At 63.5% G+C, this 54,051-nt stretch carries 56 protein-coding genes and 2 tRNA genes (2 of these 58 running past the window's edge); 20 read left to right on the top strand and 38 right to left on the bottom strand.

The features are described 5' to 3' along the window. Together AC3WL2_RS07885 and AC3WL2_RS07880 are read right to left on the bottom strand one after the other, a co-directional pair. Positions 1 to 603, bottom strand: the 5' portion of a protein-coding gene (locus AC3WL2_RS07885; RefSeq protein WP_102681825.1) for an ATP-binding protein. It extends 777 nt beyond the left edge of the window; 603 of the gene's 1,380 nt are visible here — the first part of the coding sequence; it begins with the start codon at positions 601 to 603; its stop codon lies beyond the left edge, outside the window. A 1-nt stretch (position 604) separates the two neighbouring features. After that, positions 605 to 1,324 carry a response regulator gene (locus AC3WL2_RS07880; protein WP_102681824.1) on the bottom strand — a complete coding sequence of 240 codons (720 nt, stop codon included), beginning with the start codon at positions 1,322 to 1,324 and terminating at the stop codon, positions 605 to 607. Positions 1,325 to 1,465: 141 nt separating this feature from the next. Here AC3WL2_RS07880 and AC3WL2_RS07875 point away from each other — a divergent pair, with 141 nt between their 5' ends. The 3 genes from AC3WL2_RS07875 (at position 1,466) to AC3WL2_RS07865 (ending at position 5,291) form a co-directional block, all read left to right on the top strand. After that, the gene (locus AC3WL2_RS07875) at positions 1,466 to 3,760 is read left to right on the top strand and encodes a TonB-dependent siderophore receptor (protein WP_102681823.1); all 2,295 of its coding nucleotides are present in this window, start codon (positions 1,466 to 1,468) and stop codon (positions 3,758 to 3,760) included. Between the two features lie 89 nt (positions 3,761 to 3,849). Continuing rightward, a complete protein-coding gene (locus AC3WL2_RS07870) occupies positions 3,850 to 4,101 on the top strand; it encodes a helix-turn-helix domain-containing protein (protein ID WP_094010985.1) in 252 nt (83 codons plus the stop codon). Continuing rightward, the gene (locus AC3WL2_RS07865) at positions 4,098 to 5,291 is read left to right on the top strand and encodes a type II toxin-antitoxin system HipA family toxin (protein ID WP_102681822.1); all 1,194 of its coding nucleotides are present in this window, start codon (positions 4,098 to 4,100) and stop codon (positions 5,289 to 5,291) included. Before AC3WL2_RS07870 ends, AC3WL2_RS07865 begins: the two co-directional genes overlap by 4 nt. On the opposite strand, the gene AC3WL2_RS07860 is transcribed toward AC3WL2_RS07865, so the two are convergent. The 7 genes from AC3WL2_RS07860 to AC3WL2_RS07830 all read right to left on the bottom strand — a co-directional run bounded on the left by AC3WL2_RS07860 (position 5,272) and on the right by AC3WL2_RS07830 (position 8,532). Then, positions 5,272 to 5,505: a DUF3079 domain-containing protein gene (locus AC3WL2_RS07860; protein WP_102681821.1), complete on the bottom strand. Its 234-nt coding sequence runs from the start codon at positions 5,503 to 5,505 to the stop codon at positions 5,272 to 5,274. The genes AC3WL2_RS07865 and AC3WL2_RS07860 overlap by 20 nt on opposite strands. A 78-nt stretch (positions 5,506 to 5,583) precedes the next feature. Then, positions 5,584 to 6,729, bottom strand: coding sequence for a copper-containing nitrite reductase (nirK, locus tag AC3WL2_RS07855; protein ID WP_102681820.1), 1,146 nt, complete (start codon positions 6,727 to 6,729; stop codon positions 5,584 to 5,586). Between the two features lie 155 nt (positions 6,730 to 6,884). Next, positions 6,885 to 6,960, bottom strand: a tRNA-Thr gene (locus tag AC3WL2_RS07850). Positions 6,961 to 7,058: 98 nt separating this feature from the next. Continuing rightward, a complete protein-coding gene (locus AC3WL2_RS07845) occupies positions 7,059 to 7,310 on the bottom strand; it encodes a hypothetical protein (RefSeq protein WP_371918090.1) in 252 nt (83 codons plus the stop codon). Positions 7,311 to 7,332: 22 nt separating this feature from the next. Next, positions 7,333 to 7,719, bottom strand: coding sequence for a hypothetical protein (locus AC3WL2_RS07840; protein ID WP_046853791.1), 387 nt, complete (start codon positions 7,717 to 7,719; stop codon positions 7,333 to 7,335). Positions 7,720 to 7,737: 18 nt separating this feature from the next. Beyond that, positions 7,738 to 7,944 (bottom strand): helix-turn-helix domain-containing protein, encoded by a 207-nt coding sequence (locus tag AC3WL2_RS07835; protein ID WP_023629980.1) that lies wholly within the window; start codon positions 7,942 to 7,944, stop codon positions 7,738 to 7,740. 9 nt (positions 7,945 to 7,953) lie between these two features. Continuing rightward, positions 7,954 to 8,532, bottom strand: coding sequence for a hypothetical protein (locus AC3WL2_RS07830; RefSeq protein ID WP_038706991.1), 579 nt, complete (start codon positions 8,530 to 8,532; stop codon positions 7,954 to 7,956). A gap of 457 nt (positions 8,533 to 8,989) precedes the next feature. Here AC3WL2_RS07830 and AC3WL2_RS07825 point away from each other — a divergent pair, with 457 nt between their 5' ends. Together AC3WL2_RS07825 and mdtI are read left to right on the top strand one after the other, a co-directional pair. After that, a complete protein-coding gene (locus AC3WL2_RS07825; RefSeq protein ID WP_102681819.1) occupies positions 8,990 to 9,349 on the top strand; it encodes a multidrug/spermidine efflux SMR transporter subunit MdtJ in 360 nt (119 codons plus the stop codon). Beyond that, the gene (gene mdtI, locus AC3WL2_RS07820; RefSeq protein WP_023629978.1) at positions 9,343 to 9,660 is read left to right on the top strand and encodes a multidrug/spermidine efflux SMR transporter subunit MdtI; all 318 of its coding nucleotides are present in this window, start codon (positions 9,343 to 9,345) and stop codon (positions 9,658 to 9,660) included. Before AC3WL2_RS07825 ends, mdtI begins: the two co-directional genes overlap by 7 nt. Before the next feature lie 225 nt (positions 9,661 to 9,885). Here mdtI and AC3WL2_RS07815 read toward each other — a convergent pair whose 3' ends face one another. Genes AC3WL2_RS07815 through AC3WL2_RS07795 form a run of 5 tightly spaced genes read right to left on the bottom strand, consistent with a single transcriptional unit; the run spans position 9,886 to position 14,155 of the window. Then, positions 9,886 to 11,109 carry a methyltransferase gene (locus AC3WL2_RS07815; protein ID WP_102681818.1) on the bottom strand — a complete coding sequence of 408 codons (1,224 nt, stop codon included), beginning with the start codon at positions 11,107 to 11,109 and terminating at the stop codon, positions 9,886 to 9,888. Between the two features lie 59 nt (positions 11,110 to 11,168). Next, positions 11,169 to 11,858, bottom strand: a complete 690-nt coding sequence (locus tag AC3WL2_RS07810) for an ABC transporter permease (RefSeq protein ID WP_023630847.1) — start codon at positions 11,856 to 11,858, stop codon at positions 11,169 to 11,171. Continuing rightward, entirely contained in the window at positions 11,859 to 12,551 is a 693-nt protein-coding gene (locus AC3WL2_RS07805) for an ABC transporter permease (RefSeq protein ID WP_094010996.1), read from the bottom strand. A 57-nt stretch (positions 12,552 to 12,608) separates the two neighbouring features. Continuing rightward, positions 12,609 to 13,370 (bottom strand): ABC transporter substrate-binding protein, encoded by a 762-nt coding sequence (locus AC3WL2_RS07800; protein WP_102681817.1) that lies wholly within the window; start codon positions 13,368 to 13,370, stop codon positions 12,609 to 12,611. 11 nt (positions 13,371 to 13,381) lie between these two features. After that, positions 13,382 to 14,155: an ABC transporter ATP-binding protein gene (locus AC3WL2_RS07795; RefSeq protein WP_046853793.1), complete on the bottom strand. Its 774-nt coding sequence runs from the start codon at positions 14,153 to 14,155 to the stop codon at positions 13,382 to 13,384. Between the two features lie 606 nt (positions 14,156 to 14,761). Between AC3WL2_RS07795 and gabP the strand changes: the two genes are divergently transcribed. Beyond that, on the top strand, positions 14,762 to 16,147 hold the full coding sequence (gene gabP / locus AC3WL2_RS07790) for a GABA permease (protein WP_102681816.1): 1,386 nt from the start codon (positions 14,762 to 14,764) through the stop codon (positions 16,145 to 16,147). 86 nt (positions 16,148 to 16,233) lie between these two features. Here gabP and AC3WL2_RS07785 read toward each other — a convergent pair whose 3' ends face one another. The 6 genes from AC3WL2_RS07785 to AC3WL2_RS07760 all read right to left on the bottom strand — a co-directional run bounded on the left by AC3WL2_RS07785 (position 16,234) and on the right by AC3WL2_RS07760 (position 21,711). Continuing rightward, positions 16,234 to 16,677 carry a hypothetical protein gene (locus tag AC3WL2_RS07785; RefSeq protein WP_102681815.1) on the bottom strand — a complete coding sequence of 148 codons (444 nt, stop codon included), beginning with the start codon at positions 16,675 to 16,677 and terminating at the stop codon, positions 16,234 to 16,236. Between the two features lie 89 nt (positions 16,678 to 16,766). After that, positions 16,767 to 17,777, bottom strand: coding sequence for a polyphosphate kinase 2 (ppk2, locus tag AC3WL2_RS07780; RefSeq protein WP_102681814.1), 1,011 nt, complete (start codon positions 17,775 to 17,777; stop codon positions 16,767 to 16,769). Between the two features lie 185 nt (positions 17,778 to 17,962). Further along, positions 17,963 to 18,038: transfer RNA gene (locus tag AC3WL2_RS07775), tRNA-Phe, on the bottom strand. 90 nt (positions 18,039 to 18,128) lie between these two features. Beyond that, entirely contained in the window at positions 18,129 to 18,401 is a 273-nt protein-coding gene (locus AC3WL2_RS07770; RefSeq protein ID WP_011536185.1) for an oxidative damage protection protein, read from the bottom strand. Beyond that, entirely contained in the window at positions 18,398 to 19,465 is a 1,068-nt protein-coding gene (mutY, locus tag AC3WL2_RS07765; RefSeq protein WP_102681813.1) for an A/G-specific adenine glycosylase, read from the bottom strand. The genes AC3WL2_RS07770 and mutY overlap by 4 nt, the downstream gene beginning before the upstream one ends. Next, positions 19,462 to 21,711, bottom strand: coding sequence for an AsmA family protein (locus AC3WL2_RS07760; protein WP_102681812.1), 2,250 nt, complete (start codon positions 21,709 to 21,711; stop codon positions 19,462 to 19,464). Before AC3WL2_RS07760 ends, mutY begins: the two co-directional genes overlap by 4 nt. Positions 21,712 to 22,132: 421 nt before the next feature. Here AC3WL2_RS07760 and AC3WL2_RS07755 point away from each other — a divergent pair, with 421 nt between their 5' ends. The 6 genes from AC3WL2_RS07755 (at position 22,133) to hisF (ending at position 27,092) form a co-directional block, all read left to right on the top strand. After that, entirely contained in the window at positions 22,133 to 23,791 is a 1,659-nt protein-coding gene (locus AC3WL2_RS07755) for an OFA family MFS transporter (RefSeq protein WP_102681811.1), read from the top strand. Between the two features lie 262 nt (positions 23,792 to 24,053). Next, entirely contained in the window at positions 24,054 to 24,647 is a 594-nt protein-coding gene (hisB, locus tag AC3WL2_RS07750; RefSeq protein WP_028688464.1) for an imidazoleglycerol-phosphate dehydratase HisB, read from the top strand. After that, entirely contained in the window at positions 24,648 to 25,286 is a 639-nt protein-coding gene (gene hisH, locus AC3WL2_RS07745) for an imidazole glycerol phosphate synthase subunit HisH (RefSeq protein ID WP_102681810.1), read from the top strand. It begins immediately after the preceding gene. Next, entirely contained in the window at positions 25,287 to 25,547 is a 261-nt protein-coding gene (locus AC3WL2_RS07740; RefSeq protein WP_102681809.1) for a DUF2164 domain-containing protein, read from the top strand. Positions 25,548 to 25,574: 27 nt separating this feature from the next. Beyond that, positions 25,575 to 26,312 (top strand): 1-(5-phosphoribosyl)-5-[(5-phosphoribosylamino)methylideneamino]imidazole-4-carboxamide isomerase, encoded by a 738-nt coding sequence (gene hisA / locus AC3WL2_RS07735; protein ID WP_102681808.1) that lies wholly within the window; start codon positions 25,575 to 25,577, stop codon positions 26,310 to 26,312. Positions 26,313 to 26,321: 9 nt separating this feature from the next. Next, complete coding sequence (gene hisF, locus AC3WL2_RS07730) at positions 26,322 to 27,092, top strand: imidazole glycerol phosphate synthase subunit HisF (protein ID WP_023629858.1); 771 nt, start codon at positions 26,322 to 26,324, stop codon at positions 27,090 to 27,092. Positions 27,093 to 27,128: 36 nt separating this feature from the next. On the opposite strand, the gene choV is transcribed toward hisF, so the two are convergent. From choV to AC3WL2_RS07715, 3 genes are all read right to left on the bottom strand, one after another. Then, a complete protein-coding gene (choV, locus tag AC3WL2_RS07725) occupies positions 27,129 to 28,307 on the bottom strand; it encodes a choline ABC transporter ATP-binding protein (protein WP_102681807.1) in 1,179 nt (392 codons plus the stop codon). Beyond that, positions 28,304 to 29,152: a choline ABC transporter permease subunit gene (gene choW, locus AC3WL2_RS07720; RefSeq protein WP_172670914.1), complete on the bottom strand. Its 849-nt coding sequence runs from the start codon at positions 29,150 to 29,152 to the stop codon at positions 28,304 to 28,306. The genes choV and choW overlap by 4 nt, the downstream gene beginning before the upstream one ends. An 81-nt stretch (positions 29,153 to 29,233) precedes the next feature. Then, the gene (locus AC3WL2_RS07715) at positions 29,234 to 30,181 is read right to left on the bottom strand and encodes a choline ABC transporter substrate-binding protein (RefSeq protein ID WP_102681806.1); all 948 of its coding nucleotides are present in this window, start codon (positions 30,179 to 30,181) and stop codon (positions 29,234 to 29,236) included. A gap of 444 nt (positions 30,182 to 30,625) precedes the next feature. On the opposite strand from AC3WL2_RS07715, the gene AC3WL2_RS07710 reads away from it, so the two are divergent. Next, a complete protein-coding gene (locus tag AC3WL2_RS07710; protein ID WP_102681805.1) occupies positions 30,626 to 32,002 on the top strand; it encodes an L-serine ammonia-lyase in 1,377 nt (458 codons plus the stop codon). A gap of 389 nt (positions 32,003 to 32,391) precedes the next feature. Beyond that, positions 32,392 to 33,498: a choline metabolism transcriptional regulator GbdR gene (gbdR, locus tag AC3WL2_RS07705; protein ID WP_028688457.1), complete on the top strand. Its 1,107-nt coding sequence runs from the start codon at positions 32,392 to 32,394 to the stop codon at positions 33,496 to 33,498. Positions 33,499 to 33,604: 106 nt separating this feature from the next. On the opposite strand, the gene AC3WL2_RS07700 is transcribed toward gbdR, so the two are convergent. Beyond that, complete coding sequence (locus tag AC3WL2_RS07700; protein ID WP_031315015.1) at positions 33,605 to 33,862, bottom strand: hypothetical protein; 258 nt, start codon at positions 33,860 to 33,862, stop codon at positions 33,605 to 33,607. 983 nt (positions 33,863 to 34,845) lie between these two features. On the opposite strand from AC3WL2_RS07700, the gene AC3WL2_RS07695 reads away from it, so the two are divergent. Then, the gene (locus AC3WL2_RS07695) at positions 34,846 to 36,159 is read left to right on the top strand and encodes a hypothetical protein (protein ID WP_146022588.1); all 1,314 of its coding nucleotides are present in this window, start codon (positions 34,846 to 34,848) and stop codon (positions 36,157 to 36,159) included. Between the two features lie 190 nt (positions 36,160 to 36,349). On the opposite strand, the gene AC3WL2_RS07690 is transcribed toward AC3WL2_RS07695, so the two are convergent. The 4 genes from AC3WL2_RS07690 to choX all read right to left on the bottom strand — a co-directional run bounded on the left by AC3WL2_RS07690 (position 36,350) and on the right by choX (position 39,767). Continuing rightward, positions 36,350 to 36,817: a thioesterase family protein gene (locus AC3WL2_RS07690; RefSeq protein WP_102681803.1), complete on the bottom strand. Its 468-nt coding sequence runs from the start codon at positions 36,815 to 36,817 to the stop codon at positions 36,350 to 36,352. Positions 36,818 to 36,827: 10 nt separating this feature from the next. After that, entirely contained in the window at positions 36,828 to 37,793 is a 966-nt protein-coding gene (locus tag AC3WL2_RS07685) for an L-carnitine dehydrogenase (protein WP_102681802.1), read from the bottom strand. A gap of 20 nt (positions 37,794 to 37,813) precedes the next feature. After that, positions 37,814 to 38,698, bottom strand: coding sequence for a 3-dehydrocarnitine:acetyl-CoA trimethylamine transferase CdhC (gene cdhC, locus AC3WL2_RS07680; protein WP_102681801.1), 885 nt, complete (start codon positions 38,696 to 38,698; stop codon positions 37,814 to 37,816). A gap of 124 nt (positions 38,699 to 38,822) precedes the next feature. Next, positions 38,823 to 39,767, bottom strand: coding sequence for a choline ABC transporter substrate-binding protein (gene choX / locus AC3WL2_RS07675; protein ID WP_102681800.1), 945 nt, complete (start codon positions 39,765 to 39,767; stop codon positions 38,823 to 38,825). 146 nt (positions 39,768 to 39,913) lie between these two features. Between choX and AC3WL2_RS07670 the strand changes: the two genes are divergently transcribed. Next, on the top strand, positions 39,914 to 40,861 hold the full coding sequence (locus tag AC3WL2_RS07670; RefSeq protein WP_102681835.1) for a GlxA family transcriptional regulator: 948 nt from the start codon (positions 39,914 to 39,916) through the stop codon (positions 40,859 to 40,861). A gap of 79 nt (positions 40,862 to 40,940) precedes the next feature. Here the strand turns inward: AC3WL2_RS07670 and AC3WL2_RS07665 are convergent, their stop codons facing one another. Continuing rightward, complete coding sequence (locus AC3WL2_RS07665) at positions 40,941 to 42,137, bottom strand: class I SAM-dependent rRNA methyltransferase (protein WP_102681799.1); 1,197 nt, start codon at positions 42,135 to 42,137, stop codon at positions 40,941 to 40,943. Between the two features lie 231 nt (positions 42,138 to 42,368). On the opposite strand from AC3WL2_RS07665, the gene AC3WL2_RS07660 reads away from it, so the two are divergent. Continuing rightward, on the top strand, positions 42,369 to 43,187 hold the full coding sequence (locus AC3WL2_RS07660) for an HDOD domain-containing protein (protein ID WP_173862409.1): 819 nt from the start codon (positions 42,369 to 42,371) through the stop codon (positions 43,185 to 43,187). Positions 43,188 to 43,190: 3 nt separating this feature from the next. Then, the gene (gene mutM, locus AC3WL2_RS07655; protein WP_023631621.1) at positions 43,191 to 44,003 is read left to right on the top strand and encodes a bifunctional DNA-formamidopyrimidine glycosylase/DNA-(apurinic or apyrimidinic site) lyase; all 813 of its coding nucleotides are present in this window, start codon (positions 43,191 to 43,193) and stop codon (positions 44,001 to 44,003) included. Positions 44,004 to 44,120: 117 nt separating this feature from the next. Here the strand turns inward: mutM and ggt are convergent, their stop codons facing one another. The 6 genes from ggt to AC3WL2_RS07625 form a co-directional block, all read right to left on the bottom strand. Continuing rightward, complete coding sequence (ggt, locus tag AC3WL2_RS07650; protein WP_173862406.1) at positions 44,121 to 45,803, bottom strand: gamma-glutamyltransferase; 1,683 nt, start codon at positions 45,801 to 45,803, stop codon at positions 44,121 to 44,123. Next, positions 45,803 to 46,054, bottom strand: coding sequence for a YfhL family 4Fe-4S dicluster ferredoxin (locus AC3WL2_RS07645; protein ID WP_011531711.1), 252 nt, complete (start codon positions 46,052 to 46,054; stop codon positions 45,803 to 45,805). Before AC3WL2_RS07645 ends, ggt begins: the two co-directional genes overlap by 1 nt. Before the next feature lie 109 nt (positions 46,055 to 46,163). After that, the gene (coaD, locus tag AC3WL2_RS07640; RefSeq protein WP_023631729.1) at positions 46,164 to 46,643 is read right to left on the bottom strand and encodes a pantetheine-phosphate adenylyltransferase; all 480 of its coding nucleotides are present in this window, start codon (positions 46,641 to 46,643) and stop codon (positions 46,164 to 46,166) included. Positions 46,644 to 46,754: 111 nt separating this feature from the next. Then, entirely contained in the window at positions 46,755 to 48,353 is a 1,599-nt protein-coding gene (locus AC3WL2_RS07635; RefSeq protein ID WP_102681797.1) for a GMC family oxidoreductase, read from the bottom strand. 23 nt (positions 48,354 to 48,376) lie between these two features. Continuing rightward, positions 48,377 to 48,862, bottom strand: a complete 486-nt coding sequence (locus tag AC3WL2_RS07630) for a twin-arginine translocation pathway signal protein (RefSeq protein WP_102681796.1) — start codon at positions 48,860 to 48,862, stop codon at positions 48,377 to 48,379. Further along, on the bottom strand, positions 48,862 to 50,292 hold the full coding sequence (locus tag AC3WL2_RS07625) for a coniferyl aldehyde dehydrogenase (RefSeq protein WP_102681795.1): 1,431 nt from the start codon (positions 50,290 to 50,292) through the stop codon (positions 48,862 to 48,864). The genes AC3WL2_RS07630 and AC3WL2_RS07625 overlap by 1 nt, the downstream gene beginning before the upstream one ends. A 145-nt stretch (positions 50,293 to 50,437) precedes the next feature. Here AC3WL2_RS07625 and AC3WL2_RS07620 point away from each other — a divergent pair, with 145 nt between their 5' ends. Further along, positions 50,438 to 51,103 carry a TetR/AcrR family transcriptional regulator gene (locus tag AC3WL2_RS07620; RefSeq protein WP_102681794.1) on the top strand — a complete coding sequence of 222 codons (666 nt, stop codon included), beginning with the start codon at positions 50,438 to 50,440 and terminating at the stop codon, positions 51,101 to 51,103. A 34-nt stretch (positions 51,104 to 51,137) separates the two neighbouring features. Further along, the gene (locus tag AC3WL2_RS07615) at positions 51,138 to 51,992 is read left to right on the top strand and encodes a sulfurtransferase (RefSeq protein WP_102681793.1); all 855 of its coding nucleotides are present in this window, start codon (positions 51,138 to 51,140) and stop codon (positions 51,990 to 51,992) included. A gap of 70 nt (positions 51,993 to 52,062) precedes the next feature. On the opposite strand, the gene AC3WL2_RS07610 is transcribed toward AC3WL2_RS07615, so the two are convergent. The 3 genes in view from AC3WL2_RS07610 to AC3WL2_RS07600 are tightly spaced (at most 60 nt apart) and all read right to left on the bottom strand, a layout consistent with a single transcriptional unit that may run on beyond the window. Next, positions 52,063 to 53,055: a hydrolase gene (locus tag AC3WL2_RS07610; RefSeq protein WP_102681792.1), complete on the bottom strand. Its 993-nt coding sequence runs from the start codon at positions 53,053 to 53,055 to the stop codon at positions 52,063 to 52,065. Positions 53,056 to 53,115: 60 nt separating this feature from the next. Further along, positions 53,116 to 53,730 (bottom strand): 16S rRNA (guanine(966)-N(2))-methyltransferase RsmD, encoded by a 615-nt coding sequence (rsmD, locus tag AC3WL2_RS07605; protein WP_102681791.1) that lies wholly within the window; start codon positions 53,728 to 53,730, stop codon positions 53,116 to 53,118. Next, on the bottom strand, positions 53,730 to 54,051 hold the 3' portion of the coding sequence (locus AC3WL2_RS07600; protein ID WP_102681790.1) for a M16 family metallopeptidase. It continues 1,172 nt past the right edge of the window; only the last 322 of its 1,494 coding nucleotides appear in the window; its start codon lies off the right edge, out of view; its stop codon occupies positions 53,730 to 53,732. Before AC3WL2_RS07600 ends, rsmD begins: the two co-directional genes overlap by 1 nt.

Raw genomic sequence — 54,051 nt, 5'->3', positions numbered from 1 at the left:
CAGACGTACCGCCACCAGGCACACCACCAGCACGGCGGCGATGCGCAGGGCATAGACCCGCAGCAGGTAGTCGCTGATCAGCACCCACGCCGACTCGCCACTCCAGCCCTGCAACTCCTGGCCATCGATGACCAGCCAGTGGCCATCGGCGAGGGGTACGGCAAACTCGATATGCGCCTGGGCGGTGCGCAAGCCGAACAGGCTGCGCCAGACGATGGGCTGGCCCAGTTCGTCGGTGAGCCGGACCTTGAGCAACCTCGGCCGCGCATCGCCCCCCAGTTCGTAGGCCAGTGCCTGATGCAGCAACAGCTCGATGCGCCGCCAGCCTCGCCGTTGGTCATGCTCACCCTCGGGCGGCGCTTCGGCGCAACGTAGCTGGTAATGCTTCGGTACCTGGCGTGCCGCGCCATGGCACTCGGCCTGGGCGATCAGGGGGGCGCTGCGCGCCGCGATCAATCGCACCGGCGCTTCCAGCACCTGGGCGAAGCGAACGTCGAACCAGATGCTGCTGGACATCAGCTGGATCACCAGGGTGCCGCTGATCATGATCAGCAGCAGTTGGCCGAACAGCGTGCGCGGCCACAGCCGGCGAAGCAGCCGCACCTCAGGCGCCCAGCGCTTCGCGGGCCAGGCACAGCAGATAGCCTTCGTTGCGGATGGTGAGGATCTGCGCGCCTTGGCCTGGCGCCCGGCGCAGTTGCTGGCGCAGGCGGCTGATGCACATGTCCACCGAGCGGTCGTCGGGCAGATGGTCGCGGCCGAACGCGCTGCGTGTCAGGTGGTCCCTCGAGACCACGCGGTTGTTGGCGTCCAGCAGTTCACGCAGCACGCGGTAGTCGGAGCGTGGCAGGTTGAAGGCTTGGCCGTCCGGGTGAACGAGCAACCGTTTGACGTGATCGAGACGCAAGCCTGCAAACAGTTGTGCTTCGCTGGCCGACATCTCGGGCTCTGCCTCCAGGCGTTGGGGGCGACGCAGCACAGCCTTGATCCGGGCGACCAGTTCGCGCGGCTCGAAGGGTTTGGCCAGGTAATCATCGGCGCCTACTTCCAGACCGATGATGCGGTCCAGGGTGCTGCCCCTGGCCGACAGCATCACCACCGCCAAGCCCGGCTGCGCCTGCAACTGCCGGCACAGGCTCAGGCCGTCCTCGCCGGGCAGCATCAGGTCGAGTACCACCAGGTCGACCTTGTGCCGGGTCAACTGCGCGTGCATCTGCTCTCCATCGGCGGCTGCGATTACCTGGTAGCCGGCGTCTGTCAGGTAATCGCAGAGAAGTTCGCGGATCTCGTCGTCATCGTCGACGACCAGCAAGGTCGTGCTCATGGTTGTGGGGTACCTGTGCAAAGGGGAACCGTGAGGCTCATTACGTTCGATTACATCCCCGTACATCCCGTCCATGGAGCCGAAGGGGCAGATGCCTAGAATCGTAACAAACAATCATCTGCGAATACGAAGCCTTCCCAAATGGTATGCAAGAGCATCATGACTGACACAACCCCCTGGGTCCGAGGCGGCAGTCGCCTCTCCCCGCTTGCCTTCTTCGTGGCCCTCGGGCTTAGCGGCACAGCCTTCGCTGACGGTCCGGTGCTGGAACTGGGCGCCACCAACATCGACAGCAGTGCGCTGCCACTGGCCGACGACAGCGGTCAGATCGGCTACACCGTGCAGAACACACGCAGCTCCACAGGCTTGCAGCTGACACCCCGGCAGACGCCACAGTCGGTCACCAGCATCACCCGCCAGCAAATGGAAGACCGTGCTATCCACACCCTCGAGCAGGCCCTGGACACCACGCCGGGCGTGAGCATGAGCAAGATGGAAGTGGGCGGGCGCACCGACTTCCGCGCCCGTGGCTACTCGATCAGCAACTGGAAGATCGACGGCTTGCAGTTCCCCGGCGGTTCGGACTTCAGTGGCGGCGGCAACGCGCTGAACATGGACCTGTACGAGCGCATCGACATCGTCCGTGGCGCCAACGGCCTGCTCGGTGGCACCGGCGACCCCTCGGCCACCGTCAACCTGATCCGCAAGGCGCCGACCCGGACCTTCGGCGGCAGCGCCTACGCCACCTACGGCAGCTGGGACAAGCGCCGCCTGGGTGCCGACCTGAACCTGCCGCTGTCCGAGGACGGCCGCCTGCGTTCGCGTCTGGTCATGACCCAACAGGACGCCGGCTCGTTCCGCGACAACCAGTCCGAACGCTCCCGCGCGGCCCTGGCCAACTTCGAATTCGACCTGGACGATGCCACCACCCTGGGTGCCGGCTACCAGTACGAGTACAGCAAAGTGGTCGGCGGCGGCTGGGGCGCCAACATCCCGATCTGGTACGGCGACGGCAGCAAGACTGACCTGCCGCGCAGCACCAACGTGGTACCCAGCTGGAGCTTTGGCGAGTACATCACCCGCACCGCCTTCGGCTCGCTAGCGCACCGTTTCGACAACGACTGGAGCCTGGACCTGAAGGTTGCCCAGAGCAGCGGCGAGGCGCTCAACCACCGTGGCCTGGCCAAGGTCAACTCGTCCGGTCGCGGTGTCTACGGCGGCTACTGGAACCAGGACGGCAGCGGCGCGGTGCTCAACGGCCTGCACAGCTCCACCGACACCACCCAGCAATCGGCGCAGATCGACCTGTCCGGCCCATTCCAACTGTTCGGGCGCACCCATCAGGCGATGGTCGGCTACAACGACAGCCGCACCGTGGCCTGGTCACCGCAGTACACCTGCAGCATGGTTGGCGGCGGCAAGGCAGTGAACAGTGGCGTGGGTTGCCAGTTCCGGGCGAACAATGGCCTGGGGCTGGGCAACTGGCTCGACGGCGTGGACGACGACTACGCCATGCTGGCCTCGAAAACCGGCCTGCACAGCAAGACCACCACCCGTCTGCAGGGCATGTATGCCGCCACCCGCCTGAGCGTCACCGACCCCCTGTCGCTCATCCTCGGTGTGCGCAGCACCGACTATTCGGCCACTACCGTCAGTGTCAACGGTGCGCGCAGCAACCAGCAGAACAATGGCATCGTCACCCCTTACCTGGGCGCGGTGTACGACCTGGACGACAACTACTCGCTGTACGCCAGCTACACCGACATCTTCAACCCGCAGAGCGAAGAGAGCGCCAGCGGCACCAAGGTCGAGCCGATCCGTGGCCAGAGCTACGAAACCGGGATCAAAGGTGAATGGTTCGATGGTCGCCTGAACGCGTCCGCGGCCTACTTCCGCACCAGGCAGGAAAACAAGGCGGTGATGGACGGCGACCTGCTGACGCCGACCGGCGCCACTGCCTACAAGGCCGGCTCCGGCCAGGAAACCGACGGTATCGACCTGGAAGTCGCCGGCGCCCTGACCCCGAACTGGAACGTCTATGCCGGCTACACCTACCTGCACTTCCGCCGCCTGGACAGCGACGGGCGCAGCGACCCCTCGCACCTGTTCAAGGCCTCGACCACCTATCGCCTGTCTGGCCCGCTGGACCGCCTGACCCTGGGCGCTGGCGTGAGTGCGCAAAGCAACATCCGCGCGGTGTCCACCCCTGCCGGGCAGCCGAGCAACGGCGTCAGCCGCAGCGCCAGCGACGTCAACTGGTCGGGCTATGCGATCTGGAACGCCATGGCCAAGTACCAGCTGACCGACGACACCAGCGTCAGCCTCAACGCCAACAACCTGTTCGACAAGCACTACTACACCCGTTACGGGTTCTATGCCGGGGCAATCTATGGCGACCCGCGCAATCTGGCGGTGACGGTGAGCACGGCGTTCTAGAAACAGCTTTTGATACCGTTGATGCTGGTTGATTTTTGATCATGTTCTTTATACGTTACACTCATATAAATTTGTCACGTATAAAGAACATGGACCACTCATTGATCGTTGAGCGCCTGGGCGCGCAGGTTCGCACGCGAAGGCTTAACCGGGGATTGACCCAGCAGGCGCTCGCAACCTTGGCCGGTATCACCCGGCAAAAGATCATTGCCATGGAGAAAGGTAGCCTGTCAGTGGCCATCGGGGCATATGCACGTGCATTGGCGGCGCTCGGCTGCGAACTGCAGGTCATAGCGGCGGTGATGCCGACGCTTGACGAAATCGAGGGGATGTTCGAATGACGCCGCTGATAGTCGCGACACCCGAGGGTGACAGTGGAGCATTGCTGACCAGTTCAGGCGACTACCTCTTCCGCTATGGCCCGCACACCGTTGCTGATGCGGCGATCAGCCTGTTGATGCCGGTCCGCACCGAGGAATACAGGCATCGCGAGCTGCATCCGGTGTTCCAGATGAACTTGCCCGAAGGGTATGTGCTCGAGCAATTGCGCAACCGCCTGGCGAAGATCGTTCAGGTCGACCCCATGCTTCTCCTGGCGTTGTCCGGCAGCAGTTCGCCGATCGGGCGTGTGCATGTCAGTTCGCAGGTAGTGGACACATTGCTGCGGCGGCAGACGTTTCCGGGAGAGAAGCTGGCGAACATTCTTTCATGGGATGGGGGAGAGGATATCTTCGCCGATCTGGTGGATCGCTACATTCTGCGCGCAGGCATTTCTGGTGTGCAGCCGAAGGTCCTGGTTCCGGAGCAACTGGACCCGTTGTCACAGCGCTTTACCTCGAAAACAGCCGAGCTGATCATCAAGAGCGGGCGCGACGAGTTCCCGGGCTTGGCGATCAACGAATTCCTGTGCATGTCGGTTGCGCAAACCTCTGGCCTGCCAGTGCCTCAATTCTTCTTGTCCGACAACGGCAAGCTGTTCGTCATGCGCCGCTTTGATCGTGACGAGCAGAACAATCCACTTGGTTTCGAAGACATGGCTGCCTTGATGGGGCTTGGCGCCGAACAGAAGTACAGCAAGAGCTACGCTGCCATTGCCAAGGCGATCCGCCTGTTCTGCGCGCCTGAGCATCTTCGGCTATCGCTGCGGCAACTGTTCGAGATGGTTGCGCTCAGCTGTATCGTCGGAAATGGTGATGCCCATCTGAAAAATTTCGGGTTGTTGTACACCGATCCTCTTCGAGGCGATGCGCGCCTGGCTCCGGCGTACGACATCGTCAATACCACGGCTTACATACCGGAAGACGTGCTGGCGCTTTCGCTATCCGGCAACAAATCCTTGTTTGCGTCGCGGCAAGGCTTGCTGGACTTCGCACCGCTTTGCGACGTGAGCAACCCGGCTGAAGTCATTCGCAATCAGCTTGAAGCATTGGAGCGAACACTGGCCAGGGAGTCCGCGCTTTGCGATCAGGCACCCAAGGTGGTTGCCGCCATCAAGGCGAGCGCGGCGCCGTTCATTCAGACTTTTGGTTGAGCGGCATTTCCTGTCCGGGCGCGGCATGCGAAGTGGCCATGGTCACATCCAGATGATCATCGAGCTGTTCCCAATCCTCGCCGAACAACTCCACCGGGTGCATGGTCCGGTCCGCGCCATTGCCGCAGGCCAGCGCCTTGGCTGGGCAGTACAGGTCGCAGCCCCAGCAGATCCGTTCGGGATGGCTGGGGTTCGTGGGAAATCGCTTGGCCATGGTCTCCCTCCATGAAGTGGATGCCTGCGCTCAGGCTATGCCGCGCATGGCCAAGGGGTTTGATCCGGATCAATACCGCTAGCGGATCGGCCCGGGCGCCTGCACCTGTTTCATCAGGTCGTCATTCCACTGCCCCTCCACCTGCACATGCGCGGCGGCGCCGAGCATCACCGCCTCGATCAGGTTGTGGTTGAGGTAGGTGTACAGGCCGGGCTGGCGGAAGGTGTACAACGCCGCCCCCGCCGCGCCGCCGGGGATGAACCAGGTCTCCAGGTTGCGCTGCGGCGGGTTGGCGAACTTGCCCGAGGCCCAGACGTAGTCGCCGTGGCCGCCGATCAGGTGCGGGCGAGTATCACGGTTGGCCTGGGAATGAACGATCAGCACGGTCTCGCCCACTTTGGCGGTAAGCGCCTGCTTGCCGGTCAGGGCACCGACGCTGCCGTTGAACACCACATGGCTGGGCACCAGCCCCTTCATCAGCTGGCTCATGTCGCCGAAGCTGGCCATGGGGTTGGCGTAGCGCTTGTACTTGCCGTCCTTGTCACGGGGGATGTAGTAGTCCTGCTCGCCGATATACCAGACCTTGTCGTACTGCAACGGGCGGCCCTCGGGGCCTTTCAGGCCGTCGCGGGGCAGCACCATGATCGCGCCGTTCATGCCGCACACCACATGCCAGGGAATCATCGCCCCGCCCGGCGCGCAGTGATACACGAACACCCCGGCACGGTCGGCCTTGAAGCGCAGCACCACCTGCTCGCCCGGTTTCACATGGGTCAGCTCACCGCCGCCGAGGGCGCCGGTGGAGGCGTGGAAGTCGATGTTGTGCATCATGCTGTTGCTGGCCGGGTTGACCAGCGTCAGCTCCACGTAGTCGCCTTCGTGCACCACCATCAGCGGGCCGGGCACCGAGCCGTTGAAGGTCATGGCGTGGATATAGGCACCGGCGCTGTCGACGGCCAGTTCCTTCTCCTCGATGACCATGCGGAACTCGACAATGCGCGGCTTGCCGGGAGCGCGCTGGCTGTGGGGGTGCACCTGTGGCGGTGCCACCAGTTCGACGCTCACCCGCTCCAGTTTCGCCAGGTCAGGCACCGGGCCGGCGGCGGGTGAAGCGGTAGCGGCCTGGGCCAGGCCACTGCCAAGCGCCGAGGCACCGACGCCCAGCAACACAGTGCCGGCCAGCATGCCACGCCGGGTCAGGGACACGCCTTCTTGCTCGTTCATGGGACTTCTCCTTAAGTCGACGAAAGTCGTCGGGCACAGGAATAGCCGCTTTGAAAGTAGGGTTTATTGAGCGAAAACAAGAAGTGGAGAGGGTGGACAATGTGTCGCAGGAGCGGAAACGAAAAAGCCCCGACATTCGTCGAGGCTTTTGAGGATGGTGCCGGCACCAGGAATCGAACCCGGGACCTACTGATTACAAGTCAGTTGCTCTACCATCTGAGCTATACCGGCACAGGGGCGTCATTATAGCGATGGATTCGGCGCTGTAAACCACTTCGTTGCATCCACCGCACAAAACCCTAAGTCACCGAACTGAAAGGAGAATTTTCCTACCAACCGCGGTGGATGGAGTTGACGCTTGGCTCGGGCTGGCCGGGGTTGAAGAACAGCTTGCCGTTGTCGCAGCCGCGCTTGCGGCAGCTGCCGTCGGCGTTGTGCAGGGGCAGGCCGCGGTCACCGCCCAGCTGCATGCCGGGCATGTTCCAGTTCAACGGGGCCGGCTTGCTGCTTGGCAGGCTGTTGGCGCAGCCGGTCATGGCCAGGGCGAGGGTCAGCAGGGCGAAAGGCTTGGTGTGTTTCACGATGTTCGAGTCCGTTCCGGGATCAGTCTTTGTTCAGGATGCGCTGGATGGTGCCGCCGCAGGCCATGTAGCAGGAGTCGTAGTCATTGCCGCAACTGTAGCTGCTCCCTGTGTTGAAGGGGTAGCTCGGGTAGTGGCAACTGTGACGCGCTTCCTTCTTGCTCTTGCCGTTCTGGCAGTACTGGTAGGCCCTCATCTCGGCCTGGTACAGCGCACGTTCGCTGTTGTCCTGCAGGCGGGCCATCTGCTGGCAGTGGTTGCGCTCCGTCGAACAGCTGTTGATGCAGTTCATGCCATGCGCGCTGGGCGGTGGCGAGTATCTATAGGTGTAGCTCGGGCCGCAGCCGGTCAGGGCCAGGGCCAGGCAGGCCAGCACGAGGGCGGCCAGACCATTGTGGAAAAGTGCCATGGGTGTTGCAGTCCTTGATCATTCGTCGCTGAACTCCAGCAAATCGCCGGGCTGGCAGTTCAGGGCGCGACACAGCTTCTCCAGGGTCTCGATTTTGAAACCCTTGATCTTGCCGTTCTTCAGCAGCGACAGGTTCGCTTCCGTGATACCGATGATTTCCGCCAGGTCCTTGGAACGCATCTTGTTCCGGGCCATGACGACGTCGAGGCGGATGATTATCGGCATAGGAAGCAGTCAGACATAACAGTTGTGTTCATCGCTGATGGTCTTGGCGTCACGCATGAGCAGCGAGAAGGCACACAGCAGGATGCCTTTCATGATCTCGTAGACAGCCTGCGATGATACACCGATCGAGAAGCTGAAGCTCCTTTCGCCGGCCGGCAGGTCGATGGCCAGGGCCAGGCCCTGCAAGGTGTAGGTCACCGGCCACAGCAGCGGGGTGAAGATGCACAGCAGGCCGACCCACCACAGCAGCTTGATGTTGGCCGAGGTCCAGGTCTGCCCCCGCGAGAGGCGGTGGAAGAACAGGCCGGTCAGGCCGAGGGCCACAACGGAAATCAGCGTGGGAATCATGTCCACCGCCAGTACCAGGCCGACGGCCAGGGGGGATGCCTGGTAGCCGGGTTCGAGCAGCAGCGGCATCTGGTCGCCGTAGGCTTGCAGGTAGCCGTTGAAAATCTCGGGGAAGTCGAAGATGAAGAGCAAGGGCGTGATGGTCAGCTCGACGACCGCGGTTGTCCAGGCCAGGTAGGCGGCGAATGCGCCGATGGTGCGTAGGCGCGAACGCGCATAGGCCACGGATCTACTGTTCATGGGGTGCCTCCGTACAGTGATGAACGGAGCGGATTATTCTTGAATAATTATCGTAAAACAATAATTAATTTTGAGTTTTTCTCAATGGCGACGGTTTGTCGCAGGATTGGCTTTGCTGGCTATTGCGGGGCAAGCTGGCTCCTGTATGGACAGTGTGGGGATTATAATTTACGAAGCTTTCACCAAGCTTTACGGGGTTTTTTCTTGAGAAGTCCATTTTTCCCGAGAAATAATTAGTCTCAACCTATCGTTTTGACTAAATCGATCAGCTAAGCTAATCTTGTGTTCATTATGTTGAACAGTAAAGCTTTCAAGCTCCTCTCCTCTTCCCGCCTGGTCTCCCGTGAACGTCACTGGACCGGCGACCTCTAGCGCCACCCTCCCTCTACAGCCGTAAACGTCTCTGTCTGGCGCCGATGCCTGTGCGCTCGGCCGCTGTCGCCCATGGGAGGGCACCATGCGTTCCTGGATCTACCTGATTGTCGCCATCACCTTCGAGGTGATCGGCACGGCGTCGATGAAACTCGCCGCCACTCATTTCCCTGTGATGGGGCATGCCGTCATGTACGTCATGATCTGTCTGTCGTATTTCTTCCTGGCCCTGGCGGTCAAGCGCGTGCCGGTGGGTGTGGCCTACGCGCTGTGGGAAGGGTTCGGTATCGTGCTGATCACCTTGATCAGCGTGCTCTGGCTTGGTGAAAGCCTGGGCTGGACCAAGGCCCTGGGCCTGGCGGTGATGATCGCCGGCATCCTGCTGGTCAAGGCCGGTACCCGCACCAAGCCCGTCGAACGTGAAGGGGAGGCCGTGCCATGTTGATTCCATTTGCCTGGCTGGGCCTGGCCATCGTGCTGGAGGTATTGGCCAACCTGCTGCTCAAGTACTCCGACGGATTCCGCCGCAAGGGCCTGGGCCTGGCCTCGATCCTCTGCGTGCTGGCGGCGTTCACCGCGCTGGCGCAGGCGGTGAAGGACATCGACCTGTCGCTGGCCTACGCCATCTGGGGCGGCTTTGGCATCCTTGCCACCGTGGCCATGGGCTGGGCCTTGTTCGGTCAGCGTCTGGCCGGGCGTGGTTGGTTGGGTCTTGCGTTGCTGCTGGTAGGCATGGGCTTGCTCAAACTGGCTTGACAACTGCCCCGCCAAAGCGCTTGGCAAAATTGCTTATGCACAAGTGGCATTGACCGCTTGCGCGAAAGGCATGCCGACAGGCGCTACCACCGGTCTTTGCGCAAAGGCCTGTTTTTACTGGCTTTGAGGCCCATGACGGAATAAGCAAAGCAGCGCAAATAGCCCAAGGATCCAAGATTTCGTGATTTTCATCACAAGCTTGTACACAGAGTTATCCACAGGCTGTCAACCGCGCTGCGGCGTTGCGTCGCGCTCACCCAGCAGCAAAAGGTTGCGCGGGGTCAGCGGGTAATCGCAGAACACGCCTAGCCGTACCGAATAGCCTTGCTCCTGCAGGAACAGGGCGCGATCGAGGACCAGCCACATCTCCAGGGGGCGGCGGAACAGGTTGCGTACCTGTTCGAGGTTGCGTACCTGGGCCAGGCGTTGCAGGCCGGCTGCCTCCAAGGCAACCCAGTCGGGTTGGCCGTTGATCGTCAGTTGCTTGAGTTCGGCCAGGTCGCGACAGTAGTGCTCGAAAGGTTTTGCCAGCCAGCTGACCGGCAGCGAAGGGGTGGGCAGGTATTCGTCCACGTCCCGTTGCTGGCGCTGCAGCAGGTCGAACCCGAGGCGGCGGGCCATGGACTGGTCGCGCTGGCGGCGGGTGCGCTGGCTGGAGGTGACTGCTTCGCTCAGTGGCAGGCCCAGGTCTTCCCCGGTCAATGCCAGTGCCGAGGCCTGGGCGGCGCCGGAGAGTGGCTGATAGCGCTTGCCCTGGATGCGGTTGTAGCAGCAGGGTGCGACCGCGATCTGTCGGCACCCCTGCTGGCTTGCCAGTTGCAGCAGCCGCACATGCAGGTCGCCGCAGGCGTGCAGGGCGACCGCGCTCTTGTCGCCATCCAGATGCCGGGCGCTGTCCATGGCCATGACGTCCTGGTGGACATGGGTGGCAGCCAGGTGGTGATGTTCGCTCAGTGCCTTGCCGGCGCTGACCAGCTCGGCATCGTACTCCAGGCAGGTCAGCTGCTGGCTGGGTTGCAGCAGGCGCCTGCCCAGGTGGCCTTTACCGGAGCACCAGTCGAGCCAGTGCCGGGCAGGCTGGCTGAATGCCAGGCGGCGGCTGAAGGCTTCGATCTGCTGCCACTTGCGGCCAGGGACGTTGACGTCGAGACGGTGGCCAGCGGGGTGCAGGCCGGCATCGGGCAGCTCGCCGACGGCGGACAGTGCCTGCGCCTGTGCTGCCAGTTGTGCAAATGGGGCCGGGGCCGCAGGTTGCTCGGCCGCTTCGGCTTGCTCAAGGGTACGTTGGCGCAGCCATAGAGACAGTTCGGCGTGCTCGTCTTCCCAATCCAGGCGCAAGTGGTTGAACGGGCGCGGGCGCCACAGCTGCTGGTGCTGTAGCAGGAAGTGGTCGAGGGCCTGGAAGCGCTCGAACAGGTGCTGGTCGTGGAGGTAAGGCGTGGTCGGCATGCAGGCACCGCAGCGCTATCAATAGGGGCCGCCAAGCAGCCCCGATGGTGTTTACAGCCTCAACGCCCTTGGCAGGCATCCACGCGCAGCCAGCGCTCCAGCAGCTTGAAGCCCTGCACCAGCACGAACGAGATCAGCAGGTAGAACACCCCGGCGGCAAAGAAGATCTCCACCGGCAGGTAGGTGCGGGCAATGATGGTTCGTGCCATGCCGGTCAGTTCAAGCAAGGTGACGGTACTGGCCAGGGCACTGGCCTTGAGCATCAGGATCACTTCGTTGCTGTAGGCCGGCAGGCCGATGCGCGCGGCGCGCGGCAGCATGATGTAGAGCAGCGTCTTGCCCCGCGACATGCCCAGTGCTCGGGCCGCTTCGATCTCGCCCTTGGGAATCGCCTGCAAAGCACCGCGCAGGATCTCGGCGATATAGGCGGCGGTGTGCAGGGTCATGGTCAGCACCGTGCACCAGAACGGATCGCGCAGGTACGGCCACAGCGAGCTGTTGCGCACCACGTCGAACTGGGCCAGGCCGTAGTACACCAGGAACAGCTGCACCAGCAGCGGCGTGCCGCGGAAGAAGAAGATGTAACCGAAGGGCAGGGCGCGCACATACCAGTGTCGCGACGAGCGCGCCACGCCCAGTGGAATGGCCAGGATCAGGCCGGCGATGACGGCGATGGCTACCAGTTCCAGGGTCAGGGTGGCACCCTGGGCCAGGCGTGGCAGCCACTTGATGATGACTTCCCAGTTCATTTATTCGGCCCTCATGAAGCCGCGAGCGGCGCGCTTTTCCAGGAAGTGCATGCCGGTCATGGCAATCACGGTCAGGCCCAGGTAGATGCAGGCGGCCACGGCGTAGAAGGTGAACGGCTCCTTGGTGACGGTCACGCCGATTTGCGCGTGGCGCATGATCTCTTCCAGGCCGATCACCGACACCAGCGCAGTGTCCTTCATCAGGATCATGAACAGGTTGCCCAGGCCCGGCAGGGCGATGCGCCACATCTGCGGCAGGATGATCCGCGACAGGATGCGACCCTTGGAGAGGCCCAGGGCCAGGCCCGCTTCACGATGCCCCTTGGGGATGGCCAGGATCGCGCCGCGGAACACTTCCGTGGCGTAGGCGCCGAAGCACAGGCCGAGGGCGATCACGCCGGCAGTGAAGGCACTGAGCTCCAGGCCAGGCATGTTCAGCAGTTCGCCAAGGCTGTTCATCAGCCCGACGGTGCCGAAGTAGATGAGCAGCACCCAGAGCAGTTCGGGAACGCCGCGCACCAGTGTGGAATAAGTGCCGCCAAGCCATTGCAAGGGCTTGACCGGCGAGGTCTTGGCCAGGGCGCCGAGCAGGCCCAGGACCAGCCCCAGCAGCAAGGCGCAGAGCGCCAGTTTTACGGTCATCAGGGTGCCGGCCATCATGGCCGGGCCGAATCCGTGCAGGTCGATATTCATGGGTAAGTTTGTTCAAGGGACAGGCACCGCCAGGGCGGCGATGCCTGTCGGGGCGAATCAATAGATGCTGAACGGGAAGTACTTGTCGTTGATCTTCTTGTAGGTGCCGTCGGCGACGATTTCCTTCAGCGCAGCGTTGAGCTTGTTGCGCAGCTCGTTGTCGCCTTTGCGTACTGCGATGCCGACCTTGTCGCTCTCGTTGACCGGGTCGCCCTTGAACTCGTAATTCTTGCCGGCTTCGGATTTCAGCCAGTCGAAGTTGGCGTACTTGTCGGCGAGGATGGCGTCGACGCGGCCGGAGGTCAGGTCCAGGTAGGCGTTTTCCTGGCCGTCATACAGATTGACCTTGAATTTGCCGTCCATACCGCCGTGATCGTCCAGCCAGGTAGCGGCCTGGGTGGCGCGCTGGGTGCCAATGGTCTTGCCTTCGAGCGATTTGTCGTCAGTCTTGAAGTCGACGTTCTTCGGCGCGATGAACTGCTGCTTGTTGGAGTAGTACGGGTCGGTGAAGTCCACGGCCTGCTTGCGCTCGTCAGTGATCGACAGCGAGGAGACGATGAAGTCGAACTTCTTGGCGTTCAGGGCGGGGATGATGCCGTCCCAGTCGGAGGTGACCACTTCGCATTCGACTTTCATTTTGGCGCACAGGGCGTCGCCGATGTCCTTGTCGAAGCCGACGACCTGGCCGCTGGCGTCCTTGTTGTTGAACGGTGGGTAGGCAGCTTCGATACCCATGCGCAGTTTTTCCGCGGCCATGGCATTGGCCGACATCACCAGCGTGGCAGCAGCTGCCAGGAGGAACTTCTTGTAGGTCTGCATGTATTGCTCCGTTAGCGGTGGCTGGACATGAATTGCTTGCAACGCGCCGAGGTCGGGTTCTCGAAGACCTGCTGCGGCGATCCTTGCTCTTCGACCAGGCCCTGGTGCAGGAAGACCACTTCACTGGACACCTGGCGGGCAAAGTTCATCTCGTGCGTCACCAGCAGCATGGTACGGCCTTCTTCGGCCAGGGCGCGGATGACGTTAAGCACTTCCTGGACCATTTCCGGATCGAGCGCCGAGGTTGGCTCGTCGAACAGGATGACCTTGGGTTTCATGGCCAGGGTACGGGCGATGGCGGCACGTTGCTGCTGGCCACCGGAAAGCTGGGCGGGATAGCTGTGGCGCTTGTCGAAGATGCCGACCTTGTTCAGCAGCGCCTCGGCATGCTCGATGGCCTCGGCCTTGCTCTGGCCAAGTACGCGGCGCGGCGCCTCGATGATGTTGTCGAGGATCGACATGTGCGGCCACAGGTTGAAATTCTGGAAGACAAAGCCGATCTCGCTGCGCAGGCGGTTGATCTGGCGGTTGTCGGCGGCGATCAGGTCGCCGTTTTTCTGCGCCTTGAGCTTGAGGGCTTCACCGGCGACGAGGATCTCGCCCTGGTGCGGGTTCTCCAGCAGGTTGATGCAGCGCAGCAGGGTGGACTTGCCAGAGCCGGACGAGCCGAGGATGGAGATCACGTCACCGTCGCGCGCGGTCAGCGAAATGCCCTTGAGAATTTCCTGCTCGCCATAGCGTTTGTGCAGGTTGCGGATTTCCAGCGCGGGCGTGGCCTGAGCCATTTGCGGTCCTCATGTGTTCGGGTGCGTTCCCAGCTGTTGGCGGCCTTCCTGGCGAGCGCCACGCTAGCATAGCGGCGCAACGGCGGCCAACCGGGTCGCGGGGTGCTCGGGTCGCTGGTGGGACAGTTTGTCGCATCGCTGCAGTGGACTGTCGCCAGGATGTCCGCAATAGCGTTTTGCCCAGCACCGGAGCCTTGATGAAAAAAGGCGCGATGGTGCCAGCTTTGGCCCGGTCTGGGAAGCCGTTTTTAGCCGGGTGGCACTGTGTCGCAGACTTGACGGGGGTAAGGTTGCGCCTGTTGGTTGCGCTTTCTGTTGCGCAAAATTCGTGCACAGGTGTTACCGAGGAGCACCTTTGGTGCATTTGTAAGTGAGTATTTCCGTAATCCAGACTTGGCATGGGGATTTGGCGACCTTTCGGTCAAAGCTTGGCACAATGCGCTGCAAGCCGCGCCGTTATTGGAGGCAGAAACATTTCAGACGAAAGTCATTCTCACCTGGCCCGCTTATTGCCCTCTGCAAACCACTGAATGCGGCGACGCCTATCCACACCTCGGCGCGCTGGCCAGTCATTCGTGTAGTCCACCTCCTTACAAAGGTAGTTTTATGAGCGGTAACAATTCCAATGACCTCGCTCAGGGGCTCAAGCAACGGCATGTGACCATGCTGTCCATCGCCGGCGTGATCGGTGCCGGGCTGTTCGTCGGCTCCGGCCACGCCATCGCCGCCGCCGGCCCCGCCGTGCTGCTGGCCTACGCCGCGGCCGGTACCTTGGTCGTTTTGGTGATGCGCATGCTCGGCGAAATGGCTGTCGCCTCGCCTGACACCGGTTCCTTCTCCACCTACGCCGACCGCGCCATCGGGCGCTGGGCAGGTTTCACCATCGGCTGGCTGTACTGGTGGTTCTGGGTGCTGGTGATTCCGCTGGAGGCCAACGCCGCCGCCGCCATCCTGCATGCGTGGTTCCCCTCGGTGGACCTGTGGGCGTTCTCGTTGATCATTACCCTGGCGCTGACCATCACCAACCTGTTCAGCGTGAAGAACTACGGTGAGTTCGAGTTCTGGTTCGCCCTGCTCAAGGTGCTGGCGATCATCGGCTTCATCGTCGTCGGTTGCGCGGCCATGTTCGGCATGGTGCCGAGCAGTCAGATCAGCGGCGTCAGCCACCTGTTCGATACCCAGGGCTTCATGCCCAATGGCCTGGGCGCCGTGCTGGCTGCCATGCTGACCACCATGTTCTCGTTCATGGGTACCGAGATCGTCACCATCGCCGCCGCCGAATCGAAGGATCCGGGCAAGCAGATCAGCCGCGCCACCAACTCGGTGATCTGGCGTATCTGCCTGTTCTACCTGGTGTCGATCTTCCTGGTCGTGGCCATGGTGCCGTGGAACGATCCGACCCTGGCCGAGAAAGGCTCCTACCAGACTGTCCTCAGCCTGATCGGTGTGCCGAACGCCAAGCTGATCGTCGACATCGTCGTGCTGATCGCCGTGACCAGCTGCCTGAACTCGGCGCTTTACACCTCTTCGCGCATGCTCTTCTCCCTGAGCAAGCGTGGCGACGCCCCGGCGGTTGCCCAGCGCACCACCAAGGCCGGCACCCCGCACTGGGCCGTGCTGTTGTCCACCGCCGCGGCCTTCCTGTGCGTGTTCGCCAACTTCCTGGCCCCGGCCGAGGTGTTCGAGTTCCTGCTGGCCAGCTCCGGCGCCATCGCCCTGCTGGTGTACCTGGTGATCGCCGTGTCGCAACTGCGCATGCGTGCCCAGCGTGAAGCCAAGGGCGAGAAGATCTCGTTCAAGATGTGGATGTTCCCGGGTCTGACCTGGGCGACCATCGCCTTCATTATCGCCGTGCTGGCGGTGATGGCGCTGCGCGAAGATCACCGTGCCGAGATCATCGCCACGGCAATCCTGAGCATTGGTGTGGTGGCAGCTGGTCTGCTGGTGCACCGCAAGCGTGGCGCTGCTGCGCGTGTGGCGCTGGATAGCTGATCCACAGATGAAATGAAAAGGCCGCGTCCTGTGAAGGACGCGGCCTTTTTTGTCTGCACGGGTTGTGGACGCGGGTGCGGTTCGACTCAGCCGAACTGCTTCTGCTGTTGCTGCTGCTTGGCCACGACCTCCGAGGCGGTGACATAGGCGTCCTGGAACTCGTCGCTCTCCAGCCACGCCATGGTCGCGTCCTCGTCAATGCCGTCGAGCCATGCGCGGTAGGCAGTGAACACCATGACGATGTAGTCGGTGGCGTGCTCTTCCTTGTGGCCCTTGAGCACCAACGCCAGCAGCGGGTCGACCAGGAACACCGAGATCATCGGCACCAGGCCGTTTTCCTGGGCTTCCTTCATTTTTTCGAACAGGCTGTCGTAGCTGCCCGACTCCATGGCCTTGTTGAACACCTGCTCGACACTGGCACTGTCGCCAGCGCTGGCCTTGACCGCCTGGCCGCTGCGCACCATGCGATTCTGCTTGGCCTTGGTGGCGGCGCGCTTGGCGCGTTTCTGTTGCTTGGTGTTGGTGGCCATGGGTGGATCCTTGGGCTGACTGGTAAAGGCGCGTATTGAAGCGTAGTTGCGCGAGAAACCCAAGAGGCCGCCCAGCGGCCCCAAAGTGTTCAGCTCACCAGCGCCGCTGGCTCATCTTCCTCGAACCCCCGCGAAGCCCGCCCGACCAGCAATGGATCCGGCGCATGCGCCACGCTGTGGTCCTTGCCTGGATAATCCAGCGAGTGCAGGAAGTGACGAATGCAGTTGATCCGCGCGCGCTTCTTGTCGTCCGACTTGATCACCGTCCATGGCGCATCGGCGGTGTCGGTGTGGAAGAACATCGCTTCCTTGGCGGCGGTGTAGTCCTCCCACTTGTCCAGCGACTTGATGTCGATGGGGGAGAGTTTCCAGTGCTTGAGCGGGTCGTCGCGGCGGGAGATGAAACGGCGCAGTTGCTCTTCGCGGTTCACCGAGAACCAGAACTTGAACAACAGGATGCCGCTGTTACACAGCATGCGTTCGAGGTCAGGTGCCTGGCGCATGAACTCCAGGTACTGCAGTGGCGAGCAGAAGTCCATGACCTTCTCGACCCCGGCGCGGTTGTACCAGGAGCGATCGAAGAACACCATTTCACCGGCGGTGGGCAGGTGTTGCACATAACGCTGGAAGTACCACTGGCCCTTTTCCTGCTCTGACGGTTTCTCCAGCGCCACGATCCGCGCGCCGCGCGGGTTCAGGTGTTCCATGAAGCGCTTGATGGTGCCACCTTTGCCAGCGGCGTCGCGCCCCTCGAACAGCACGACGATGCGCTGGCCGGTTTCCTTCACCCAGTTCTGCACCTTGAGTAGCTCGATCTGCAGGTCGTGCTTGGCCTTCTCGTAGTCCTGGCGGCGCATGCGCGTGCGGTAGGGGTAGCTGGCCGGCAGGCGTGCCGAGGTGCTGTCCTCGCTGCTGCCCTTGCGCGCGTTGGCCACTTCCAGGGCTGCTGGCTGCTGGCTGACCTGGGTGATGATCTCTGGCGCGGCGGCGCTGGCGGCCGGCTTGCGCTGGCGCGGACGGCGGGTGCGAGGGGTGGGCTTGGCGCTGCTGCCGGCCTCGGCAGGCGATGGCAGGAGGAGGGTGGCGGATTCTTCGCTCATGGAGGTCCTTGCGGGGTCGTTCGAATGTCCACCTTCCATCCTATGAGCGCATGGCAAGTGGCTTTTTGATATCGATCAACCGGGCATGAAGGAGCTAGAAGAAAAATCGCAGGCAACAAAAAACCCGCACTAGGCGGGTTTCTTGTGTCGCTTCGGGTAACTTTGCAACCACCAGAAGCTGAAGGTGGTGCCCAGAGACGGAGTCGAACCGCCGACACGAGGATTTTCAATCCTCTGCTCTACCGACTGAGCTATCTGGGCGACGGGGTGAATTAAATAGATTTTCTCAGAGGCCGTCAACGACTTTTTCAAAAAAATTTAAATTAATTCCGTCGCTTACGTTTTCTGGGGTCAATTCGAGGGTGGAACGTAGCCTTCGGCCTGGGCGTAATCCTCGCCGGCGAAGAACTTGTCCATCTCGGCCTGGATGAACTTGCGGTCCTCGGCATTCATCATGTTCAGGCGCTTCTCGTTGATCAGCATGGTCTGGTGGTCCTGCCACTCCTTCCAGGCCTTCTGCGAGATGTGCTCGAAGATGTCCTGGCCCTTGGCGCCCGGGTAGGGCGGGCGGTCGAGGCCTGGGAGCTCTTCGTTGTACTTGCGGCACTTCACGGTGCGGGTCATCGCTTCTCTCCTGCAATCAGTTCGTCGGCCGCGCGTTGCAGCAGCTTCTTGACCGGGGCGGCGAGGCCCAGGCGCGGCGGGGTGGCGAGGTTATACCAGAGCCAGTCGGGCTCGGCCACGTGCGCGCCGGCGGGGTCGACACGCACCAGCCATGGCTCGATGGCCAGCTGGAAATGGCTGAAGGTATGGGTCAGGCCTGCCAGGGCCTGGCTGCCGGCCAGGCGCAGGCCGTGCTGGTAGGCGAGGTCTTCGAGCTGCTCGAGGCTGTCCAGCTCCGGCAGGCTCCACAGGCCGCCCCACAGGCCGGTGGAGGGCCGGCGGTAGAGCAGGATCGCGCCTTCGTGGTTGGTCAGCAGCGGCATCAGGGTCTTGCGCTGGGGCAGGGCCTTGCGCGGCTTGGGCTCGGGGTAGCGGGTCTCCTCGCCGTGCAGGTGCGCTTCGCAACCGCGTTGCAACGGGCAGATCAGGCAGCTGGGCTTGCTGCGCGTGCACAGCGTCGCGCCCATGTCCATCATCGCCTGGGTGTAGTGGTTGGCCCGGGTCATCGGCGTGAAGCGCTCGGCGCTGGCCCACAGCTGGTTGGCCACCTTCGGCTCGCCTGGGTAGCCGGCCTGGGCGGTGAAGCGGGCCAGTACGCGCTTGACGTTGCCGTCGAGGATCGGCGCGCGGATGCCCATGCTGATGCTGGCGATGGCCCCGGCAGTGGAGCGGCCGATACCGGGCAGTTCGGTGAGCTGCTCGACGCTGCGCGGAAACTCGCCGCCATGTTGCTCGACGACGATCTTCGCGGCCTTTTGCAGGTTACGGGCACGGGTGTAGTAGCCCAGGCCCGTCCACAGGTGCAGCACCTCGTCCTCCGGCGCCTCGGCCAGCGCCTGCACGGTGGGCAGGGCCTGCATGAAGCGGTCGAAGTAGTTGAGCACGGTGCTGACCTGGGTCTGCTGCAACATGATTTCCGACACCCACACCCGATACGGGGTGATGCCCTGTTGCCAGGGCAGGTCATGCCGACCGTGCTGGTCGTACCAGTCCAGCACGGCGCTGGAGAACTGCTGGGGTGTCATCGCTTGAACAGCCCCTTCAATGCATCTTTGAGTTCAGGGCTCACCTTGTCTCCGAGTTTCTCTTCGAGCTTTTCATCGATCTTATCTTTCAGGCGATTGCCGGCCAGCTTCGCGGCCACCTTGCCCAGGCCGTCCTGGTCCAGGCGGCACGCCTTGGCGCCCAGCTCCAGTGGGCCGCGGCAGCGCAGTGGCACTTCGACGCCGACATAGCGCTCGTTGACCTGGCAGGCCGGGTCGGGCATGGCGCGCTGGTCGCCTTCGACGACCACGCCGACGTTGTAGTCCATGCCCAGCACGCGCAGGTCGAGGTCGCCGTGACCGTTGACGGTCAGGCCTGGGATGCGCACCTTGAGGTCCGGGTTGCTGGCCACGCCGTTACGCAATACCAAGCTGCCGCGCAACTCCTGGAACGGCGTGTCCTTGCCACGGGGCTCACCGCTGAGCTGCTTGCGGTTGAGGGTGGCGATGGCCTGGCACAGTTGCTGTTCCAGGTTGGCGTTGACCAGCACGCCGTCGTTGATGGTGAAGCTGGCATTGCCATTGAGCGTATCGACCAGCGCCTTCTGGCTGTTGCCGGTGGCGGTAAGGTCGCTGTTCAGGGTCAGCAGGCCCTTGACCGGCGGTGCCTGCTCCGGGGATTCGCGCTTGATGAAGTGTTCCACTGGCACACGGTTGATCTTGGTGTTGACGCCGATCTGCGGCACGGCAGGGCGTACATCCACGGTGCCCTTGGCCTCGAAGGTGCCGTTGTACAGGGCGCCGCGCAGGGTCTGCAGGGTGACCAGGCCGCCTTGGCCGCTGGCGGTCAGCTGTGCATCGCTGATCGGCAGCTTGTCCAGCGTCAGGGCGCCGAACGACAGGTCGGCCTGTAGATCGAGGGCGCGCAGGCGGTCGACCGGCAGCAGCTTGTCACTGCTCCAGGCAACTTGCGTCGGTGCGTCGGGTAGCGGCGTGGAGCCGGCGCCGGCGACGGCAGTGGCTTCCTGCTGCTTGACCTCGGCCTGGCGCGCTGCGGTGGCACCCTTGGCTTCCTCGCTCTTGGCCGGCAGGTAGCGGTCGGCGTCGAACTTGTCGCCCTTGAGGCGCACGCGCAGGGCCTGCTTGGCGAAATCTTCCACGGCGACACGGCCGGTGAAGGTGCTGTCGTCCAGCTTCACCGCCAGGTCTTCGAGGGCGAGGCTGTTCGGCGTGCCTTGCAGGCGGGTGACCAGTTCCAACTTCTTGAACGCTGCCGCGTCCGCAGTGGCGGGCAGCGGGTGGCCGATACCGTCGAGGAAGGTGCGCAGGTCGAACTGGGCGATGGACAGGCCGCCGCTGACCTGCGGAGCCTTGTCGAGGTCGCGCACGTTCAGCTCGCCCAGGGCGCGCAACTGGTTGGCCGAGACCTTCAGGCCGCTCCAGGAGGCGACATTGGCCGCCAGGTCGACCAGCACCTGGCCTTGGGCGGCGAAGGTCATGGTCTTGCCGGCCAGTGGCTCGCCCGAGGTTTCGCCAGACAGGCGCATGTCCTCGAGGTTGTAGCGCTTGAGACGGCGGTCGAAGCGCAGTTCGCCGGTCAGCTCGGTGCGCGCCTTCAGGTTCGGTTGGCTGGCGCTGAGGAAGGCGCTGGCCTTGAGCGGGATATTCACGCCTTCGTGCACGGGGCCGGTGCTCAACTGAATGCTTTCGGCGCCGTAGGTCTGGCCGGCTTTCTCGTCGGTGTACAGCACCCGGGCGTTGTTGACGGTCAGGCTGTCGATGTCGAGCTTGACCGAGCGCTCGTTGCCTTGCGGTTTTTCCGCTTCGGCGGCGGCTGCTTCGCCCGGCGTGGTGGTCGGGGCATTGGCCACGGCCGGGTCGGGCAATGGCTTGCCGATGTCTTCCCAGTTGCCATGGCCGTTGGCATCGCGGGTCAGCGTCAGGTTGAGGCCTTCGACCCGCACGTCGCTCATCTGCACTTCACGGCGCAGCAGCGGCAGCACGCGTACCGACAGGCCGAGCATCTGCAGGTCGGCGAAAGGCACCTTGGGGTTGTTCAGCGTGGCGATGCTGGCCTCGTGCAGCTCCAGGCCCAGCCATGGGAACAGGCTCCAGCCGATATCGCCATTGAGGGTGAGCTCCACGTGGGCCTTGTCGCGGGCCAACTGGCGGATTTCTTCTTTGTAGTCGTTGGGATCGAAGAGGTGGGTCAGGGCGAAGCCCAGCGCCACGATGATCAGCAACAACCCGAGAAGCCCCAGCCCCAGGATTTTGCCGAACGCTTTCATGGGCGAGTCCTTGTAGTCCGATTATGAATTTCAGCGGCGAGTATAGCGCCGTGGCACTTGGCTCTGCGTATCCGACATTTCGACAGTGGCAATGGCAGCAGTTCATTTATTGCTTGTCCGGGGTTCAGCGCCGGCAGGCCTGATCCCACACCGACCGCGCAGGCCTCAAGACTTGCGTGGTCCCTGTAGGAGGAGGCTTACCGGCGATGCAGACGGCACCGATAGCGGATTGATCGTTTCAGTTGACGAAAAAAACACGATATCAGATTGCTTTCATGTCACCCGCTGCTGGTAATCTTGCGCCCGCCCGTGGAGCCCCGCGACCCATTGTCGCGGGTGATGCCTGAAGCGGCCGGGCTGCCTTGCGTGCAGCCATACAGAGCCGTCCACGCGCACAGCCCACCTACAAAAGGATCAATCCATGAACAGCAGTATCACGGCGGGAGCGGCGGCAAGCACGCCGGGCTTCCTGTCGAAGGAGCGCATCATCGCCCGCCCGGGCTTCAACCGCTGGCTGGTGCCGCCGGCGGCCCTGGCCATTCACCTGTGCATCGGCATGGCCTATGGCTTCTCGGTGTTCTGGCTGCCGCTGTCCCAGGCCCTGGGTGTCAGCGCGCCGGTGGCCTGCGCCGCCGACATGGGCTTCGTCGCGCGGCTGTTCAGCGCCGAGTGCGACTGGCCGATCTCCATGCTCAGCTGGATCTACACCCTGTTCTTCGTGTTCCTCGGCTGCTCTGCCGCGGTGCTCGGCGGCTGGCTGGAGCACGCCGGCCCGCGCAAGGCCGGCCTGGTCTCGGCACTGTGTTGGTGCGGCGGCCTGCTGATCTCGGCGATTGGCGTGAAGACCCACCAGCTGTGGCTGATGTGGCTGGGTTCGGGGGTGATCGGCGGGATCGGCCTGGGCCTGGGCTACATTTCGCCGGTCTCGACCCTGATCAAGTGGTTCCCGGACAAGCGCGGCATGGCTACCGGCATGGCGATCATGGGCTTTGGTGGAGGTGCCATGGTGGGCGCTCCTCTGGCCACCGCACTCATGGGCCACTTCGGCAGCGCGACCGAGGTGGGTGTATGGCAGAGCTTTGTCGCCATGGCCGCGATCTACTTCGTGTTCATGACCGCGGGTGCCCTGGCCTACCGCGTGCCGCCGACCGGCTGGAAGCCCGAAGGCTGGACTCCGCCGGCGAAGAAAGCCAACGCCATGGTTACCGACCGCCACGTGCACGTCAGTGTGGCCTGGAAAACCCCGCAGTTCGCCCTGGTCTGGCTGGTGCTGTGCCTGAACGTCTCGGCCGGTATCGGCATTCTCGGCATGGCTTCGCCACTGCTGCAGGAAGTGTTCGCCGGCAAGCTGCTGGGCAACGAGCTGACATTCAGTGAGCTGAATGCCGCGCAGCTGGCGCAAATTGCCGCGATCGCCGCCGGTTTCACCGGTCTGCTGAGCCTGTTCAACATCGGCGGGCGCTTCTTCTGGGCGTCGTTCTCCGACTACATCGGCCGCAAGAACACCTACTTCGCCTTCTTCGCCCTGGGCGTGGGCCTCTACAGCCTGGTGCCGAACATGGGCCACATCGGTAACGTGGCGCTGTTCGTGGCGGCGTTCTGCATCATTCTGTCGATGTACGGCGGTGGCTTCGCCACCGTGCCGGCGTACCTGGCCGACCTGTTCGGCACGCAGATGGTCGGTGCCATCCATGGTCGCCTGCTGACTGCCTGGGCGGCGGCCGGCGTGCTCGGCCCGGTGCTGATCACCTACCTGCGCGAGGCGCAGCTGGCGGCGGGCGTGGAGCGGGCCGCGGCCTACGACATGACCCTGTACATCCTGGCCGGCCTGCTGGTGCTGGGGTTCATCTGCAACATGCTGGTGCGCCCGGTGGCGGACAAGTACTTCATGACCGACGCCGAACTGGCGGCCGAGCGCGCGCTGAGCCATGACAAGGGGGCCGGTTCCGCGCGTTCGCTGGAGTGGCACGCGGCGCCGGGCGGCCTGCCGCTGGTGCTGGTGGCCTGGGCGGTGGTGGTGATTCCGCTGGCCTGGGGGGTGTGGATCACCCTGCAGAAGACGGCCGTTCTGTTCCATTGATATAGCTGTACTGGCCTCATCGCCGGCAAGCCGGCTCCCACGGGTATTGCACTGCCGCGATCTCTGTGGGAGCCGGCTTGTCGTGGCGACGAACCGCGGCGAAAGGGCTGCACAGCAGCCCCAACTGCACGCTTGTATAGACCTGTAAGCCTGTTATCCCCCCGTAATTGCTTGCCCTGCCATATGTCATCCGCGTTTCAAGCCGGCGCGTTCTGGGCCTATAATGGAGCCCTTTTCGCCCAATGATTTTGCGGAGCTGGTGATGGTCGAACGTAAGGCTTCCGTCGAGCGCAATACCCTGGAAACCCAGGTCAAGTGCTCGATCAACCTCGATGGCAGCGGCAAGGCCCGATTCGAAATCGGTGTGCCTTTCCTTGAACACATGCTCGACCAGATCGCCCGGCATGGGCTGATCGACCTGGATATCGAGTGCAAGGGCGACCTGCATATCGACGACCACCATACCGTCGAGGACGTCGGCATCACCCTGGGCATGGCGTTCGCCCAGGCCATCGGCGACAAGAAAGGCATCTTCCGCTACGGCCATGCCTATGTGCCGCTGGACGAGGCCCTGTCGCGGGTGGTCATCGACTTCTCCGGCCGTCCGGGCCTGCAGATGCACGTGCCGTATACCCGCGCCACCGTGGGCGGCTTCGATGTCGACCTGTTTCAGGAGTTCTTCCAGGGCTTCGTCAACCATGCCCTGGTGACCCTGCATATCGACAACCTGCGTGGCCACAACACCCACCACCAGATCGAGACCGTGTTCAAGGCGTTCGGCCGCGCGCTGCGCATGGCCGTTACCCTCGACGAGCGCATGGCCGGGCAGATGCCGTCCACCAAGGGATGCCTGTAAATGCAGACGGTAGCCGTAATCGACTATGGCATGGGCAACCTGCACTCGGTGGCCAAGGCCCTGGAGCATGTGGGTGCCGGCAAGGTGCTGGTAACCAGCGATGCCGCGGTAATTCGTGAAGCCGACCGCGTGGTGTTCCCAGGCGTCGGCGCGATCCGCGACTGCATGGCCGAGATTCGCCGCCTGGGCTTCGACAGCCTGGTGCGCGAAATCAGCCAGGACCGCCCGTTTCTCGGCATCTGCGTAGGCATGCAGGCGCTGCTCGAGCGCAGCGAGGAGAACGACGGTGTCGACTGCATCGGCCTGTTCCCAGGCCAGGTGCGCTTCTTCGGTAAAGACCTGAAGGAAGACGGCGAGCACCTGAAGGTGCCGCACATGGGCTGGAACGAAGTCGGCCAGACCATCGACCACCCGCTGTGGCATGACATCCCCGACCGTGCGCGCTTCTACTTCGTGCACAGCTACTTCATCGAAGCCGGCAAGCCGGGCCAGGTGGTCGGTCGCGGCCACTACGGCGTCGATTTCGCCGCGGCGCTGGCCGAAGGCTCGCGTTTCGCCGTGCAGTTCCACCCGGAGAAGAGCCATACCCATGGCCTGCAACTGTTGCAGAACTTCGTCGCCTGGGACGGGCGCTGGTAAATGAGCAGGTCGCGGACCAAGGCGCCAGTCATCACCCTGGCCCCGGAGCAAGAGCGCGAGGCGCTTGATACGCTCAAGCGCTTTCTCGAAGAGCGCTTCGAGCTGGAGCTGGGGTCGTTCGAGGTGGCCGAGGTCCTCGAGTTGTTCAGCAAAGAGATTGCACCGCACTACTACAACAGGGCGATTGCCGATGTTCAGCTGCACCTCAAGGAGCGGTTCGAGAGCATCGAAAGCGACCTGTGGGCGCTCGAGAAGCCCTGAATTCCAACGATTAGACAGGTTGCCAAGATGCTGATTATCCCCGCTATCGATCTGAAGGACGGCGCTTGCGTGCGCCTGCGCCAGGGCCGCATGGAAGACTCCACGGTATTCTCCGACGACCCGGTGAGCATGGCCGCCAAGTGGGTCGAGGGTGGTTGCCGCCGCCTGCACCTGGTCGACCTCAACGGCGCCTTCGAAGGCCAACCGGTCAACGGTGAAGTGGTCACCGCCATCGCCAGGCGCTACCCGAACCTGCCGATCCAGATCGGCGGTGGCATCCGTTCGCTGGAAACCATCGAGCACTATGTCAAGGCTGGCGTCAGCCACGTGATCATCGGCACCAAGGCAGTCAAGCAGCCGGAGTTCGTTGCCGAGGCGTGCAAGGCCTTCCCGGGCAAGATCATCGTTGGCCTGGACGCCAAGGACGGCTTCGTCGCCACCGACGGCTGGGCCGAAGTGAGCAGCGTGCAGGTCATCGACCTGGCCAAGCGTTTTGAGGCCGATGGCGTCTCGTCGATCGTCTACACCGACATTGCCAAGGACGGCATGATGCAGGGCTGCAACGTGCCCTTCACCAAGGCCCTGGCCGAAGCCACGCGCATTCCGGTGATCGCCTCGGGCGGCATCCACAACCTGGGCGACATCAAGGCCCTGCTGGACGCCAAGGCTCCGGGCATTATCGGCGCCATCACTGGCCGTGCCATCTACGAAGGCACCCTCGACGTCGCCGAGGCCCAGGCCTTCTGCGACAACTACCAAGGCTGAGGAGCGACCATGGCACTGGCCAAGCGCATCATCCCTTGCCTGGACGTGGACAACGGCCGGGTGGTCAAGGGCGTCAAGTTCGAGAACATCCGCGATGCCGGCGACCCGGTGGAGATCGCCCGGCGCTACGACGAACAGGGCGCCGACGAGATCACCTTCCTCGACATCACCGCCAGCGTCGATGGCCGTGACACCACCCTGCATACCGTCGAGCGCATGGCCAGCCAGGTGTTCATCCCGCTGACCGTGGGCGGTGGCGTGCGCACCGTGCAGGACATCCGCAACCTGCTCAACGCCGGTGCCGACAAGGTGTCGATCAACACCGCCGCGGTGTTCAACCCGGAGTTCGTCGGCGAGGCGGCTGACCGTTTCGGTTCGCAGTGCATCGTGGTTGCCATCGACGCCAAGAAAGTCTCTGGCCCCGGTGAAACGCCGCGCTGGGAGATCTTCACCCATGGCGGGCGCAAGCCCACCGGGCTGGATGCGGTGGAGTGGGCGAAGAAGATGGAAGGCCTGGGGGCTGGCGAGATCCTGCTGACCAGCATGGACCAGGACGGCATGAAGAATGGCTTCGACCTGGGCGTGACCCGCGCCATCAGCGATGCGCTGGGGATTCCGGTGATTGCTTCCGGTGGCGTGGGTAACCTGCAGCACCTGGCCGACGGCATCCTGGAAGGGCATGCCAGCGCGGTGCTGGCGGCGAGCATCTTCCACTTCGGCGAGTACACGGTGCCGGAAGCCAAGGCCTACATGGCTTCGCGGGGGATCGTCGTACGCTGATCCACTGATTGGGGCCGCAAGGCGGCCCCAATTAAATCACCCGTGATTCTTGCCGAGCAACGCGTGATACAACTCGGTATCCCCGAGTATCCCCACCACCTTGTCGTTATCCTGCAGCACCAGCTTGTTGCCGGTCTGGTAACGAATCTGCAGCGCTTCGCGCATGCCGATATCGGCGTGTACCACGGTTGGCCTGCGCTCCAGCAAGCCGACGTCCTGCCCCGGCGCCCAGTTCTGCATGTCCAGGCCATTCTGGCCCTGGCGTGCGCGCTTGAGCGAACCGCCTTCGCCAAGGTCCAGCCATGAGTCGATGCCCGGGTCCAGGCACACCGAACCGTTGACTCGCCGGCAATTGTCCAGGCTGCGCATCAGGCTGCGGCCACACAGCACGTTGAGCGGGTTGGTGTGGGCGACGAAGGTGCGCACGTATTCGTCGGCCGGGTTGAGCACGATCTCTTCCGGCTTGCTGTACTGGATGATGCGCCCGTCCTTCATGATGGCGATGCGGCTGCCCAGTTTCAGCGCCTCGTCCAGGTCATGACTGACGAACACGATGGTCTTGCTGAGTTTGCTCTGCAGGGCCAGCAGTTCGTCCTGCAGGCCCTGGCGGATCAGCGGATCGAGGGCCGAGAACGGCTCGTCCATCAGCAGGATATCGGCGTCCATCGCCAGCGCCCGGGCCAGCCCCACGCGCTGCTGCATGCCACCGGAGAGTTCGTCCGGTTTCTTGTTGCGCCACTGGGTCAGGCCCACCAGTTCGAGCTTTTCATCCACCAGCTTGCGCCGTTCCTTCTCCGGCCGGCCCTGCATCTCCAGGCCGAAGCTGATGTTCTCGCGCACCGTCAGCCAGGGCATCAGGGCAAACTTCTGGAACACCATGGCGATGCGCTTGGTGCGCATCATCTTCAGCTCTGCCGGGGTGCAGTGGGCGATATCGATGTGCTTGCCTTCGTGCTCGACGAACAGCTTGCCGCGGCTCACGGTGTTGAGGCCGTTGATGCAGCGCAGCAGGCTGGATTTGCCCGAGCCGGACAGGCCCATGAGCACGCATATCTCGCCCTTGTTGATGTCCAGGTTGGCCTTTTCGACGCCGACCACCAGGCCCGTCTGCTTGAGGATCTGCTCGCGGGTCTGGCCTTGGTCGAGCAGGGCCAGCGCCTCGCGCGGCTTGCTGGAGAAGATGACGTCGACGTCTTCGAAACGAATGATGCTCATGCCTCACCCCTTACCGGCAGCTCCGGTTGCTTGCAGATACGGTCGAGCATGATCGCCAGCAGCACGATGGCCAGGCCCGCTTCGAAGCCCAGGGAGATATCGGCGGTGTTCAGTGCGTTGACCACGGGTTTGCCCAGGCCGTCGGCGCCGACCAGGGCGGCAATCACCACCATCGACAGCGACAGCATGATGCATTGCGTCACCCCGGCAGCGATGCTCGGCATGGCGTGTGGCAGTTCGATGCGGGTCAATAGTTGGCGACGCGAGCAACCGAAGGCCTTGCCGGCGTCCATCAGCTCCTGCGGCACGTCGCAGATGCCCAGGTAAGTGAGGCGGATGGGCGCTGCGATGGCGAACACCACGGTGGAGATCAGCCCCGGCACCACGCCCAGGCCAAACAGGGTCAGGGTCGGGATCAGGTAGACGAAGGTGGGCACGGTCTGCATCAGGTCCAGCACCGGGCGCATGGCGGTGTAGAACATCGGCTTGTGCGCGGCGGCGATGCCCAGCGGCACGCCGATGACCACGCAGACCACCGTGGCGAAGGTGACCTGCGCCAGGGTTTCCATGGTTTCCTGCCAGTAGCCCAGGTTGAGGATCAGCAGGAACGAAAGGGCGACGAAGACGGTGAGCGCCCACTTGCGCTGTATCAGGTGCGCGAGGCCGGCGAACAGGGCGATGAGCACGAATGGGTTGAACCAGGTCAGGGCGCTGGTGACCCCATGGATCATGAATTCCAGGCCTGCGGCGATGGCGTCGAAGTAGCTGGCGCCATTCTGGGTCAACCATTCGACGAATGAGGCGATGTACTGCCCCAGGGGTATTTTCTGATCGATAAGCATGATAGCGAGCTTCCACCTGCAAAGATTGAAATCAGTCCGGGGTGGGCACGGTCCCACCCCGCGGTGTTGCCATGGCGTCTTGCGTTATTGCGTCAGTTTGGCCTTGGCCGCCTCAAGGCCGGGTTTGCCGTCCACGGTGGTCACGCCGGCGAGCCAGGCGTCGAGCTTGCCGGGGTTGTCCTTCAGCCATTTTTTCGCGGCCGCCTCGGGCTTCATCTTGTCGTCCAGGACATAGCCCATCATGGTGCTTTCATCCTTGAGCTCGAACGACAGGTTCTTCAACAGCTGACCAACGTTGCTGCACTCCTGTGCATAGCCCTTGCGGGTGTTGGTCAGCACGGTGGCCTTGCCGAAGTCGGGACCGAAGTAGGCATCCCCACCGGTCAGGTACTGCATCTTGAAGCGGGTGTTCATCGGGTGCGGTTCCCAGCCGAGGAAGACGATCGCGTCTTCACGCTTCTGCGCCCGGTCGACCTGCGCCAGCATGCCCGCCTCGCTGGACTGCACGATCTGGAAGCCGGCGTCCTTCAGGCCGAAGGCGTTGTCGTCGATCATCTTCTGGATGGTGCGGTTGCCATCGTTGCCCGGTTCGATGCCGTAGATCTTGCCCTTGAGCTCCTGCTTGAACTTGGGAATGTCGGCGAAGTCCTTCAGGCCCTTGTCATACAAGGCCTGGGGCACGGCCAGCGTGTACTTGGCGTTTTCCAGGTTGGCGCGCACGGTCTCGACGGTGCCCGCATCGCGGTACTGCTTGATGTCGTTTTCCATGGTCGGCATCCAGTTGCCGAGAAACACGTCCAGGTCCTTGCCGGTGGCCAGCGACTTGTAGGTCACCGGTACCGAGATCATGGTGGTGTGGGTCTTGTAGCCCAGGGCTTCGAGCACGACGCTGGTGGTCGCGGTGGTGACCGTGATGTCGGTCCAGCCGACATCGGAGAAACGCACCGTCTGGCACTGCTCGGGTTCGGCGGCCTGGGCCAGCAGCGGAGCGGACAGCAACGCGACCAGCAACAGCTTGGGTGAACCTTTCATGGATGGACTCCTGTGATTTTATCTTCGGGTTCGCGTGGGCCGCCGGGCGTTCTCAGGGCTCCGGTCGACCAGGCCTGCAGAGGGCAGGATGCGAGGCCGTGCAATACGAGTCGCTTTCGATAATCCTCCAGCGTTCGGCAATCGCCTACTGGTGGCGTCGTATCCAGTACAGGACGGGTCGTATCCAGTACGGACGATGTCGCAACTGGGTTTTTCCACCCCCATACCTCGGTTTTTGCGTCGTCCTGCCGCTGGAAAACGGCGCACGAAGGGCCAGTTCAGCGGCGGCGCTGCTGGACAAAAGTACGTCGGTTGCAGACGGCGAAGGGCTGGGCAAAAGCCCGATGATGCGAGCATTCAAGGCGGCTCGACTGTTTCAGCCTAGCAGTTGCTCCGCCCTGCGCCTGGCGCGCAGAGACAAGCCCAGCAAGAGGTGATTCGACAATGGCCATCAGCGTGTTCGACCTGTTCAAGATCGGTGTCGGGCCCTCCAGCTCGCACACCGTCGGCCCCATGCGCGCCGGTGCGCTGTTCGTCCAGGGGCTGCGCGAGCGCGGCGAGCTGGAGCAGGTGCGGCGTATCGAAGTGAGGCTGTATGGCTCGCTGTCGGCCACCGGCGTCGGCCACGGCACCGACAATGCCACGATCATGGGCCTGATGGGCGAATGGCCGGACGCCATCGATCCCAGCCAGATCACCCCACGCATCGCCGACCTGCGCGAAACCAACGTGCTCAAGCTCGACAGTCGCCTGCCCATCGAGTTCGTCTGGGCCCGCGACATGCTGCTGCTGGACGAGAACCTGCCGTACCACCCCAATGCCATGACGCTGATTGCCGAAGGTGAGGCGGGCGAGCTGCACCGCGACACTTTTTACTCGGTGGGTGGAGGCTTCGTGGTCGATGCCGCCCAGGCCGCCAGCGGCGTGCTGGACGCCGACCAGACCGTGCTGCCCTACGACTTCGACAGCGCCGCCGAACTGCTGCGCCTGTGCAAGCAAAACGACCTGCGCGTGTCGCAATTGATGCTGGAGAACGAAAAGGTCTGGCGCAGCGAAGCCGAGATCCGCGCCGGCCTGCTCAAGCTCTGGCAAGCCATGCAGGAGTGCGTGAACAACGGCCTCAAGCATGAAGGCATCCTGCCCGGCGGGCTCAATGTGCGCCGCCGCGCCGCCCGGCTGCACCGCAGCCTGCAGGAGCTGGGCAAGCCCAACGTGATCGGCTCGACCATGAGCGCCATGGAGTGGGTCAACCTGTTCGCCCTGGCGGTCAACGAAGAGAACGCCGCCGGCGGGCGCATGGTCACCGCGCCTACCAACGGCGCGGCGGGGATCATCCCGGCGGTGTTGCACTACTACATGCGTTTTTCCGACGCGGTGGACGAGTCCAATGTGGTGGACTTCTTCCTCGGCGCGGCGGCGGTGGGCATCCTGTGCAAGAAGAACGCCTCGATCTCCGGCGCCGAGGTTGGTTGCCAGGGCGAGGTCGGCTCGGCTTGCGCCATGGCCGCCGCAGGCTTGGCCGATGTCCTCGGCGCCACCCCGGCGCAGTTGGAAAACGCCGCCGAGATCGCCCTGGAACATAACCTCGGCCTGACCTGCGACCCGGTTGGTGGCCTGGTGCAGGTCCCGTGCATCGAGCGCAACGCCATCGCTGCGGTAAAGGCGATCAATGCCGTGCAGATGGCCCTGCGCGGTGATGGCGAACACTTCATCTCGTTGGACCAGGTGATCCGCACCATGCGCGACACTGGCGCCGACATGCACGACAAGTACAAGGAAACCTCCCGCGGAGGCCTGGCGGTCAGCGTCATCGAATGCTGATGCGCCGTTCTGACCCGCGCGTGACCGATGCGCCACATTCTGGCGCATTGGTTGTCATCTACCGGCCGTCGCCTGTCGTTACCAGCAGGACCGTTGTCGGTGACACTTAAGTCTGTCGCATCTGGGCAAGCTTCCCACAAGTGCTACCAATTTGCTCAGGGGTGACGCGCAGAGGCGCTGGCTCGCCTGTTTGCGTTTGACGCAAGGCTGATTGCCCAGGCCGCTGGAAGGCGCGTGCCGACGTCGCTTTTGGGTTTTATTGGATGGGCGTTCAAATTCAGGCATGCCATTTGCGTTGAGATTGGCAAAGCCCCTGCATACGAAACGGGGCCATTACAAGAACAGTGCTCGCCTGAGGCACACCCTGCATTGTGTGAGGAGAAATCGCGATGACGTCGTACACCTCCGGGACCCCAACCCAGAACCGCACAGCACCCCAGTCCATCGGCTTTCTCCTGCTGGACAACTTCACCCTCATTTCCCTGGCGTCGGCGGTCGAGCCGCTGCGCATGGCCAACCAGCTGTCCGGCCGCGAGCTGTACCGCTGGCACACCCTGACCGTCGACGGTGGCCAGGTGTGGGCCAGCGACGGCCTGCAGATTACCCCCGACGCGGCCATGCACAGTGCCCCGCCGATAGACACCGTGATCGTTTGCGGTGGCGTCGGCATCCAGCGCACCGTCACTCGTGAGCACGTCACCTGGCTGCAAGCCCAGGCCCGCCAGTCGCGTCGCCTTGGCGCGGTGTGTACCGGCAGCTGGGCGTTGGCCTGCGCCGGGTTGCTCGACGGCTTCGATTGCAGCGTGCACTGGGAATGCCTGGCGGCGATGCAGGAGGCCTACCCGCGGGTGAACATGAGCACCCGCCTGTTCACCCTCGACCGCAACCGCTTCACCAGCTCCGGCGGCACCGCGCCGCTGGACATGATGCTGCACCTGATCAGCCGCGATCACGGCCGCGAGCTGTCGGCGGCGATCTCCGAGATGTTCGTCTACGAGCGCATCCGCAACGAGCAGGACCACCAGCGCGTGCCGCTCAAGCACATGCTCGGCACCAACCAGCCGAAGTTGCAGGAAATCGTCGCGCTGATGGAAGCCAACCTCGAGGAGCCGATCGACCTCGACGAGCTGGCGGTCTATGTGGCGGTGTCGCGGCGCCAGCTCGAGCGCCTGTTCCAGAAGTACCTGCACTGCTCGCCGTCGCGCTACTACCTCAAGCTGCGGCTGATCCGCGCCCGGCAACTGCTCAAGCAGACGCCGATGTCGATCATCGAGGTGGCCTCTGTGTGCGGGTTTGTTTCCACGCCACATTTCTCCAAGTGCTACCGCGAGTATTTTGGCATTCCGCCGCGTGACGAGCGCGTGGGCTCGAACACCACCCAGCAGGTGGCAATGATGCCGATCCCGCAGGCAATGGCGCTGTCGCCCCACAGCGGGCCGATGGCGGCGCTGAGCCAGGCGCGCAACGAGTCGACCTTCGCCAGTGTGCGCCTCTAGACGCGGTCGGATTTGACGAGCTTGTGGGAGCGGGCCTGCCCGGCGATGGTTCAATCGCGGGGCAGGCCCGCTCCCACAAATCTTGCGCCCACTTTTCCCGATGGCCTCAAGCGCGCGTGTTGTACTGCGCCAACGCCGGTAACAGCTGCTTGTCGATGGCCTGGCGTACCGCTGGCAGGATCGTCGCGCTGCCGGTGTACATCTGCTCGACCATGCCCTTGAGCGCCCGCGCATTGGGCTCGGTCAGCCCCCGCACCACCACCTCGCAGGCCTGCTCGGCACTTGCGCCGGCCGGAATGTCGAAACCCCGCGAGCGCAGTTGGCCCAGCAAGTCGTCCTGGTCGATCAGATCCGCGTGCATCATGGCTGTTGTCCTTTGCTGCTGTCGTTTCCGACCGATTCTGTGGCGCACACGACAGGTCGGCAAGGACAGATTGCCGCAATGGCCGCTTTGGCTAAGAACAGGTCGTTTACGGCTAAATCGAGGGGGCGGGAAGGCCGCACATTGAAGCCATTCACGGCACCGAAGGTTTGGTCACCTTCACTTCATGCGCAATGGATGCTGCTCGCTCTTGATCCCGGAAGTTCACGGCTCTCCGGGATTTTTTTGGTCACTCGACGTACCTGATAATTTTGCCAGTTGCGGGCTGCCTGCTAGTTAAGTTTCATTAGGGCGGCAGATGTTTTTGTCCGAGAGCCGGCTTTAGGATAGGGAGTTAAGGAAGTGATAAAATTGAGTGGAATTCATGCTGTGTTGCTATGGACTGTGTTGATCTTTGTTTCTTCGGGGTGTTCCACCATGAGAACCGAGGACGCGACGCCGTCTGCGAACAATCTGAGTGTTAGTTTTTATACGGGGCTTTGGGGCGTGAGCGGACATCTATGCTCGACACCTTTGCCTGATAATGGAACGGCGCCAATATGTCCCGCGGTGCTGAAAGCGGTGGATGAGAATGGTTGTCGTGTCTCTGAAGCTTGGTGTAGGGAGCGAGGTAGAGAATATGTGCCTGAACTCGGATCGATTGTATTTGGGGGCTGGCAAGGCGTTCACGTCGTTTGTCTTCAGACGGCGGAAGGTGAGGATGTGCTGTGCGTTCAGGGGGCGCTTCCCGATAACAACAGAATTGTAAGGACTATCGCGCATATGAAGACGGTGAGTGGTTATCCTGAGTTTCTTCAGCCCTTGGAGGTGACGTGGTGGAATAGGGAGCTGCTCGGTAAGATAACTAAGATCAAGGGCTGGAAGCTCGCTCGCTAAGGCTGCTTGCTGCTGGTTTTTTGTCATGCTTAAGCATTTGCATTGAGCCGGGTTGTTTCCTGCTTTTGCATCTATTCAGGGAAAATAGGATGATTACTCAACGAAGGGTTACGTGGCTTTTTGCATGTTTACAGGCGCTTCTGCTGTCGGCCTGTGGAGTGGCAAGCCATGCGCAGGCTTCATCAGCAAATGATGAGCAAAGACTCTATGACATCAAGGAGTCGATGGATCTCCAGGGTTTGTCGACGCTAGCCTCCAGCGATGCGGATGTGAATTTCCTGAAGGCACTGAAACAGTCGAGAAACATAGAAGATGCGCGTTTCATTGATATCAATCCGGCCTTGGTCAAGTCAGGAGTTGGCCGGTTTTCGGTGCCGCTGCCAAATGGAGATATTGTAAAATTCCAGCAACGTAATGTCTATGAGGAAAGTAACGATGCAGTGTACTGGTTTGGAGACATCGTTTCCGATCGAAAACAACGCTACGCATCTTCTGGTGAGGTCGACGTAGATCCTGTCAGCAGAATTATGCTAGTGCGCCAAGGGCAGCGCCTGAGTGGGGAAATACACCTACCAGGACAGCTTTATCGTTTGGAAAATGCGGGTGCGGGGCGATATGCTATTATTAAAGTTGGATCAGGGAATGATTTGGGTTGTGATCCTTTATATGAATCGCATGATAAAGAACTGAAAAAAGCAGTGAGTGGTTCGCAGCCCAAAGCGCGTAGTAAGATCCGAGTTATGTTCGTAAGTACGGACGAGGCGCGTAAGCTTGATCCGGCTTTTGAATCCAAAATTCGTTCAAAGTTAGCAGCGAGTTCTCTGGAATTCCAGAGAAGTCAAGTTGATCTTGAGTTTGAGTATGCGGGGTATTTTGCCTTGGATTTTAAAGAGTCTGACTTTGAAGGTGATCCAGCAAACGTGCTGAGAGCGATCCGTGGGCCAGACACGCCTGCTGCAAGAAAAGTTGCTGAGCTTCGAGAATCGAATCGGGCTGATTTGGTCGTCACTGCAGTAGCTTATCTTTTTTTCGGTGGCAAGGCCTATCCCTCGGCCAGAAAGGAAACTGCCTTCGCTTTGATCAATCCACTGCACGACTCAGATATACTGACACATCAGTTGGGGCATCTCCTTGGCGGGGAACATACCTGGAAGCCTGGAGATCCAAATCTAGGTGATCCTCCTTACAGATTTGCACACGAGCTTTTTGTCCAGGGTACTAAGTATCACACGATAATGGGTAAGTTTGATTGCGAAAATAAAGTATGTGATCATTATGAGATTGGCCAGTTTTCTGATCCTGATGCTACTTTTGCTTCAGTTCCTTTGGGTACTAAGGAACATAATGATAATGTTCGTCGTTTCAATGAGGTTCGGGATGATGTGTCCAAATTTTATCCGTGAATTCAAGGTTGAGATCCGATAAGTGGGCCTAGTGTCCCGAGCGCTTAATTCATTAGCTTATTTTTGATCACGCTCAGCTTTGCCATATGTACCGAGCTGATGAAGAAAACGAACTAACCACTCACGGCGCTAGAGTGGGAAGACATGGTGGTGATCGAGGTGACCTTCCCGCTCGACTCTGATCTTACGTTTAACGAATGCGAATGGTTCGGCCAACGTACAGTGAGCGCGGTTGGCTATCTTGCCTATTGACCAGGTTTTCCAGTTGCTCAATGGATTTTGCCCCAAAAGACGCAGACTTTGGCCCGACCATATCCACATGCAGGAGCATTTGCTCGCTGGCGCAGAGCGCTTCCTCAAAATTCCTTCTGTGCAAGCTGTGGTACAGGTGCAGGCGCTTCTTGTCGAAGCCGATGATGTATGTCTGCACCCACACTTCGCTATCAAGCTTCACCTCATGCAAGTAGTTGATATGCGCCTCCAGGGTGAACAGCGAATGTCCGCTCTGGCCGCGAGCATCGGCGTCCAGGCCGATGCGCTCCATCAGTGAATCGGTGGCGTAGCTGAAGATCAGCAGATAATAGGCGTCGCGCAGGTGGCCGTTGTAGTCGACCCACTCGGGCAACACTCGGGTGCGGTAGGTGATCAGGGCGGGCATCGTTTTCTCCTCAGTCGCTGAAGGCCATGCCGTGTTTGGTCTTGCTGGTTTTCACCGCTTCCAGCACCGCCAGCAGGGTGTCGTCACGATAACGCTCCAGCGCGGCGATGCTGCGTTCGCCCAATTGCTCCGAGGTGCCTTCCACCACATCGTCAATCAGCTTGTCCGTCAGTTCCGGCGCTGGCAGGTAGGTCCAGGGTAGCTTCAATGCCGGGCCGAACTGGGCCATGAAGTGGCGCATGCCGGCATCGCCTCCAGCCAGGGTGTAGGTGAGGAACGTACCCATGAACGACCAGCGCAGCCCGGCGCCAAAGCGGATCGCATCGTCGATCTCGCCGGTGCTGGCGACACCGTCGTTGACCAGGTGCAGGGCTTCGCGCCATAGCGCTTCGAGCAGTCGATCAGCGATAAAACCGGGGACCTCCTTGCGCACATGCAGCGGGCGCATGCCCAGGCTGGTGTAGATGCTTTTCGCAGCTTCGACGGCTTCAGGGCTGGTCTTGCGACCGCCGACGATTTCCACCAGTGGCAGCAGGTAGACCGGGTTGAACGGGTGCCCCACCACGCAGCGTTCGGGGTGAGTCGCTGACTCGTAGAACTCGCTGGGCAGCAGCCCCGAGGTGCTGGAGCCGATGATTGCGTCGGGCTTGGCGGCGGCGCTGATCTTCGCATGCAGGTCGAGCTTGAGGTCCAGGCGTTCGGGGGCGCTCTCCTGAATGAAATCGGCGTCGCGCACGCATTCCTCGATAGTGGCCACGAACCTCAGGCGATCCTGCGATGCGCCGGGTGCCAAGCCTTGTTTTTGCAGCGCCGGCCAGGCGTTGGCGATGCGCTTGCGCAGCGCGGCCTCGGCACCGGACGCTGGGTCCCAGGCGACCACGTCGAGGCCATGGGCCAGGGCACGGGCGACCCAGCCGCTGCCGATCACGCCGCTACCCAGTGCGGCGAAAGTCTTGATGTCGGTGATGAAAGGCATATCTGGCTCCTGCGGGGATATTAGCGACGCTTGAGGTTCATCTTTTCCCGGCCTTCGGCCGGGGTAAGCACACGGCCACCCATGCGGGTGATGATCTCGGCGGCCCGCTCGACCAGTTGGCCGTTGCTGGCCAGCACGCCACGGTCCAGGTACAGGTTGTCTTCCAGCCCGACCCGCACGTTGCCGCCAAGCAGCACTGCCTGGGCAGCCATCGGCATCTGCATGCGACCAATGCCGAAACCGGCCCAGGTAACGTCGGCAGGCAGGTTGTCGACCATGGCCTTCATGGTGGTGGTGTCGGCCGGGGCGCCCCACGGGATGCCCAGGCACAGCTGGAACAGCGGGTCTTGCAGCAGGCCTTCCTTGATCATCTGTTTGGCGAACCACAGGTGGCCGGTGTCGAAGATCTCCAGCTCGGCCTTCACGCCCAGCTCGGTGATGCGCTTGGCGCCGGCACGCAGCTGCGCTGGGGTGGAGACATAGATGGCGTTGCCATCACCGAAGTTGAGGGTGCCGCAGTCCAGGGTGCAGATCTCCGGCAGCAGCGCTTCGACATGGGCCAGGCGCTCCAGCGGGCCGATCAGGTCGGTGCCCGAGCCGAATTCCATGGGCGATTCACCGGGGCCGATCTCCAGGTCGCCGCCCATGCCGGCGGTGAGATTGACGATGATGTCCACGTCAGCCTCGCGGATGCGTTCCATCACCTCGCGATAGAGGTTGACGTCGCGGCTGAAGCGGCCGGTCTGCGGGTCACGGACGTGGCAGTGGACCACCGTGGCGCCGGCCTTGGCGGCTTCGACGGCGGACTCGGCGATCTGTTTCGGCGTGACCGGGACCAGGTGGCTCTTGGCGACCGTGTCGCCGGCACCGGTGAGGGCGCAGGTGATGATGACGTCGTGGTTCATTGATCAGTTCCTCGTGGTGTCTTTGCTGGCCCTATCGCCGGCAAGCCGGCTCCCACAGGGTTGGTGATGAACCCTGGTCGTGTGGAAGTCCCGTGGGTGTTGGCTTGCCAGCGCTGAGGCGGTGTCAGTTGGCGGTGAGCTTGAGGTTGTCCGCGGCCGGTTTGCCGTCGAAGGTGGTCACCCCGTCAAGCCAGCGGGCCTTGTCTTCGGGGTGGTCCTTGAGCCACTGGCGCGCGGATTCCAGCGCGTCCTTGTGGTCGAGCAGTGGCTGCATCATCCGGCTCTCGTCCTCGGCGCTGAAGCTGAGGTTGGCCAGCAGACGATGGGCGTTGGGGCAGCGCTGGGCATAGTCCGGCGCGGTCACCGTCCACACCGTGGCGCGGCCCTCGTCCGGGCCGAGGGCGTCCTGGCTGTCGCCCAGGTAGACCATGTCGATGTTCACGTTCATCGGGTGCGGCGCCCAGCCGAAGAACACCACCGCCTCCTTGCGCCGCACGGCGCGGTCGACGGCGGCGAGCATGCCGGCCTCGCTGGACTCGACCAGCTGGAACTTGCCGAGGTCGAACTGGTTCTTGCTGATCATCGCCTTGATCTGGGTATTGGCGCCGGAACCGGGCTCGATGCCGTAGAGCTTGCCGCCCAGCTCCTTGTGGAACTTGTGGATGTCGGCGAACGTCTTCAGGCCCTTGTCGGCCAGGTATTTCGGTACGGCAAGGGTGGCGCGGGCATCTTCCAGGCTGGGCTTGTCGAGCACCTTCACCTGGCCGGCCTGGACGAACGGCGTGATGGTCTGGGTCATGATCGGGTTCCAGTACCCGAGGAACATGTCCAGGCGCTTGTCGCGGATGCCGGCGAAGATGATCTGCTGCGAGGCGCTGGTCTGCTTGGTCTGGTAACCCAGGCCGTCGAGCAGCACCTGGGCCATGGCGCTGGTGGCGATTACATCGGTCCAGTTGACCACGCCCAGGCGCACATCCTTGCAGGCGGCGGGTTCGGCGGCGAAAAGCGGAGTGGCTACGGTAGTGCTGAGCGCGAGGGACAACAGGCTGCGGCGGATAAAGCGATGCATGGTGGCTCTCCATCGGCAGTGCGTATTGTTATCGGATCCGGCCTCTGCGGGCCGTGAGAACACGCTACGCTGGCAGCAGGGTGGAAAATCGCATCCTGGCGACCAACACTTGCACGGAGGCGACCACCTTTGCCGCGGAGCACGCGATGCCGCAAACCATAGACTTCCTGTTGCTGCCAGGCTTCTCCGCCATGGGCTTCATCAGCGCCATCGAGCCGCTACGCGTGGCCAACCGTTTTCGTGGCCCGCTGTACCGTTGGCGTGTGCTGAGCCTGGACGGTGGTGCGGTGCAGGCCAGCAACGGCATGTCGGTGAATGCCGACGGCGCGCTGGGGGAGGGTGAACACGGGCGCCTGTTGCTGCTGGTGGCCGGTTTCGAGCCACTGGCGTGCTATGGATTGAAGTTGCAGCACATGCTGCGTCGTCTCGACCATGAGGGCGTGGTGCTGGGCGGGATCGACACGGGCGCCATGATACTGGCCGAGGCCGGCCTGCTCGATGGTCACCGGGCCACCCTGCATTGGGAAGCACTGGAGGCGTTCAAGGAACGTTATCCACGCCTGCAGGCGACCCAGGAGCTGTTCGAGATCGACCGCCGACGCATCACCTGCGCCGGCGGCACGGCCTCCATCGACCTGATGCTCGACCTGATCGCCCAGGCCCACGGCAGCGAACTGGCGGTGCAGGTGTCCGAGCAGTTCGTGCTCGGGCGCATCCGCCCGCGCCAGGATCACCAGCGCATGGAAATCGCCACGCGCTATGGGTTGCGCAACAAGAAGCTGGTGAAGGTGATCGGCGAGATGGAGCGCAATACTGAGCTGCCACTCAATACTCAGGTGCTGGCCGATGGCGTGCAGGTGACCCGGCGGCAGCTGGAGCGGTTGTTTCGCCTGTACCTGGATGACACGCCCAGTGGCTTCTATCTGCGGCTGAGGCTGGACAAGGCCCGGCAGTTGCTGCGTCAGACCGACATGAGTGTGCTGGAGGTGGGGGTCGCGTGCGGATTCGAATCGGCGTCGTACTTCACCCGCTGTTATCGGGCACGGTTCGAACGCTGTCCCAGGGAGGATCGACGGTTGGCGCTGCCGTCATGACGCCTGGAGCGGGTCGAGCCTTGGCAAGCCGGCTTCCACAAGTGCCGCGCAGCGCGAAACCTGTGGAAGCCGGTAAAGCTTAGCTGTTGGGCAGCAAGCGGCAGGTGATGCTCTTGATGTAGCGGGTCTCGGCGATGGCCGGGTGCACCGGGTGGTCCGGGCCCTGGCCGCCGCGCTCGAGCAGTTGCAGGTTGCGGTCCAGGTGGCGGGCGCTGGTCAGCAGGATGTTGTGCAGGTCGTCCTCGGGCAGGTGCATCGAGCACGAGGCGCTGACCAGGATGCCGTCCTTGGTGAGCATGCGCATGGCCTGTTCGTTGAGGCGGCGGTAGGCGGCCTCGCCGTTCTTCAGGTCTTTCTTGCGTTTGATGAAGGCGGGCGGGTCGGCGATGATCACGTCGAAGCGCTCTTCGGCGGCTTTCAGCTCGCGCAGGGCTTCGAACACGTCGCCTTCGATGCAGGTCAGCTTCTCGCTGATGCCGTTGAGCGCGGCATTGCGCTCGACGCCATCCAGGGCGAAGCCCGAGGCGTCCACGCAGAACACTTCGCTGGCGCCGAACGCGCCGGCCTGCACGCCCCAGCCGCCGATGTAGCTGAACAGATCGAGCACGCGCTTGCCCTTGACGTAGGGGGCCAGGCGGGCGCGGTTCATGCGGTGGTCGTAGAACCAACCGGTCTTCTGGCCTTCGCGCACCGGGGCTTCGAACTTGACGCCGTTCTCTTCCAGCGCGACCCAGTCCGGCACTTCGCCGTAGACGGTCTCGACACAACGCTCCAGGCCTTCGGCGTCGCGGGCGGCGGAGTCGTTCTTGAACAGGATGCCGCTGGGCTTGAGCACCTGCACCAGCGCGGCGATCACCTCATCCTTGTGCGCTTCCATGGTGGCCGAGGCCAGCTGGACCACGAGGATGTCGAAGAAGCGGTCGACCACCAGGCCTGGGAGCAGGTCGGAGTCGCCATACACCAGGCGATAGCACGGCTTGTCGAACAGGCGCTCGCGCAGCGACAGGGCCACGTTCAGGCGGTGTACCAGCAGCGACTTGTCCAGCGGCAGCTTGGCATCGCGCGACAGCAGGCGGGCGCAGATCAGGTTGTTCGGGCTCATGGCCACAACCCCCAGCGGCTTGCCGTTGGCAGCTTCGAGAATGGCCTGCTGGCCGGCCTTCAGGCCTTGCAGCGGGGTCGCGGCAACATCGACTTCATTGCTGTAGACCCACAGGTGGCCGGCGCGCAGGCGGCGGTCGGCATTGGCTTTGAGGCGAAGGCTGGGCAGGGACATGACGTCGCTCCGGGAAAAAAGAGCGGGATTATACCGCGTTGGCCCCAGATTCGCTGGTGGGTGCGACCAAGTGGTCTGCGCCCACGGCTAAAGAAATTCTGGGATCCAACGATCCACTGCTAGTTACCCTGCCGGCGTACAGGGTTAGAATCCCCCGTCCCCAGCGAGAATGCACGTATGTCCCAGGAACTCACCGCCGAACAGATCCAGCAAGCCCTGCAGGGCATCACCATCCCGCCACAGCCGCAGATCATGGTCGACCTGCAGTTCGAGCAGTACATGCCCGACCCGGACCTGGAGACCATCGCCAAGTTGATCGCGCAGGACCCGGGCCTGTCCGGCGCCTTGCTCAAGCTGGTCAATTCGGCGCAGTTCGGCCTGGCGAACAAGATCGGCTCGATCCAGCGCGCGGTAAACCTGCTGGGCAGCCGCTCGATCATCAACCTGATCAATGCCCAGTCGATCAAAGGCGAGATGAGCGACGAGACCATCGTCACCCTCAACCGTTTCTGGGACACCGCCCAGGACGTGGCCATGACCTGCCTCACCCTGGCCAAGCGCACCGGCATCCAGGCCGTGGACGAGGCCTACACCCTGGGCCTGTTCCACGATTGCGGCGTGCCGTTGATGCACAAGCGCTTCCCCAACTACATGGAGGTGCTGGAAGAGTCCTACGCCAAGGCCAATGACGAGATCCGCGTGGTGGACACCGAGAACCGCGTGTTCAACACCAACCATTCGGTAGTCGGCTACTTCACTGCCAAGTCCTGGCGCCTGCCGGAACACATCAGCGCGGCCATCGCCAACCACCACAACGCCCTGGCGGTGTTCCGCGACGAGTCCTCGCGCAATACCCAGACCCAACTGAAGAACCTGCTGGCGGTGCTGAAGATGTCCGAGCACATCTGTGCCTCCTACCGCGTGCTGGGCAACCAGGCCGTGGACCACGAGTGGGACGTGGTTGGCCCGCTGGTGCTGGACTACATCGGCCTGACCGAATACGACTTCGAGCAGCTCAAGCAGAACATCCGCGAACTGGGCGGGCACTGAGCCATGCCGGAACTGCCAGAGGTCGAGACCACGCGGCGCGGCATCGCGCCTCATTTGCAAGGCCAGCGGGTCAGCCGCGTGGTGGTGCGTGACCGGCGCCTGCGCTGGCCGATCCCGGAAGACCTGGACGTGCGCCTGTCGGGGCAGCGCATCGTCAGTGTCGAGCGCCGTGCCAAGTACCTGCTGATCAACGCCGAGGTCGGTACCCTAATCAGTCACCTGGGCATGTCGGGCAACCTGCGCCTGGTCGAGCTGGGCTTGCCGGCGGCAAGGCACGAACATGTGGACATCGAGCTCGAGTCGGGGCTGATGCTGCGCTACACCGACCCGCGCCGCTTCGGGGCGATGCTGTGGAGCCTCGATCCACTCAATCATGAGCTGCTGATCCGCCTGGGACCTGAGCCGCTGACCGACCTGTTCGACGGTGAGCGCCTGTTCCAGCTGTCCCGGGGGCGCTCGATGGCGGTCAAGCCGTTCATCATGGACAACGCGGTGGTGGTCGGCGTGGGCAACATCTACGCCACCGAGGCCTTGTTCGCCGCCGGGATCGACCCGCGCCGCGAAGCAGGCGGGATTTCACGGGCGCGCTATCTGAAGCTGGCGATCGAGATCAAGCGAGTATTGGCGGCGGCCATCGAACAGGGCGGGACCACCTTGCGGGACTTCATCGGTGGCGATGGCCAGCCGGGCTACTTCCAGCAGGAGCTGTTCGTGTATGGGCGTCGTGGGCAGCCGTGCAAACTGTGCGGCACCGAGCTGCGCGAAGTGAAGCTGGGCCAGCGGGCGAGCGTGTTCTGCCCGAAATGCCAGCGTTGAGTTCCGAGGCCGCGTTGCGGCCTATCGCCGGCAAGCCGGCTCCCACAAGTTGAAGGCATGCGCGGCCCCTGTGGGAGCCGGCTTGCCGGCGATAGGGCCGGTACAGGCGAGAGCGGATCAGTCGACGATCGCCGCCCGTCCCACGCCCCGCGGGTCGCTGGCCGCCTCCACAGTCCCGCCAGCCTTGTCCCAATAAAGCACCTGCTGATTGCCGTACTGACGCCCGACATCCTTCAACCGATACCCGCGCCCTTCAAGCTCGGCCTTCTGCCGCGCACTGAACGTGCCCGGCTCATGTTCCACCACATCCGGCAGGTACTGATGGTGATAGCGCGGTGTCGCCGGCCACTCGGCCACCGGCCGGCCCTCCAGGAACCCCAGCACCGACAGCAGCACCATGCTGGGTATGCGGCTGCCGCCCGGCGTGCCGAAAGTGGCAAGCTGGCTGGGGCTTTCGATGAAGGTCGGGCTCATGCTCGACAGGGGACGCTTGCCCGCCGCCACCGCATTGGCCTGGCTGCCGGCCAGGCCATAGCTGTTGCTGCCGGCTGGGTCGGCGGCGAAATCGTCCATCTCGTTGTTCAGCACCACACCAGTCCCAGGCACGCTGAACGCCGCGCCAAATGGCAGGTTGACCGACAGCGTGGCGGACACGGCGTTGCCGTCACCATCGATCACCGCGAAATGAGTGGTGTGGTCGCCTTCTCGCCAGGCCGGTGAGGGCGGCAGCGCGGTGCTGGGGGTGGCCTGGTGCACATCGATACTGTCGGCCAGCCCAGTCAGGTACTGGCGCGCCAGTAGCCGGTTGATCGGGTTGCTCACATAGTCCGGGTCGCCGAGCAGGCCGCGGTCGCGGTAGGCGCGGCGCAGCACTTCGATCACATAGTGGCTGCGTTGCACGGGCTCGGCGCTCTGCCAGGGCAGGCGCTGCAGCATGGCCAGGCTTTGTGCCAGGGCCACGCCGCCGGCCGAAGGCGGCGGGCTGCTGATCAGTTCACGCTGGTCGGCCAGTGGATAACGCAGCGGTTCACGCCACGCCGTACGGTAGCCGGCGAGGTCGTCGAGGGTCCAGATACCGCCGGCCTGGCGCACGCCTTCGACCAGGCGGCGGGCCATCGGGCCACGGTAGAAACCGTCGCGGCCCTGCTCGGCCATGGCTTGCAGGGTGGCGGCCAGTTCGGGTTGGCGGATCAGCGTGCCCAGGGCCGGCACGTCGTGGTCACTGAGGAACAGCCGTGCGCTTTCGGCATCGTCGCGCAGGGCACTCAGGCGCATGGTGGCGCGATCGCGATAGATGCGGTCGACGGCGAAGCCCTGGTTGGCCAGGCGGATGGCCGGGGCCAGGCTGTCCTTGAGCGGTAGCTTGCCGTGGGTGCTGGCGAGGTCGGCCAAGGCCTGGGGCAGGCCGGGGATCGCGGCGGCCAGCGGCCCGTTGATCGACAGGCCGGGCTGCACCTTGCCGTCCTTGAGGTACATGTCCGCACGGGCCGCGGCCGGGGCGCGTTCGCGCGCATCGAGGAAGGTATACCGGAGCGTGACGCCGCTCTCGCGCAGGAGGAAGAAACCACCGCCACCCAGGCCCGAGCCATAGGGCTCGACCACGGCCAGCGTGGCGCTGATGGCCACGGCGGCGTCGAAGGCGTTGCCGCCTTGTTGCAGGATCTGTTGCGCCGCCGAGGTCGCCTCGCTGTGCGGGCTGGCGATGGCCGCACGCCCGGGGCCTTGCGCCTGGGCGGCGCACGCCAGCAGGGCCAGGCAGGCGCCTAGGGCTGCGCGCTGTAACGCGGCGACGAACGGCATCAGGCCTTGCCGGTGATCCGGCGGTACTTGGCCATCAGCTCGTCTTCGGTTTCCGGGTGGGCTTCATCCAGGGGGATGCAGTCTACCGGGCAAACCTGCTGGCACTGTGGCTCGTCGTAGTGGCCCACGCACTGGGTGCACAGGTTCGGGTCGATCACGTAGATCTCTTCGCCTTGCGAGATGGCGGCGTTCGGGCACTCGGGTTCGCAGACGTCGCAGTTGATGCAATCGTCGGTGATGATCAGGGACATGGGGACTCCGGCCTGGGCATCGGGCCCGGGCATGTTTCAAAGCGATGGGCGCAATTGTGCCGGATTCGCGCCCGCAGTGCACGCGGGCGCGACATCGTGACCGCGAGGGTTACTTGCGGAAGCGCTCGGTCAGCGCGTCGGCCACGGCCGGGTGCACAAATTTGCTGATATCACCGCCCAACGCGGCGATTTCCCGAACCAATGTCGAGGAAATGAACGAATAGCGCTCCGACGGCGTGAGGAACAGGCTCTCGACGTCCGGCGCGAGCTGGCGGTTCATGTTGGCCAACTGGAACTCGTATTCGAAGTCGGACACGGCACGCAGGCCGCGCAGGAATACGTTGGCGCCTTTTTCCTTGGCGAAATGCGCCAGCAGGGAGGAGAAGCCGATGACTTCGACATTGGGCAGGTGCTTGGTGACCTCGCGGGCCAGTTCGACCCGCTGTTCCAGGGGGAACAGCGGGTTTTTCTTCGGGCTGGCCGCCACGGCGATGATCACATGGTCGAACAGGCGCGAGGCGCGCTCGACCAGGTCGCCATGGCCTTTGGTAATGGGGTCGAAAGTACCCGGGTACAACACTCGGTTCATCGCGTCATCCTGGCTGGAGTGCGTTGGGGAGTCGGATGGTAGCGCAGCGATTGCGCCCGGCCAAGTCGTGAGGCCGGCTGATGGCACTATAGACAGCGTGGCTATTGGCTGTCATGCGCCACGTGCCAGGCGGCCGATCAGCGCATCGCTGAGCAGGGCCGTCAGGGCGTACACCGACAGCTGCGGGTTGGCGCCAATGCTGGTGGGGAACAGCGAACCGTCGTGGATCGACAGGTTTTCCAGCTGGTGATGCTGGCCCAGGCTGTCGCACACGGCCTGGCGCGGATCCTCGCCCATGGCGCAGCCGCCCATGACGTGGGCGCTGCCCAGGCGCATGCGCAGCAGTTCCAGGGGCAGGCCGTCGATCAGCGCCTGGGCTTGTGCCGGGTCGCTGACATAGCGAGCATCGCCATGCACCGGCATCACATGGCGGGCACCGGCGGCGAACTGGATCTGCGCCATGCTGTGCCAGGCCCGGCGCAGGCCGTCGCGCAGATAGTCGGTGACGGGGTAGTCCAGCACAGGCGAGCCATCGCCGCGCAGCTCTACCTGGCCGCCGGGGCTGTCGGGGTGGAAGCCGTCGCGCAACAGCGCCAGCATCACATGGGTGTGGGGCAGTTCGGCCATGCGCTGGGCATTGTCCTGGCCATGGCCGCCGAGCAGGGTGCTGGCCAGGGCCGGGTGCAACGGTGGTACTTCGAGTTTGTAGCCCACTGGGCCGGTGACACCGTCCTGCCACTGGAACTGGTCGCTGTAGATCGATTGCGGCGCCCCGTAGTACGGGTCGATCTTCGCTTCGAACTGTGCTGCGCTGAAGTTGACCAGGTGCAGGAAGGTGCGCTTGCCCAGCCGCTGGTGCGGGTCAGGCGCGTCTGAGCGCAGCAGCAGTGCCGGGCTGTTGATACCGCCGCCGGCAAGTACATAGTGGCGGGCGCGTACGCGAACCTGGCGGCCTGTGGGCTGGATACCCCGGGCGTCCAGGGCCTGGCATTGCAAGTGGTCGATGCGCTGGCCGTCATGATTGAACCGCTCGGCACGGGCCAGGTAGAGCAGCTCGCCGCCGTGCTCCAGGGTAGCCGGGATGCTGGTGACCAGCATCGACTGCTTGGCGTTGACCGGGCAGCCCATGCCGCAGTAACCCAGGTTCCAGCAGCCGCGCACGTTGCGCGGAATCACCGCCCAGCGGTGACCAAGCGCCTCGCAGCCGCGACGCAACACGTTGTTGTTGGCATTGGGCGGCATCGCCCAGGGGCTGATGCCCAGATGCTGCTCCATGCGCTCGAACCACGGCTTCAGGGTGTCGTTGTCCAGGCCCTTGACCCCATGCTCGCGCGCCCAGTGTTCCAGGGTCTGTGGCGGTGTGCGAAAGCTCGATGTCCAGTTGACCAGGGTAGTGCCGCCCACCGCCCGGCCCTGCAGAATGGTAATGGCGCCGTCTTTGCTCAGACGGCCCAGGCCCTCCTGGTAGAGGTCGGCGTAGGCTTCGTGCTCGAGCAGGTGGAAGTCGCTGCTGGTCTTCAGCGGCCCTTCCTCGATCAGCAGCACCTTCAAGCCAGCGGCGCTGAGCCCTTCGGCGGTGGTGGCGCCGCCTGCGCCGCTGCCGATGACGGCGACGTCGGCAGTGAGGGTCAGGTCCTGTTCCAGGCGTGAGCCATCGTGGGTGATCCAGCCTCTTTCGAGGCCTAGGCGGAATGGGTCGGGGGCGGGCATTTGGCGGTGCTCTTGTCTGGTGTTCAGATCTTGGGTGGGCCGGGGTAGCCGCACGCCGCCCAGGCTTCGGGGCGTTCGTACCAGGCCATCAGCAGCAGTTGCAGCAACGAGGCGTGACCCTGGCGCAGCAGGTTCAACGAGCTGTCGCGCCAGCGTTCGAGGAAGCGTTCAACCTCGGCACCGGTGGCATCGGCCCAGCCGCCCCAGACCCCGGTCAGTGGTCCGCGAGTGAGGGACAGGGTCAGCACGTCGAACAATTGTCGGGTCAGCTTGAGCATGGCGGGCGACAGCGCCGCCAGCTTGTGGTCGAGGCTTTGCAGCACAGACGCCGTGGGCGCCTGGGTACCGGCCAGCACGACGGGAATCAGTGCCTGCAACAGCGGCAGGTCGTCGTCGCGCAGCGCCTGGTAACCCGCCGACGGCCTCTGCTGGCTGCAGCCGATCAGGCTGGTCGCCCCCAGAAACAGGCTGGCGCCCAGGCCGAAGCGCAGCAGGTCGCGGCGCTGCATCAGCGGATGAACAGCTTGTAGACCAGCCGTTGCAAGGCCTTGTCATAGGGCGGGTAGATCACCTTGGCGGCATTGATGCGTTGCTTGGCCAGCACGGCCTTGGCCTTGCTGAAGGTCAGGAAACCTTCGTGACCGTGGTAGTGGCCCATACCGGACGGGCCGATGCCGCCAAATGGCAGGTCATCCTGGGCCACATGCAGCAGGGTGTCGTTGAGGCAGACACCGCCGGAGTGGGTGTCGCGCAGTACCCGGGCCTGCTCGCCACGGTCATAGCCGAAGTAGTAGAGCGCCAGGGGGCGAGGTCGCTGGTTGATGTAGGCCAGGGCGTCGCCCAGGCGCTCGTAGGGCACCACGGGTAGCAGGGGGCCGAAAATCTCGTCCTGCATCACCTGCATGCTGTCGTTTACGTCCAGCAGCAGGTGAGGGGGCAGCCGGCGACCCTGGCGCGGCTCGTCGGGATAGAGGTCGATCACCTGGGCACCCTGCTCGCGGGCATCGTCCAGCAACCGGTTCAGGCGGCCAAGCTGGCGCTCGTTGATGATCGCGCTGTAGTCGGGGTTGCCGGTCAGGCGCGGATAGAGGCGGCGCACAGCGCGCTGGTAGGCGTCGGCGAAGGCGCCCAGGCGCTCGCGGGGCACCAGCACGTAATCGGGGGCGACGCAGGTCTGGCCGGCGTTGAGGGTCTTGCCGAAGGCGATGCGTTCGGCGGCGGTGTCCAACGGCACGTCGGCCGAGACGATAGCCGGCGACTTGCCGCCCAGCTCAAGGGTCACTGGCGTGAGGTTTTGCGCGGCGGCCAGCATCACATGGCGGCCGACGCTGGTGGCGCCGGTGAACAGCAGGTGGTCGAAGGGCAGGCGGGCAAAAACCTGGCCGACTTCCACCTCGCCCAGCACCACGCTCACCAGATCATTGGGGAACACGCGCTCAAGCAGGTTCTTGAGGGCCTGACCACTGGCCGGGGTCGACTCGCTGAGCTTGAGCATCACCCGGTTGCCGGCGGCCAGGGCGCCGGTCAGTGGGCCGATGGCGAGAAACAGCGGGTAGTTCCACGGCACGATGATCCCCACCACGCCCAGTGGCTGGTATTGCACCCGGGCGCTGGCGGGATGGAAGGCCAGGCCGACCTTGCGCCGTGATGGACGCATCCAGCGGCCCAGCTGTTTCTCCGCGTCGCGCAGGCCCATGACCGACGGCATCAGTTCGGCGAGCAGGGTTTCGTCACGGCTGCGGCCACTGAAGTCGGCATCGATAGCTGTAATCAGGTGCTCCTGGTCCGCCAGCAGCGCCTCGCGCAGGCTTTTCAACCACTGCCGGCGTTGCGTGGCCGGGGGCATCGAGTTGCCGGAGAACGCCTGTCGTTGAGCGTCGAACGTCGCTTGCAGGTCGAGGTCGGATTGTACGGGGGGAAGTACGGCAGGCGAGGTCATGGCGGCTCCGGGGCTGACGAGTGAATAGAGCATATACTCTAACTGGTACCATCGTGCACCTTTTTCACTTGATCGGCGGTGCACCCGACGGGCTGGAAGCCGTAAGATGGGCCCGATCCTTACACGCTGGAGACTGGAGCTGAGCATGGCCCCGCGCATGAAGACCCGAGAGCGCATCGTGCAGAGCAGCCTGGAGCTGTTCAACCAGCAGGGCGAGCGTTGCGTCAGCACCAACCACATTGCCGCGCACATGGAAATCTCGCCCGGCAACCTGTACTACCACTTCCCCAACAAGCAGGCGATCATCGCCGTGCTGTTCAATCAGTACGAAGCGCTGGTCGACAGCTTCCTGCGCCCGCCCCAGGGCCGCACCGCCACCGTCGAAGACAAGCGCTTCTACCTCAAGGCGCTGCTGGCGGCGATGTGGAACTACCGCTTCCTGCACCGCGACCTCGAGCACCTGCTCGACAGCGACCCGGAACTGGCGGCCCGCTATCGGCGCTTCTCGCAGCGCTGTCTGCAGCAGGGGCAGGCCATTTACCGCGGCTTTGTCGAGGCCGGCATCCTGAACATGGACGCCGCGCAGGTGGAGTCGCTGACCATCAACGCCTGGATCGTGCTGACTTCCTGGGTGCGTTTTCTCAGCACCACCCGCGAGCATTCCGCGCACCTGGGTGAAGAAGCGTTCAAGCGCGGCGTCTATCAGGTGGTGGTGCTGGAGCTGGGGTATGTCACCCCGACCGCGCGTGCCGCGGTACAGGCGCTGTGTGCTGAGTTCCATGTCCCGTTCAACCAGGCCCTGGAGCATTGATCCGGGGTTTCGAGCCATTCATCAGGAGATTGTCATGCCCCTCGCGCAATTGATCACCCCGCAACAGCTGGCCGAACGCCTGGACGCGCCCGGCCTGGTGATCCTCGACTGCCGCTTTGCCTTGGAAGATGTCGACTATGGCCAACGCAGCTACGCCGAAGGGCATATTGCCGGGGCGCACTTCGCCGACCTCGAACGCGACCTGAGCGGGCCGGTGCTCAAGGGCAGCACAGGCCGCCACCCGCTGCCCGACCCGCAGCGGCTGGTGGAGCGCCTTCGCGAGTGGGGCGTGGACAACGACAGCCAGGTGGTGCTCTACGACGACGGCCCCGGCGCCTTTGCCGCCCGTGCCTGGTGGCTGCTGGCCTGGCTGGGCAAGCGCGACGCGGTGTTCATCCTCGATGGCGGCCTGAAGGCCTGGCACGCCGCCCACCTGCCGCTGAGCCTCGACCCGCCGGTACGGCGCGAAGGCAATTTCAGCGGTGAGCCGGACATGGCGCTGCTGATCGATGCCGCCCACCTGGCCAAGCGCCTGGACGACCCCGCGATGACCTTGATCGACGCGCGCGGCCTGCCGCGCTTCCGTGGCGAGGTCGAGCCGATCGACCCGGTGGCCGGGCATATCCCTGGCGCCCGATGCGCGGCATTCACCGACAACCTTGGCGCGGACGGGCGGTTCCTGCCGGCCGCCCAGCTGAAACAGCGGTTTGCCGAAAAACTGGGCGATCGGTCGCCGGAGGACCTGGTGGCTTATTGCGGCTCTGGCGTGACGGCTTGCCACAACCTGTTTGCCCTGTCGCTGGCGGGTTATCCGCTGGGGCGGTTGTATGCCGGGTCGTGGAGTGAGTGGATCAATGATCCGAGGCGCGGCGTAGCCACTGGCGAGTGAGTCCTGATGTGGGATCGGCGCAGCGCCGCGCCCACAAAGCCTTCCTTCACCTGATGATCCTGGATGGGGCCTATCGCCCTTCCATCAGCCACTGCGGAATCCGCCGTTCCAGGTAGTACTCCGGATTGCGCAGGCTGCCCTCGACGAACCCCACATGCCCACCCCGGCTGTGCAGTTCGAACTGCGTCTGCGCCGCCAGCTCACTGGCATCGGGCAAGCTGTGGCCAAACACGAACGGATCATCGTTGGCGTGGATGATCAGCGTCGGTGTGCGGTTCTCGCCCAGGTAGTAGCGGCTGGAGGCGCGCCGGTAGTAGTCATGGGCATCGCTGAAGCCATTGAGGGGCGCGGTCACCTTGCCATCGAAGTCCCAGAACGTGCGCAGGTTGCGCAGCGGGCCCAGGCGTTCGAGGGTGGCCAGCCCTTCATGGTGGCCCTTGTCGCGGAAGTGCTGTTGCTTGTCCTGCACGTAGGCCAGCATCTGGCGCATGAAATGCGCCTGGTAGACCTTCGAGAAACCCAGGCCGATACGGTCGGCGCACTGGTCCAGGCGAAACGGCACCGACACCGCTACCGCTGCCTCCAGCTGGCTGGCCGCGCCGCTTTCACCCAGGTACTTGAGCAGCACATTGCCGCCCAGCGAATAGCCCACGGCATACAGCGGCGCCAGCGGCCGCTGCGCCCGCAGGTGACGGATGGTTTCGGCCAGGTCTTCGCTGGCCCCGGAATGGTAGCTGCGCGCCAATAGGTTGGGTTCGCCCGAGCAGCCGCGCCAGTTCACCGCGACACTGGCCCAGCTGCGTGCCTGCAGGGCCAGTTGCAGGCCTTTGACATACGGCGAATTGGACGACCCGGTCAGGCCGTGGAGTACCAGCACCAAGGGCGCATCGGCCTGGTGCGGGCCGTGCCAGTCGAGGTCGAGAAAATCGCCGTCCGCCAGCCATAGACGCTCGCGATTGCGCGGCAGGTCCGGGAGCTTGCGCCAGAGTGGCCCCCACAATGTCTGCAAGTGGGGGTTGGACAGGCCGGCGGCCGGGCGGAAGGTGGCGGTGAGGCTGGGCATGCTGAGCGGCTCGTGATGTGCCTGCCTAGAGTGCCATGAAACACCGCCCTCGCGCCTGTGCTATTGGTCGCCAGCCGCGCGCCGCCACAGGGCGTAATGCACCTGGCCGGTCTTCTTCTCGCGGTGCAGGCGCCAGTTGCCTGGCATTGGCAGCGAAGAGGGCACGGCTTCGCTTTCGGTATAGATCCACGCCTGCTCGCGCAGCCACTGGCCCTGCTCCAGCAGGTGGCAGGTATTGGCCAGCAGGTCCTGGTGGAACGGCGGATCGAGAAACACCACGTCGAACTGCTGCTTGGCCGAGCCTTGCAGGTAGCGCAGGGCGTCGGTCTGCAGGATCTGCCCACGCGGGCAGCGCAGCACTTCAAGGTTTTCCTTGAGGTTGGCGATGGCCGTAGGGTTGCTGTCCAGCGCCACGGCATCCTTCGCGCCACGGGACAGGGCTTCAAGCACCAGCGCGCCACTGCCGGTGAAGGCATCGAGCACAAGGGCGCCTTGGATGTAGGGGGCCAGCCAGTTGAACAAAGTTTCACGCACGCGATCAGGGGTTGGCCGCAGGCCTTCGCCTTCCGGCACGGCCAGGCGGCGGCTGCGCCATTCGCCGGCGATGATGCGCAACTGGCCGGGGCCCTTGCTGGCGCCCGAGGCCGGGCGCGCGGGAGTGTTGGGTCTTGCCATTAGTGCTCCGGTACGCCGAGCGGCTGCTCGGCGGGTTTGTCAGTGGGGGCCGGCAGCGGTTGCTGCGCCACCTTCGGGCCGACGGTGACGATCACCAGCTTGTCCGCCGCGAGATGCTTGTTCATGGCGGCCTTGACCTGCTCGACGCTCAGTGCCTGGGACTGCTGCATGAAGTCCTCCAGCCAGCTCAGCGGCAGGTTGTAGAAGCCGATCGCGCCCAGCTGGCCGACAATGCTGGCGTTGCTGGCATTGGACAGCGGGAAGCTGCCGGCCAGCTCGCGCTTGGCATCGTCCAGTTCCCGCTGGGTCGGGCCGCTCTTC

This window comes from Pseudomonas sp. FW305-96 (genome assembly GCF_058783825.1).
The sequence above is the reverse complement of the archived record's forward strand: the minus strand, read 5'-3'. Positions and strand labels throughout refer to the sequence as shown.

Excerpts from the sequence above, each read along its gene's own strand:
- AC3WL2_RS07825 (WP_102681819.1), top strand. The coding sequence starts at position 8,990 with ATGCGTTCCTGGATCTACCTGATTGTCGCCATCACCTTCGAGGTGATC.
- AC3WL2_RS07785 (WP_102681815.1), bottom strand. The coding sequence starts at position 16,677 with ATGGCCACCAACACCAAGCAACAGAAACGCGCCAAGCGCGCCGCCACC.
- hisA (WP_102681808.1), top strand. The coding sequence starts at position 25,575 with ATGCTGATTATCCCCGCTATCGATCTGAAGGACGGCGCTTGCGTGCGC.
- AC3WL2_RS07635 (WP_102681797.1), bottom strand. The coding sequence starts at position 48,353 with ATGCCCGCCCCCGACCCATTCCGCCTAGGCCTCGAAAGAGGCTGGATC.
- nirK (WP_102681820.1), bottom strand. The coding sequence starts at position 6,729 with ATGAACGAGCAAGAAGGCGTGTCCCTGACCCGGCGTGGCATGCTGGCC.
- AC3WL2_RS07800 (WP_102681817.1), bottom strand. The coding sequence starts at position 13,370 with ATGCAGACCTACAAGAAGTTCCTCCTGGCAGCTGCTGCCACGCTGGTG.
- mdtI (WP_023629978.1), top strand. The coding sequence starts at position 9,343 with ATGTTGATTCCATTTGCCTGGCTGGGCCTGGCCATCGTGCTGGAGGTA.
- AC3WL2_RS07795 (WP_046853793.1), bottom strand. The coding sequence starts at position 14,155 with ATGGCTCAGGCCACGCCCGCGCTGGAAATCCGCAACCTGCACAAACGC.
- choX (WP_102681800.1), bottom strand. The coding sequence starts at position 39,767 with ATGCATCGCTTTATCCGCCGCAGCCTGTTGTCCCTCGCGCTCAGCACT.
- hisH (WP_102681810.1), top strand. The coding sequence starts at position 24,648 with ATGCAGACGGTAGCCGTAATCGACTATGGCATGGGCAACCTGCACTCG.
- AC3WL2_RS07815 (WP_102681818.1), bottom strand. The coding sequence starts at position 11,109 with ATGCCGACCACGCCTTACCTCCACGACCAGCACCTGTTCGAGCGCTTC.
- AC3WL2_RS07685 (WP_102681802.1), bottom strand. The coding sequence starts at position 37,793 with ATGCCTTTCATCACCGACATCAAGACTTTCGCCGCACTGGGTAGCGGC.
- choV (WP_102681807.1), bottom strand. The coding sequence starts at position 28,307 with ATGAGCATCATTCGTTTCGAAGACGTCGACGTCATCTTCTCCAGCAAG.
- AC3WL2_RS07870 (WP_094010985.1), top strand. The coding sequence starts at position 3,850 with ATGGACCACTCATTGATCGTTGAGCGCCTGGGCGCGCAGGTTCGCACG.
- AC3WL2_RS07760 (WP_102681812.1), bottom strand. The coding sequence starts at position 21,711 with ATGAAAGCGTTCGGCAAAATCCTGGGGCTGGGGCTTCTCGGGTTGTTG.
- AC3WL2_RS07715 (WP_102681806.1), bottom strand. The coding sequence starts at position 30,181 with ATGAAAGGTTCACCCAAGCTGTTGCTGGTCGCGTTGCTGTCCGCTCCG.
- AC3WL2_RS07620 (WP_102681794.1), top strand. The coding sequence starts at position 50,438 with ATGGCCCCGCGCATGAAGACCCGAGAGCGCATCGTGCAGAGCAGCCTG.
- AC3WL2_RS07830 (WP_038706991.1), bottom strand. The coding sequence starts at position 8,532 with ATGAACAGTAGATCCGTGGCCTATGCGCGTTCGCGCCTACGCACCATC.
- gbdR (WP_028688457.1), top strand. The coding sequence starts at position 32,392 with ATGACGTCGTACACCTCCGGGACCCCAACCCAGAACCGCACAGCACCC.
- mutM (WP_023631621.1), top strand. The coding sequence starts at position 43,191 with ATGCCGGAACTGCCAGAGGTCGAGACCACGCGGCGCGGCATCGCGCCT.
- AC3WL2_RS07880 (WP_102681824.1), bottom strand. The coding sequence starts at position 1,324 with ATGAGCACGACCTTGCTGGTCGTCGACGATGACGACGAGATCCGCGAA.
- AC3WL2_RS07865 (WP_102681822.1), top strand. The coding sequence starts at position 4,098 with ATGACGCCGCTGATAGTCGCGACACCCGAGGGTGACAGTGGAGCATTG.
- AC3WL2_RS07710 (WP_102681805.1), top strand. The coding sequence starts at position 30,626 with ATGGCCATCAGCGTGTTCGACCTGTTCAAGATCGGTGTCGGGCCCTCC.
- AC3WL2_RS07805 (WP_094010996.1), bottom strand. The coding sequence starts at position 12,551 with ATGAATATCGACCTGCACGGATTCGGCCCGGCCATGATGGCCGGCACC.
- AC3WL2_RS07610 (WP_102681792.1), bottom strand. The coding sequence starts at position 53,055 with ATGCCCAGCCTCACCGCCACCTTCCGCCCGGCCGCCGGCCTGTCCAAC.
- coaD (WP_023631729.1), bottom strand. The coding sequence starts at position 46,643 with ATGAACCGAGTGTTGTACCCGGGTACTTTCGACCCCATTACCAAAGGC.
- AC3WL2_RS07835 (WP_023629980.1), bottom strand. The coding sequence starts at position 7,944 with ATGCCGATAATCATCCGCCTCGACGTCGTCATGGCCCGGAACAAGATG.
- cdhC (WP_102681801.1), bottom strand. The coding sequence starts at position 38,698 with ATGAACCACGACGTCATCATCACCTGCGCCCTCACCGGTGCCGGCGAC.
- AC3WL2_RS07645 (WP_011531711.1), bottom strand. The coding sequence starts at position 46,054 with ATGTCCCTGATCATCACCGACGATTGCATCAACTGCGACGTCTGCGAA.
- hisB (WP_028688464.1), top strand. The coding sequence starts at position 24,054 with ATGGTCGAACGTAAGGCTTCCGTCGAGCGCAATACCCTGGAAACCCAG.
- AC3WL2_RS07670 (WP_102681835.1), top strand. The coding sequence starts at position 39,914 with ATGCCGCAAACCATAGACTTCCTGTTGCTGCCAGGCTTCTCCGCCATG.
- rsmD (WP_102681791.1), bottom strand. The coding sequence starts at position 53,730 with ATGGCAAGACCCAACACTCCCGCGCGCCCGGCCTCGGGCGCCAGCAAG.
- AC3WL2_RS07860 (WP_102681821.1), bottom strand. The coding sequence starts at position 5,505 with ATGGCCAAGCGATTTCCCACGAACCCCAGCCATCCCGAACGGATCTGC.
- AC3WL2_RS07630 (WP_102681796.1), bottom strand. The coding sequence starts at position 48,862 with ATGCAGCGCCGCGACCTGCTGCGCTTCGGCCTGGGCGCCAGCCTGTTT.
- hisF (WP_023629858.1), top strand. The coding sequence starts at position 26,322 with ATGGCACTGGCCAAGCGCATCATCCCTTGCCTGGACGTGGACAACGGC.
- mutY (WP_102681813.1), bottom strand. The coding sequence starts at position 19,465 with ATGACACCCCAGCAGTTCTCCAGCGCCGTGCTGGACTGGTACGACCAG.
- ppk2 (WP_102681814.1), bottom strand. The coding sequence starts at position 17,777 with ATGAGCGAAGAATCCGCCACCCTCCTCCTGCCATCGCCTGCCGAGGCC.
- AC3WL2_RS07615 (WP_102681793.1), top strand. The coding sequence starts at position 51,138 with ATGCCCCTCGCGCAATTGATCACCCCGCAACAGCTGGCCGAACGCCTG.
- AC3WL2_RS07810 (WP_023630847.1), bottom strand. The coding sequence starts at position 11,858 with ATGAACTGGGAAGTCATCATCAAGTGGCTGCCACGCCTGGCCCAGGGT.
- AC3WL2_RS07700 (WP_031315015.1), bottom strand. The coding sequence starts at position 33,862 with ATGATGCACGCGGATCTGATCGACCAGGACGACTTGCTGGGCCAACTG.
- AC3WL2_RS07690 (WP_102681803.1), bottom strand. The coding sequence starts at position 36,817 with ATGCCCGCCCTGATCACCTACCGCACCCGAGTGTTGCCCGAGTGGGTC.
- AC3WL2_RS07875 (WP_102681823.1), top strand. The coding sequence starts at position 1,466 with ATGGTATGCAAGAGCATCATGACTGACACAACCCCCTGGGTCCGAGGC.
- ggt (WP_173862406.1), bottom strand. The coding sequence starts at position 45,803 with ATGCCGTTCGTCGCCGCGTTACAGCGCGCAGCCCTAGGCGCCTGCCTG.
- AC3WL2_RS07665 (WP_102681799.1), bottom strand. The coding sequence starts at position 42,137 with ATGTCCCTGCCCAGCCTTCGCCTCAAAGCCAATGCCGACCGCCGCCTG.
- gabP (WP_102681816.1), top strand. The coding sequence starts at position 14,762 with ATGAGCGGTAACAATTCCAATGACCTCGCTCAGGGGCTCAAGCAACGG.
- AC3WL2_RS07840 (WP_046853791.1), bottom strand. The coding sequence starts at position 7,719 with ATGGCACTTTTCCACAATGGTCTGGCCGCCCTCGTGCTGGCCTGCCTG.
- AC3WL2_RS07695 (WP_146022588.1), top strand. The coding sequence starts at position 34,846 with ATGATTACTCAACGAAGGGTTACGTGGCTTTTTGCATGTTTACAGGCG.
- AC3WL2_RS07755 (WP_102681811.1), top strand. The coding sequence starts at position 22,133 with ATGAACAGCAGTATCACGGCGGGAGCGGCGGCAAGCACGCCGGGCTTC.
- AC3WL2_RS07770 (WP_011536185.1), bottom strand. The coding sequence starts at position 18,401 with ATGACCCGCACCGTGAAGTGCCGCAAGTACAACGAAGAGCTCCCAGGC.
- AC3WL2_RS07625 (WP_102681795.1), bottom strand. The coding sequence starts at position 50,292 with ATGACCTCGCCTGCCGTACTTCCCCCCGTACAATCCGACCTCGACCTG.
- AC3WL2_RS07740 (WP_102681809.1), top strand. The coding sequence starts at position 25,287 with ATGAGCAGGTCGCGGACCAAGGCGCCAGTCATCACCCTGGCCCCGGAG.